Genomic DNA, 57,671 nt, shown 5'->3' with positions numbered 1-57,671 from the left:
ATCTATTTAAGCCTTAAAAAAAAGACTTATTCCTTTTTCTTAAAACGAGCTAATATATGTAATTTTTATCTATTATAACATTTTTCGGCACAAATTTTATGCTTGTTATATTACATTTTCATTTCAATTCAAACGTTAAGAATAACTTTTTGTAACATTTAATATCATTAGCGCAGATTTTGTAAAAAAACTGAAATAGAGAAAACGTGTTTGACAAACCGATGCCGGATAAACGAGAAGGTTTGTAGAAAGCTTGAATTTATTGCTAAAAATTCTTAATCGCGGAAATCTAAGCAGATGTACAACTGCAAAAAACACAAAAAAAGTTTGGTCTACTAATGATCATAGACCAAACCCTTCTGTTTATTTCTTTTCGGCTAACCATGAAGCAATTGTTTGTGCGTCTTCATCTGATACCTGTTTTTGTGCAGGCATATTACCTTTGCCGTTTTTAATAATATCGACAATTTCATCCGCAGAATAGTCTGCACCAACTGACGTCAGGTTAGGTCCTGATCCGCCGGAAAGGTCAGAGCCGTGACAAGTAGCGCAGTTACTTTGAAAAAGTTCTTCAGCTGCTGCTGATTCAGATGTTTCCCCACCGTTGCTTCCGGACGAGCCGCCATTGTTACCGCCGTTATCTCCCGCGCCGCCGCCACAAGCGCCGAGCACTAGCGCTGTGCCGAATAACATTGTCAATAACCATTTTTTCATGTTAAATCCCCCTAACATATTTTTGTAAAAGGTTATCATAATTATTATAACCCATTGCCTAAAAATTAAAATGATAAACCTCGCTTCATTCGCACTCAAAACTGGCGGAATAAAGCACAGAGTAGTGGCTCGGAGGGACATATGTCAAATTTATGAAATTTTTTATTTGCCATACGTGCGACTACCAGGATTTCCGATTCAACTAAACATTCAGCGGGGTAAGAACGCCCCGCTGAATGAAGTTTCATTGTATCAAAGAACGCAGATAGGCATCGATGAAGGGATCGAGATTTCCGTCAATGACACCTTGAGCATTGCCTGCTTCAACATTTGTACGGTGATCTTTCACCATTGTATAGGGATGGAAAACGTATGAGCGAATCTGACTTCCCCAGCCGATTTCCCGTTGTTCACCGCGTATTTCATCAAGTTCCTGTTGCTGACGTTCCAGTTCCTGCTGATACAATTTGGACCGGAGCATTTTCATTGCCCGTTCACGATTCTGAATTTGTGAACGCTCAGACTGACAGGTAACAATGATATTTGTCGGTACATGTGTAAGACGCACCGCTGAATCCGTCGTATTGACATGCTGACCTCCCGCGCCGCTTGCACGATATGTGTCCATCTTAATATCTTCATTTTTAATTTCGATATCCACATTGTCATCCATCTCAGGTGTGACATCACATGATGCAAATGATGTATGGCGGCGTCCTGACGAATCAAATGGGGAAATACGCACCAGCCTGTGCACGCCTTTTTCCGCCTTTAAATTACCGTATGCATTGTGCCCTTTTATCCATAATGTAACACTTTTGACACCTGCTTCATCGCCCGGCAGATAATCCAGCGTTTCAATCGTAAAATTCTTGCTTTCCGCCCAGCGTTGGTACATACGCAAAAGTATGCTTGCCCAATCCTGGGATTCCGTGCCGCCAGCACCCGGGTGCAATTCCAGAATGGCATTGTTCTGATCATATGGCTCACTCAACAGCATCAGCAGCTCAAAGTCATTCATCTCTTTTTGCAGTTCTGTTAAATCTTTTTCAAGATCGGCGAATAATTCCTGATCGTTTTCTTCTTTAACGAGTTCATAGGATACTTCAAGGTCTTCCAAGCTGCTTTCCAACGAGTCAATGCCTTCTACATAGGTTTTCAGGTTGTTGTTTTCATCAATCAATGTTTGTGCTTTTTCCTGATTCTCCCAGAATGCAGGATCTGCCATTTCAAGTTCCAGTTCTTTAATACGTTCTCTTTTGACATCTAAGTCAAAGAGACCCCCTAAAGTCATTGATCCGCTTCGTCATCTGTTCAAGTTCATTTCCGATTTCAGCTAGTTCCATCTGTTTCACTCCAAAAATTAAATTTAATCGTCTCAGCGAAAACACTCCCTCTAATTCGGGAGTGTTCCTTATAGTCAGTACAGTTATGCACCGTGACAATGTTTGTATTTTTTGCCGCTGCCGCATGGACATGGGTCATTACGGCCAGTGGTTTCAGTCTTTACATAAGGCTTGCGTGACGTAGTCTTTTCTTCCTGATCGCCTCCGGATACGGCTTGCGTATTTTGCGCAACTTCCTGGCGCTGCAAATTGTCACGAATTTCTGCTTTCATGACGTATTTGGCGACTTCCTTTTCAATCTCGACTACCATTTCCTCAAACATCTGAAAGCCTTCTGCCTGATATTCCTGCAACGGATCATTCTGACCGTAAGCACGCAGGTGAATGCCCTGACGCAGCTGGTCCATCTGATCGATATGATCCATCCATTTGGTATCGACCGTACGTAATACAATGACTTTTTCAAATTCACGCATTTGCTCCGGTGTTAGTTCCTGTTCTTTCTCATCGTAGCGTGTTTTGACTTTTTCAAAAATGTAATCAACGATCTCGTCCGGCTCTTTGCCTTTAATATCGTCCACTGAGATATCATCCGGACTAAGCAGGTTCCCGTGAACATATTCGATGATAGAGTCAAGCTCCCAATTTTCATCGAGTTCATCCTGTGTATTCGCCTCGACAATACGCTCGAGCGTCGATTTGATCATTCCTTCGACAATTTCACGTAAATTTTCATTTGTTTCAATCACGTCAAAACGCTGTTTGTAAATAATTTCGCGCTGCTGTCTCAGCACATCATCATATGATAGGACTGTCTTGCGGGCATCAAAGTTATTGCCTTCCACCCGCTTCTGTGCGGATTCCACAGCACGGGAGACCATTTTGCTCTCAATCGGCTGTGAGTCGTCCATACCAAGACGGTCCATCATTGAGCGCATATTTTCAGAACCGAACCGGCGCATCAGTTCATCTTCCATAGATAAATAAAATTGGGACATACCGGAATCGCCCTGACGTCCTGAGCGTCCACGCAACTGATTATCGATCCGACGCGACTCATGTCGTTCGGTCCCGATGACAGCAAGACCTCCCAGTTCCTTCACACCATCGCCAAGCTTGATGTCTGTACCGCGGCCAGCCATGTTCGTTGCAATCGTAACCGCACCCTTCTGCCCGGCGTTTTCAATAATTTCAGCCTCACGGTAGTGGTTTTTTGCGTTCAATACATTATGTGGGACGCCCGCTTTTTTCAGCATTTTGGAAATTAACTCCGATGTTTCGACTGCAACAGTACCGACCAATACAGGCTGCCCGGCCACATGCCGCTCTTTTATATCCTCTGCAACAGCACGGAATTTCCCTTCAATGGATTTATAAATCATGTCTGACTTATCGTCACGGATAATCGGCTCGTTTGTCGGTATAGCGATAACGTCCATGTTGTAGATATTACGAAATTCCTCTTCCTCTGTTTTGGCTGTACCTGTCATACCGGAGAGCTTTTCGTACATACGGAAGAAGTTTTGGAATGTGATAGAAGCAAGTGTCATACTTTCATTTTGAATCTGCAGACCTTCCTTGGCCTCGATTGCTTGATGGAGACCATCACTGTACCGGCGCCCTTTCATCAGACGGCCTGTGAACTGGTCGACTATGATCACTTCGCCTTCCTGAACAACATAATCAGTATCACGGTGCATCGAGACATGCGCTTTCAATGCCTGATTAACATGGTGTGTCAATGTGACATGATTCAAATCGAACAGGTTTTCAATATTGAAGTACCGTTCGGCTTTATTAATCCCTTCTTCGGTTAATTGAACACCTTTTGTTTTTTCATCGTACGTATAATCCGTTTCCCGACTTAATGTACGCACAAATCCATTCGCCTGCTGATACATGGTTGCCGATTTTTGTGCAGAGCCTGAAATGATCAGTGGTGTCCGTGCCTCATCAATCAGAATCGAGTCAACCTCGTCAATGATGGCAAAATGAAGCGGACGCTGCACCATCTGCTCTTTATACAGCACCATATTATCGCGAAGGTAATCAAAGCCAAATTCATTATTAGTACCATACGTAATATCACAGTTATATGCTTCCCGCTTTTCCTCTTTTGTCATGCCATTACCGTTTAAGCCAACTGTCAGACCAAGGAAATTGTACAACTCTCCCATGTCCTTTGCGTCACGACCAGCCAAATAATCGTTGACGGTAATGATATGGACACCTTTTCCAGAAATGGCGTTTAAATATGAAGGCATTGTGGAGGCAAGTGTCTTACCTTCCCCTGTCTTCATTTCAGCGATATTTCCCTCATGCAGCGCTATCGCCCCTGAAAGCTGCACAGGAAATGGCCGCAACCCCAATACACGTCTGGAGCCTTCACGGACAACAGCATATGCTTCTACAAGCATGTCGTCCAATGATTCACCGTTTGCATACCGTTCCTTGAATTCCTCGGATTTCCTGCTCAGGTCATAATCGGATAACCGTTCCATGTCTGGTTCCAAAGCTTCAATCTGGTCAACTTTTCGCTGTATTTTATTTAACTGTTTCCTATTGCCGTCACCAAAAATCTTTGTCAATAACCCTGCCATGTAAAACGCTCCTCATATTATTTAACACAACCGGACTCTGCCCTATTCAAACCGGCAAAGCCCCGATAACATTTATTTGGAAAATTTGTTTACATATTGTAGTCCAATATTTATAATAACGCATCTCAAATCGTATGACAACTGATTTACGCGGCCGGACAAAGCGCCATTGTCTGTATATCAGAAGGTTGAAGGTCGCAGCTGTTTTAAAGCTTTTTAAAAAGCAAAAGAACAGTCCGGGGATGGACCGTTCTTTTCATGAGGTAAGTAAGAGGCAAACATGAGGATACTGAATAGGAGGGCTTACGTAAATGAATAAGTATGTGATTGCTCCCTCTGCTTCCTATCCAATTCCGAAAGGCGGCGATTGGTGACAGCAATAATTTCAACCAATTGGGCAATGGTTTCTTCATGCTGCCAGACTTTCCGGACTAACTCATCATACTTGATGTCACCCACATAAGCACATCCTTTCATCTTGTATGATTCAGTTATAGCACGATTGCGATTAAAAAAGCTAATGGCCATTTTTGAAATTTGGAGTGTCATTCGACACAAAAACCCTTTTGAAACACAATTTTCGACACACTTTCAATTTAGTTGCTGAGAAATAAGGTTGTTTTCAAAAATAAAATCCATTTTTAGTCTTTTGCGCGACAAAATTCGACATGTTATCAGTCAGCTGATTTTTCATTGCAACAGCAATCTGTCAGCCAAAATTTCGTTCGTCACTACCGATTTAAAGGGCGATTCCATCAGCGGGAATCGCCTTGGTAAGTTATATCCCGCATATAACTAGCAGTAACCCCCACTTCAAGAGGGTGAGGTAAAAGCAAAAAGGATAAGTGGGAATCCAACCGCCAGTAAATGCTCGATTCCGTTCAACTAAGAATCAGTGGGAGTTAAAAACCCCCACTGATTGAAGTTTTACTTTATGTGATTAACTGTTCGGTTCGATTAAGCCGTATTTGCCATCTTTACGGCGATATACGACATTGGTATTACCTGAAACAGCATTTGTAAAGACGTAGAATGCGTGTCCGAGCATATCCATTTGTAATACTGCTTCTTCTGAGTCCATTGGTTTTAAATCAAATTGCTTTTTGCGGACGATTTCCACGTCATCTGATTCTTCTTTTTCATTTTCCATTTGCGCCTCTTTTTCAAGTTCAGCAAATATATGTTTCGGAGAACCTTCTTGTCTAAATTTACGATTCACTTTAGTTTTGTACTTGCGGATTTGACGTTCCAATTTACCCACTACCAGATCAATGGCTGCATATAAATCGATATGCTGCTCTTCAGCCCTAAGAAGCAGATTTGGCATTGGAATCGTAACCTCAATTCTCTGTTCATCGTTATAGACACTCAAGTTAACATTTACATCCGATGATGGTGGTGTATCAAAGTATCTTGCCAGTTTGCCGATTTTCTTTTCGACATAGTCCCGAATTGCTCCGGTAACCTCAATATTTTCACCACGAATGTTGTACTTCATAAAAAGTGTCCTCCTTTCATCTTATGTATCTATTATACTACATTCCCACCCGCTTTTCCTGCTTAAACAAGCAATTATATTAATTTAATGTAAATGCGCTATCCTTATTCAATCCATGAACCTGCGCCAGAATCCTGATCGAGGGCTGCTGATAACTATTATATTTCTGTAAAAAATTCACGCTATATTCTATTTTTTGTCAGTCTTTGCTTTCCTGATAATACTAGTGCGTGTTCAAAAAGAAGGATAACAAGCCAACGACGAAATTCAATGTGTCATTGCTACCGGACTTTTTGAACAACCTCTATTAGCCTATTAAGTTCGCATTTTTATATTGTTAAAGCATCAGCTATTTAACCGCGAATCAATGTCAATGCGTAGACTGCCGGGCAGCCATGCTTTTTTAAAGCAAGCGCAGCATGCCTGAGTGTCGTCCCGGTTGTATAGATATCATCGACAAGAAGAACAGGCGTACTGATTACAGTTGCCATTTGAAATGGGTTGGCAGAAGTAATACGTTCCCGCCGGGTTTTCTTGGACTGTTTCTCACTGTGGCTGCGCAAGAGAAGTTCTTCCGACTTTAGCGGTAAGAAATCCGCAAGCATTTTGGCCTGGTTGAATCCGCGCTCAAACATACGTTCAGCACTTAATGGAATCGGAACAGTCATTGTTTCTGTTGACAGAAATGAAAAATTCTCTTTAAACGCCTTTTGATAATCATTTTCAAAAATATTTCCGAGACAATAATCACCGCGGTATTTCCACTTTGAGACTATTTCCTTTACTGCATCATTGTACGCAAAAACAGAATAATTACATATGAGCGGGTCTTCCTGCGTGGCATGAAGTTTCCACCATCTGCAATCAGGACAAATCCCGTCATCACTCAACCGGCTGCACTTGCTGCAGCGCTTCCCTTGCAGAATAGTTAATTGATCCGCACAGGAGGCACAGAGACGTTTCGGCTTGGGTAACCAAAAAATTGTCTTCCAGCTCATTTCAGGGATCATATCAGTATCACACCATAAACAATTCAAATTAATGAAAACCTCCTCGCTTATTCATTTTTGTAATGGCTCTGACTGCCTCTATCATTGCCTCAGTCTTGCCATCATGAAAAAACACAACTTCCCCTGTCGGATCATCCGGGCTTCTGCCAGCTCTTCCAGCGATTTGCACAAGTGCTGCTTCATCGAAAACCGTATGCCCTGCATCCAGGATGACTACATCCACTGATGGAAAAGTTACGCCGCGTTCCAAAATGGTCGTTGTGACTAAAATTTGAAACTGTTTTTCCCTGAATGCCAAAACTTTTTCCTCACGATCATGGTCGGATGCATGGACAGCCATAAATTTAAAGTCGGGAAGGTCAACAGATAGTTTTCGCGTTAAGGATTCAGAAAGCTTGATCGTTGGAACAAAAATAAGCAATTGACGGCTTTGATTTTTTCGGTTGGCAAACCACTTGAAAAACGCTTTCGGAGGGGAAGACTTTTGCAAGTCTTTTTTTAATGAATAACACATGTGAAAAACCGGTACAGGCAATGGGTAGCCATGGAAGCGTACAGGGACGAATACATGCGGGAGTTTCTTTCGGGTCATTTGCAGCTGCTGATCACGTCTTGGTGTAGCGGTTAAATAAAGAGTGGTACATCTTTCTTTTTTGGCACGATCGGCAGCAAACGGGAGGGAGGGATCATGTGTGTACGGAAACGCATCAACCTCATCAATAATGATCACATCAAAAGCATGTTTAAAACGGAGCAGCTGGTGTGTTGTCGCGATGATTAACTGGGCTGTCCCATCTTTTTCAAGACTGCCGCCGTACAACCCCTGTACGCAAATGCCTGAAAATGCTGTCCTGAGCCGGGGCAGTAATTCCCGAACGACATCTGATCTGGGGGTAGCGATACAAACACGCTGCCCCATTTCCAATGCTTGGGCTATGCCTGGAAATAGCATTTCCGTCTTACCGGCACCACACACAGCCCAAGTCAGTAATTCCTGTTCGCGATTCAAGATTGCCTGAACAATACGATCCGCTGCCTTCTGCTGGGCACGCGTCAATTCACCGGTCCATGTACAAGGATTTTTATGGTGGGGCCCAAAATATTCAGGACCAGACCATTCATATAACGCCGAACACGTCATCACCCGCCCCATTTCAATGCATTTACGGCAGTAAATATGCGATTTACCGCAATGATGACACGGAATCTTACCAAACAGTGATTTCTTCTGATTCCCGCAACGCTGACATTGATTATGGAGCCATTTTGATTGGATAGAGGGCCTTGAAGTAAAATAATTGGCTTTTAAAAGGTTTTCGAATAGGGGGTTATCTATGAGGATTTCTTGCCGCAGCAGGAGTTTCCCTCCATACCGCTTGCTAAGTTCAGTGAGATCCATGGCTTCACGCTCCCGGGGGTAATTAATCGAGGCAAGTTTTATAGGAACCGACCAGGCAGCCGGCTCCTTTATTCGCTGATGGTTTAATCATTTCGTGTACCAGCAAACACCAACAGCACCTTCACCAAGATGCGTACCGATAACAGGTCCGAAATAACTGATCATGGTATCCATGTTCGGGTAATCAGCATCGAATCTTGCTTTCAGTTTTTCCGCAGCCGATGCATTATTCGCATGAATGAATGCAACTTTAAGTTCTTTCCCTTTAGCCGCGTCGTCTTCAAGCATTCCCATAATTCTGTTTAATGCTTTTTTGCGGGTGCGGATCTTTTCAAACGGGACGATTTTTGTATCAACAAAATGAAGCAACGGCTTTATCTGTAGCAGGCTCCCGACAATTGCCTGTGCACCGTTAAGCCGTCCGCCGCGCTGCAGGTGGCTTAAGTCATCTGCCATAAAATACGCCCGAACATCCTGTTTGATGTCATCAAGCCGTTTCAAAATTGAATCCAGGGACTTCCCGGCTTTTGACATCTCTGCTGCTTCCAGCACGTAAAATCCCTGCCCCATGCAGCTTAACTCCGAATCGTATGGATAAACATCAATACCATCCACCATTTCGGCCGCACTAACAACGGCCTGATAGGTACCGCTGATACCGCTTGATAAATGAACCGAGATAACCGCGTTGTAATCACCCGCCAGTTCTTCCAATTTATCTGTTATCATGCCAATTGACGGCTGAGACGTTTTCGGCAGCTCCTCTACTTCTCTTACTTTTTGGTAGAATTCATTTGTTGTGATATCAAGTCCCTCTCGATAGGTGTCATCACCAAACACAACACTCAGTGGGACAACATGAATATTATATGCTTCAATTAATTTGTCAGGAATATAGGATGTGCTATCAGTCATTACAGCAATACTCATCGCATACCTTCTCCTCATACTTGTACTGTTTTCTATTATTTTACATCAGCTGGGAGAAAAATGCATCATCAAAAAAACTCTGCAGCCAAAAGACTGCAGAGTTTTCATTTACTCCGAGAAAAAGGTGCGGTTAGCTCTGCACCTCAACCCACCCTTTGCGAATAGCTGAAACGACCGCCTGTGTACGGTCATTAACGTTCATTTTTTGCAAAATATTGCTGACGTGATTTTTGACGGTTTTTTCGCTGATATATAGCCTTTCGGCGACACCCCGGTTGCTTTTCCCATCAGCCAGCAGCTGCAACACTTCACATTCGCGACGGGTCAGCAGGTGAAGAGGCTTATGATACTCGACACCGGTTTCGGATACAGTCGTTGTTATGCTTTCATCTGCCAGACGGCGATATTCCTGAACGAGATTGTGTGTCACTTTAGGGTGCAGGTATGAACCTCCTTCACGGACAACTTTGATCGCTTCTATTAACGCGTCTGAATCCATCTCTTTTAATAGATAGCCCTGTGCGCCGGTTTTTAAAGCATGTGTTACATAGCTTTCATCATCATGGATCGAGAGGATGATAACATAAGTATTCGGGAATTTTCTTACGAGGTCAGTTGTAGCCCGTACCCCATTTACCTTTGGCATATTAATATCCATCAATACAATATCCGGTTTATGCTGCCTGACCAGTTTGGAGGCAACATTGCCATCATCGCCTTCTGCAATAACTTCAAAGGAAGGCTCGAATTCCAGAATGCGCTTGACACCTTCACGAAATAACTTATGATCGTCTATTAGTACAATTGTTGTCCGTTTTTTACTCATCAACTCTTCCTCCCGAGTTATTACTCTATTAAATTCAAAGGTTACCCTATTACAATTCAAACATCATCTTAATTTCAGTATACTTTAAACTTTACAAAATTCAACATTTTTACGAACCGATGTACGGTACTTGTATGGCAATGTTTGTTCCTTCACCTATCGTTGAATTTACCGACAGGGAACCATCCAGCATTTCGACACGTTCCCGCATCCCGATTAATCCAAACGAATTCTCTTGTTTTAATGTGGGATCAAACCCTTTCCCATTATCTTTAACAAGCATTTCTATTATTGACGGTTTTATCCCCAGTTTCACATCTATTAACGACGCGTCAGCATGTTTAACCGCATTTTGTAAAGCTTCCTGCATTAAACGGAAAAATGCAATTTCATATTTTTGTTCCAAACGTCTCTCCTGGCCGGATGTCGCAAACCCAACTTCAATATCATTGTAGTCGGCAACCGTGGCTGCATATTTCTTCATGGTGGGAATCAGCCCCAGATCATCCAGTGCCATAGGCCGGAGATCATATATGATGCGCCGTACTTCATACAGAGACGAACGTATCATTTTTCGAACACTTCTGATTTCACATAGCGCTTCATCCATTGTTCCTTCGCGGAATGTCCGGTCAACCAGTTCCGAACGAAGCAGAATATTCGCCAACATCTGAGCGGGACCATCGTGAATTTCCCGTGAAATTTTTCGGCGTTCGTCTTCTTGTGCTTCAATAATCTTTAGCCCGAATTCCTGTTTTTCCCTGGCTTCTTCAATCATTTCATTAACCTGTCTAAAATCATCTTTTAAGTATGTGAGAACGGCTGTTATTTTGCCCGCCAGTCCTTCCGACCTCTGAATCGTTTCATCCAATGAACGCAGGCGGCGCTCTAGATCGTCCCGCTTATCACGCAGGACTTTTTCTTCCTGACGCGAAATGGCGAGTTTTGTCTGCATGGCGTGCGTATTTTCATAGACTTCACGGATTTCACTTTCCGAATGGTGGTCGAACTCGCTACTAACCTCGGACAAACGCTGTCTGGAAAACTGCACTTTCTGTTCCAGCTCGTCCCCATCGCTGATATGTTTAGTTACTTGCTCTTTCGTTTCCTGTAAATCTTTTTCAAGCTGTTCATAGTCTTTCCGTGCTTCTTCACTGATGTTAAAAATTTCATCTTTGCTGTTCTGCACCATGTCGATCACGTCATCAACCACATGGTCCAGTGCTTTTTCTTCCAGTTTTTGTGCCATCGATCCCACCAGCCTATGTTATAATAGTTCGGAAACATGTTGTCGTTTATAGGGGCTTTTTTCATACTTCATGTAATATTTTCCTAAAAATTCAAGTCCCACCATATCTTACTATCCAGTATAATACCTCCCGGGAGGCAAAAAAAACATGCTATCTAACTATTATACCGTAAAAAAAGAAGATTTTGATCAAATAGTCATACAAAAGTCCCGATTTATTGGGTATGCTAAACGTGTCGAAACTGAAGCGGAAGCAAAAGCTTTTGTTCAAGAAATTAAAAAGAAGCATCATGACGCGACACATAATTGCTCCGCGTACATGGTCGGCGAACATAACCAGATTCAGAAGGCTAATGATGACGGGGAGCCGAGCGGGACTGCAGGGGTGCCGATTTTGGATGTTCTGAAAAAGCGGGATTTGAAAGATACCGCTGTTGTGGTGACGCGTTACTTTGGCGGCATCAAGCTAGGAGCCGGCGGTTTAATCCGGGCATATAGCAGCACCACCTCGCAAGCGATTCAAACGGCCGGTGTAGTCAAGCGCAGACTGATGCAGGGAATTTTGGTCACAGTCGACTATTCACTGCTTGGAAAACTGGAAAATGAACTGCGCAATTCGGACTATATCCTCGATTCGGCAAATTATCTTGACAAAGTGGAATTTATCGTATACGTGCCCGACGGCGAGGAAGAAGCCTTCCGGACATGGGTGGTTGAGCTGACTAGTGATCAGGCAGCATTTGCCGATAAAGGAATTGCGTATGTGGAGATTGATGTATAACAGGACGAGGGTTTGGGTTTCGGGCTGAAGTTTGATCTCTCGGGCTGAAGTTTGATCTCTCGGGCTGAAGTTTGATCTCTCGGGCTGAAGTTTGATCTCTCGGGCTGAAGTTTGATCTCTCGGGCTGAAGTTTGATCTCTCGGGCTGAAGTTTGAAGAGGCACTGTCTCAAAGTTTCGACAGTGCCTCTTCGTCTGCAATCAATGTGGCGTTATCATGCTGTTGCAAGATGGATGCCGGAAATTCCTCGGTTATCTCACCCCTTACGAGCTGTTTAACCGCATCGGCCTTCTTCTCACCGGAAACGAGCAGTACAATCCGTTTACTTTCCATAATCGAGCCGATTCCCATTGTCAACGCTTTTTTCGGAACATCATCAGGGGAATTGAAAAAACGTGCATTGGCTTCCCGCGTGGATTCATCCAAATCGACAACATGGGTGCGGCTGTCAACCGGCGTGCCCGGTTCATTAAAGCCAATATGCCCGTTCAGCCCAAGCCCCAGCACTTGCAAATCGATATAGCCAGCGCCCTTGATAAGAGCTTCATAATCACGGCATTCTTTTTCAAGATCATCCGCAACGCCGTTGGGCAAATAAGTCTGTTCATCAGGCAAATCAATATGGCTGAATAGTTTCTCATTCATATAATACCGGTAACTGTTCGGATCATCAGTTGCCAGACCGACATATTCATCAAGATTGAACGTGGTAACGTTAGCAAACGACATATTGCCTTTCTTGTATTCTCCAATCAGCTGATGATAAAGGCCTTCCGGAGTCGATCCTGTCGCCAGCCCCAACACTGAACTATCGAATTGTTTAATCTGGTTACGCATGATTTCACAGGCTCTTTCACTCATTTCAACATAATCTTTCACACGAATAATATCCATCCACTTCACCTCCCCTGATATGCAATTACGCCGCGGCATATTGTATATTTAATGTTCAAATCATTATCAACGAGCAGCAAATCCGCATCCTTGCCAGGCTTTATACTGCCTTTTCGATCAAAAACACCGAGCTGTTTCGCCGGGTTTTCCGACGCCATCTGCAAGACACTCTGTATCGATGCATCCTTTAACTGCAGCATTTGCCGGGCGCCCTCTGCCATTTTTAAAATACTGCCGGCTAATGTGCCATCCTCGAGTACAGCGCGATCTTCCGTGACGGTTACAGGCTGCCCGCCGAGTTCGTAGTTGCCCGCCTGCAAGCATTTCGCACGCATCGCATCGGTTATCAGGATCAGCCGCTCACTCCCGACATTGGAATAGATCAGCTGGAGCATTTCCGGGGAAACATGAATGCCATCAGCAATCAGTTCTGCCCTTAGTTCCTCCAGCCGAAATGCTGCTCCAACCGCACCAATATCACGGTGGTGGATGCCATTCATTGCATTGCAGAGATGTGTCAGTTGCCGAAGACCATGCGGAATTGCCTTCTTGATGGCCTCAAACCCGGCATCCGTATGCCCCGCCGAAACATTTACACCTGAAGCATGCAAATATGCAATGAATTCTCCTGTGTCATCATGTTCCGGCGCCATGGTAATCGTCCTGATTGAATTACCTGACAGCTGCTGCCATTTTTTAAATTGACCGATATCTGGTTTCTTAATATGTTCCAGCGGCTGGGCGCCTTTCTTGCTTACTTCGATAAAAGGGCCTTCTAGATGTACCCCAATCACCTCGGCCTTATCTTGTTTCGATTGGTAAGCGGCCACATTTGCCAGTGCCTTATTGATGTTTTCCGGAGCTTGGGTAATGGTTGTTGCCAGAAAGCTTGTTGTCCCTTCAGCGGGGAGCGCCCCAGCCATCGTGTCCAGCGCTTCTTCTGTGGCATCCATGACATCCGCCCCAGCTGCTCCGTGTATATGCCCATCAATAAATCCGGGGATAAGGTTCAGCCCCTGCCCGTCTATTACGCCTGCATTTTCCGGCGGTGATTGTGCATCTGTATGTATCGCTTTTATGTTGGTACCTTCTATTAATAATGCTCCATGCATAACACCATATTCTTCGGTGAAAATGGAAGCATTTTTGATATAAACGGTGCTTTCCAATCATCTCATTCCTTTATCCCGCATGTAATGGACAGTAACCCGCCGAAAGACGGCGGCTAACTCTCCCTAAATGCCCGATTCTGTTCAACTAACATTCAGTGGGAAAAACGCCCACTGATTGAAGTTTTACTTTATCCCTTTACTGCAGATAATGTAGCATACCGAGTGCAGTGCTGTCCATTTTTATATCGCCTAGGCGCTATAAGGCTTGCTGTCAGATCAAGTATATTTCCCATACCACATATAAAGACTGCATCTTCGCCAGAAAATGCAGTCTTTGTTCATTAATGATTTGGTGTATACGACTTATTACCTGATAATTCGCTGACTAGTTTTTGGATCATTTCTTCTGCTGATTGAATTTTTGCGTTTTCTGTTTCTTTGATTAACTTTTCCATCAAATGTCTATATCGCTCTTGCTCTGCCATTTATAAAACCGCCTTTTAAATGTGGTCAAAAACGCCAAACATCGATCCATGATCTATTGTATACTATCAGGCGTTTTCTGACATATTTTATTAGTTTTAATAGAATCATACCACATTTTGCAGGATGATGTTGTCGAAATATGTCACATTCATTGTTTTCCTCACACTTATTTCGTCATGAGGCAGTGTTTTTTGTCCGGTAACGCTGAAAAAAGAATAATAGAATCGCCGCACTTAGGGCACCGACACCATCTAACAGAACGTCGCCAAGGTAAGGTGTGCGGTTTGTTGTGAAACTTTGATGAAATTCATCTATAGTAGCATATGCAGCTGTCAGCAAAAATGATAAGGTTAACGCTCCCAGAAGTTTCAGCCCGATTGTCTTGGCTACAGCCGTAAAAAATAAACACATCAGGATAAAGAAAACACCGAGATGGGCACCCTTCCGAATAAAAAATTCAACCAATCCTTCCACACCTAAAGCCGCAACACTCACTTCAGACTGATGATATGTAAATGAAATCCAATCAAGATATGGCACCAGAAAGGATAGATCAAACGCTCTTTCCATAAATGGCTTCATATCCTGTTCCTCATATGGTTGTGCCGACGAATAAAAGATAGCACCCATCCATAATATCGGCAGCAGCCAGTATATATATTTCTTCATAATCTATCTCCTCACGACGCGTGCCAGCGTCCAGGTATTAAAATATGATAATTAATCCCTCTCAGAAACAGCATTAAAAAACCGCAAGCCTCAACTTCACGGTTCTAATAGAGGTTGTTCAAAAAGTCCGGTAACAATCACACATCGAATTTCGTCGATGGCTGTTTTCCTCATTTTTGAACACGCACTAATATCAGTTATTTTGCTGATTCCGCCATTTATAAAAATCGAGGTACTCTTTAAACTGTTCTTTTGACACGCCTGAGTCCATCGCCTCCCGGACAATCTGCAGCCATTCTCCATCTAACGATTCTGATGATTCATAGAGATGATCTTCGCGGATTAGGTTATTCGCCGGAACACCCAGAACAGAACTGACTTTCTCGACGAACTGAATGGATGGATTTGTCTGAAGGTTTCGTTCAATGGAGCTTAAATAGGATTTTGCAACACCTGCTTTTTCTGCAAGTTCGGATATGGACATTTTCTTTTCCTGGCGCAATTGTTTAATCTTTTCACCTATCAACACATACACCTCTTTCATCTTAAATTATATCACAAAAAGGTGTACGGTTCTATATTGAGCACGTCAGTTTATGAAGAATGACATGTTTTTGGATTTCTATCCAGCATCATGCGCACATCGTCAACAGTTAGCCCGATACGTTTAGCCTCTTTTATCAGTTCGACCCATTCCTGATCAATTGCCGCATTTTCATTCATCCTCAACATAAGCAACCTCCAATCAAATTTCCAGTCGGTCCTCAATCCCAACACCATACTTTGGGCCTGCATCTTATATGTATGCTATCCCCCGAGCAAGCTCCCTTATATCTATGACTATAGTACTATATTTCCGTTAATATTTGAACGTCTTGTTTTGTCAAATTGGGACGAGTTTTGTCATGTTAAAACAAAATTTTACCAAATTGGGTATTATGACTCAGGTGTCGTACTTGAAATGTGATCTGAGATGGCATATAGTCAAAATTATAATGAAACTTCAAGTAGCACTCATACGTCTATAAAGAGAAAGAATTTTATTTCCAAACATAAATTCGCAGTCAATTAATCTGAAGAGGAGAATCCATTTGAGCTTACGGGTTGAAAATAAACGCAAGAAACGCCGTAAATGGCCGTACTGGGTCGGGGGCATTATATTATTGTTATTATTAATTACCGGGTTAGGATTGGTGTACATATACGATAAAGTCAGCGATACAGCTGAAACGATGCACAATCCACTGCCAAGGGATAATGACCCTGAACGGAAAAAGGAACTTGAGTCAACTTTCAATGAAAAGAAATCGGTTAATATTTTACTGCTTGGTGTCGATGAACGCGAAAATGACAAGGGGCGTTCTGACACGATGATTCTGGTATCGATGAATCCAAATACTGATTCCATGAAAATGCTCAGCATCCCCCGCGATACACGGGTTAATATACCAGGTCATGGCCTGGATAAAATCAACCATGCGTATGCATTTGGGGATATGCAGCTGTCCGTGAATACAGTAAACCAGACGCTAGATGTTCCTGTCCACTTTTACATTAAGGTGAACATGGAAGGCTTCAGGCAAGGCATTGATGCCCTGGGTGGGATTACCGTCACAAATGACCGTGCATTTTCACAAGGCGGTTATGATTTCCCGGCAGGCGACATAACTTTGAATGGTGACGAAGCTTTAAATTACATTCGCATGCGTAAGGACGATCCTCGAGGAGACCTAGGCCGAAATGAGCGTCAGCGCAGCGTTATTCAAGCAGCGATCGACAAAGGCGCGAGTTTCTCAAGTATCACGAAAGTCACGAACATCCTTGATATCGTCGGTGATAATGTCAAAACTGATCTGACTTTCGACCAGATGCAGACGTTGTTTTCCGATTACCGGCAGACCCGGAGCACGATTGACTCTATGGAAATAAGCGGAAGTGGCCAATATATTGGCGACATATGGTACTACATTGTGTCAGATGATGAGTGGGGCCGTGTCACAACCGAACTAAAAAACCACATGGAAGCAAGGTAAAAGTTAACCCTAATGACTTTCACCTTTTTTCTAATGAAATCGTAGGATAAGTGCCCCGCATTGTTTGCATGTTTTCGTATAGATGACGTGATATACTAAATAAAGGGAGATAGAGGGGATTGCATGAAAAAAATAGCAATATTATTTTCTTTTTTTCTGCTGCTTATAGCCACCGCGTGTTCAAATAACGAACCGACACCACAGGAACGCTTTGAAAAATATATCAATCACTGGAACAACCAGGAATTCACCGAAATGTATAAGATGATTAGCTCAAACTCGGAAGAGACATACCCAACCGAGGATTTTGTTGACCGATACGAAAATATTTACAGTGATTTAAACATATCGAGCCTTCAGGTATCTTTTGAAAACCTATCTGAGGAGCAAATGGAAACCGCTATGGATGAAGGGACAGCACAGTTTCCTTTTACCGTTGAAATGGAATCGATAGCCGGCCCAATATCATTTGATTATGAAGCAACACTTATCAGAGAAGAAAGCGGAGAAGACGACTCAGACGAAAATTGGTTCGTCAAATGGAATCCCGGGTTTATTTTCCCCGAGATCAAGGATGGTGCTGACATACGGCTGGAAACGACCGAACCGAAGCGAGGCGAGATACTCGACCGTAACCGGATGCCATTAGCACTTAATGACACAGTAAACGAAGTCGGTATTGTACCGGAAAAATTGGGTGATGATCCGAAGCAGGCGAAACAAGAAATTGCTGACTTACTGGGGATTTCAGTTGAAACCATTGACAGCAGCCTGAATCAGGATTGGGTAAAACCAAATATGCATGTACCGCTCAAAAAATTACCGCCGTCTGCAGAGAATACGGTGAGCCAGTTACTCGAAGTTGATGGTGTCTCCATACGCGAAGCGACCGGCCGAGTCTATCCACTCGGCGAGGCAGCCTCGCACCTTACCGGCTATATCAGCCAGGTGACGGCAGAGGATCTTGAAGAACTTGACTCTGACAAATATGATTCAGAGGACATGATTGGACAACGCGGTCTCGAGTCGTTATTTGAGGAGAGACTTAAGGGTGAAGAAGGGGCTAAGATAAGTGCCGTCAGGGAAAACGGAGAAGAAACTGTTATTGCTGAGAAAGAGGCGGAAAACGGCGAAAATATCGTGACAACCATCGATGCTGAGGTCCAGGAAACGATCTATGAATCTTATGGTGATGATACCGGTACTGCTGCCGCTATCAACCCTAAGACCGGGGAAACACTCGCGCTGGTCAGCAGCCCGGGATTTGCCCCTAACAAGTTTTTATATGGCATTTCCCAGTCTGAGTATGATGAATTACAAAACGATCCGAAAAAACCGACACTGAACCGATTTTCTGCAACATTTGCCCCCGGCTCAGCCATCAAACCGGTAACGGCAGCAATTGGCCTGAATAACGGAAGCATTGTACCCGGTGAAGGCATGGAAATAAATGGCCTGACGTGGAGCAACGGTGAAGGCTGGGGCGATTATGAGGTTCGCCGTGTGAGCGAGTCGAACGGACCGGTTGATATAACTAACGCACTTGTCCGCTCCGATAATATTTATTTTGCCAGAAAAGCAGTCGAAATGGGCAGCGATAAATTCGTTAATGGTCTGCAGCAATTTGGGTTTGGTGAAGATTTGCCATTCGACTACCCGATAACAGCATCTACTATATCATCGAGCGGCTCGATTAATGATGAGGTATTGCTTGCCAATACGAGCTATGGCCAGGGAGAGATTGAAACTAGTTCCCTCCATTTGGCATTAACCTATACCCCGTTATTAAACGATGGCAATATGCTCAAACCAACATTGCTGGCCGACACCGAAAAAGGGCAGGTCTGGAAAGAAGGACTGATAAGCAGTGATCATGCCACACTGATTCAAGAAGCACTCCGTGACGTGGTTGCCGCTAATAACGGAACCGCCAAACAAGCGCAGGATGCAGATTTTCCAATTTCCGGCAAAACTGGGACAGCGGAGCTCAAACTGACTGATGAAGAAGAAAACGGTAAGGAAAATGGCTGGTTTGTCGGGTATCCTTCTGAAGATCAGGATATCTTAATCGCCATGATGGTTGAAAATACGCAGGATAAAGGTGGCAGTGGTTACACCGTTGAAAAAGTAACCGATATTCTAAAAGAGGTTAAATAGAAATGAAAGAAGTCTGCCGGTCCATATCGGCAGACTTCTTTATTTACACATATGACACTGTCTATTAAATAGGAGTCATCCTTATAAAAGGATGGCTCCGGGAAAAATGCGTTTCTTTATTTAGCTGGCTTTTTATTAGCCATGCGGAACAGATACCATGCTACAATACCGATCGCAATCAAGGAAGCCCAAGGTCCGAAGATTGTTTCTTCAGGGAAGACGACTCCAGCTGTTACGGCTAATGCTACAATGACACCCATTAACGCTTCACCGGCTATATAACCGGATGCAAGCAGAATACCGCGCTCATTTTTCGCTTCAAATTCTTCATTGTTTTTCGACCGGCGTTTTATGATGCCGCTGATAATACCGCCAAGCATAATTGGTGCTGTCGTATGAATAGGCAGGTACAGTCCGACCGCAAATGGCAGAGAGCCGATACCAAACAATTCAACTGTCGCGGCAGCCGCAGCACCTATAAAGATTAGATTCCATGGCAGATCACCATTCATGATACCATCAACAATCATTGACATCAGCACGGCCTGTGGTGCAGGCAACTCTTCTGAACCAAACCCATACGCATTATCTAGTAAAATCAGAATAAAGCCAATAACAATACTCGTAATCAAAACACCGTATAGCTGAGCAATTTGCTGCCATTTAGGCGTTGCACCAACGATATAGCCAGTTTTCAGATCCTGTGAGGTATCACCTGCAATTGCCGCTGCAATACACACAACCGAACCGATAATAATAGCTGTCGCTGCCCCTGCTTGTCCGGTCTGGCCGATAGCAGAAAGCACAAGTGAAATAAAAATCAATGCACCAATCGTCATACCGGAGACAGGGTTGGAAGAACTTCCGACAACACCGACAATCCGGGATGATACGGTCACGAAGAAGAAGCCAAAAATAAATAATAGGATGGCTCCGACAACACCAACATTAATGGTTGGATAGAACAATAAAATGCCCATAAATACAACTGTCAGGGTAACAATTAATGACATCGGGATGTCTCTGTCTGTCCGAAGATCGGTTGTGTCACCGGATGCTGAGAAACCTTTAATCGAACCTTTGAACGATGAAACAATCGTCGGCATTGTTTTAATCAATCCCATAATACCGCCGAATGCTACTGCACCGGCACCAATGTAGCGAAGATAATTATCCCAGATATCATGAAAGCCCATTTCAGATATCGGCACTTCACCTGGATAAATCGGAGTGGTAGTGACATCACCAATAAAACTGATCAGCGGAATAATACCGAGCCAGCCCAGGACACCACCTGCAAACATAACACCAGCAATCCTTGGCCCGATGATATAGCCAACACCGAGCATTGCCGGCAATGTATCCATACCGATTGCTGCGTTCTTAAATTTGTAAATTTCCCATTCAACAGATGAAGGGAAAGCTTTGACTGCATCCGTCAACAGCTTAAATACTGCACCGATGCCAAGACCGCCCATTACCAGTTTAGCACCTTTACCACCCTCTTCACCGGCATGAAGTACCTCGGCACATGCGGTACCTTCCGGATATGGGAGCGTTTCATGCTCATTGACAATCAATGCACGGCGGAGTGGAATCATTAGCACGACACCTAAAATGCCGCCTGCCAATGCAATAATGGCAATCGTCGTCAAACTTGGCTCCAATTGCCAGATAAACAGCGCAGGCAATGTGAAAATGACACCTGCAGCGAGCGACTCACCCGTCGACGTGATCGTCTGTACAATGTTATTTTCCAAAATGGATGTACGCTTCATAATAATCCGCAGCACGGCCATAGAAATAACCGCCGCCGGGATTGATGCAGATACCGTCATCCCGACAATCAAGCCTAAGTATGCGTTGGCTGCACCGAATACAATCGCAAGGATCGCACCAATAACCATGGCCACCCATGTGAATTGAGGCGGATTTTGGGAAGCCGGCACATACGGCTTGAATTCGCCTTTATTATTCTGTTTTGACATCGTAACACTCCTTATAATTCTAATTGTTAAAATGAAGTCTATTTCGTATCAATGTTAAGAAAATTGATAAAAGTAAGTAAAATTATCAAAAATAGAAATTCCTTACTATGGGGACATAGTAAGGAATGGGCACTTCATTTTACTATCAGCACAAGACAACAAAGGCGTTGTATTGTTCAAAAATCATACCATACTTTTTAATTTTAGAAAAGAAACAACTATTAATTTCCATTAATTGCGAATTGATAGCGCACATTGGGCAACATCATCGTCTGAAATAGCAGCCATGAACTGGTCCTCTATTGCTTGTCGTTTTTCGCCGGCCTCTTTCAAATAACGGATGCCCTCTTTCATACACGATTTGTATTGAGCATTCGTATTATAAATTTCCGTTTCAAATTTCTCATCTGTCCCGGCGGCAATAAATTCATCATATAAGTCGACGATGTTGTCACTTTCCTTCTGCGGAAAAAATTCATGCGGATCCGTACTGTCAAAAATACAAAAATCCAACTCACGAACAAGTACCATATCAACACTATTTGGATCGAAACTGCAGTAATACATCTCCACATCCAAACCGTTACCTGCGCATGCTGCTGCAATCCTTTTCATAAACGTGGACTTCCCTGTACCTGCCCGGCCCTTAATATAGTGGACATTTTTTATATTCTTAACAAGATGCGGCACCACATTCACCACACCATCGGCAGTGTTTGTTCCAAAAAGTCGCGTGTAAGTATGCGGCTGTCGGTTCTTCTTTGGAATATCTTTAAGTAAATCATTGATGAATTGTTCCGCGAACTTATCCGCATGACCAAAATCCATTTGATTAATGTATATGTCCTCCAGCTCATCGTGGATTTTCAAGCCTTCTGCAAAGCTGTCGTATGCTTTTTGGGTAAGTCTATTGACTGCCGATAATTCCTGTTTCTTTGCCGGAAAAGAGTTTGTCAGATCAAGAGTTTCAGTGCTCATGGTCGCCACATTCGCATCGATGAATGCTAGGGACTTTTCAGAAATAATGATACCGTCAAGATAGTCATTGCCAAGCGCGCTTTCAAGTATCTCCAGATTGCTGTTTTTGTACAGTTCAGCCAACTTTTTAACGATGGCCGTTTTCAACCGGGCCGATGGATGCTTTAGTGCAATAACCTGATTAATCTTATATAGATTAGTGTCAAGGTGATTGACCAGACCTTCAGCTGTGTTACCAGTGACATAGTAATGCAAGTTTGGCAAAGCGGTCACTCCCTTTCTTGAAGAAATAACAGTGCTGCCTATTTAGCTTATGCGTGTTTAAAATGATTGGTGTTACATTTATTAATACCTATCCTCCCGCCGGTCCCTAAAAATCGGAATCCGTTGACGTACTTCGTCCACTTTATCCAAATCAATTTCAGCCAGGACCATTTTCTCGTCTTCTCCGCCTTCAGTGACAATCTCACCCCATGGATCCACCACAAGTGACATTCCGCCGAATTCATTATTCGGATCCGCACCAACGCGGTTGCAGGCAACGACATAGCATTGATTTTCAATCGCGCGCGCCTGCAGCAACGTCTTCCAGTGGTCAACGCGGGGCTTTGGCCATTCTGCCACAACATACATCACTTTCGCGCCATGGACCGCTGATTTGCGCAGCCACTCCGGAAAGCGAATGTCATAACAAATGAAGCCGGCAGAAGGAACACCCTCCAATTCAAAATCGGCATCATCCTGTCCTTCAACGAGATGCAAATGCTCATCCATCAGCTGAAACAGATGCAGCTTGCTGTACTTATGGATAAGCTCGCCATTCTGATCAACCACCAGCATCGTATTTTTCTTGCCATCGTTACTATTTTCAGCAACAGATCCGCCAATAATGGTGATATTGTGCTGGTTTGCTAATTCACTTAAAAACTCAGTTGTCGCATGGGCATCTTTATCAGCAAGCACATCAAAACGTTCCAGATCGTAGCCAGTATCCCACAGCTCAGGCAGCACAACCATATCCGCGCCGGTTTTTGCTGCATCCATCACCCACTTGTTAACATGAGCAAAATTCACTTTCGGATCGCCATACGTCACATCCATTTGAATCAATGCTATTTTCTTTTTCATAGCTATACATACCTCCTAAAAGAATCCTTTGTACCTATAATCGTTACAAAACCGGAAATGGGGGCATCTAAAGATTTTTTTAATCATGCCCTCAAATCACTTTTCAGTTCGATTTTAGTATAAACAGAGGAATAAAACATCTATCACACTTGAAATCTGCCAGCATTATGAGCAAATCTCATTCCCTTGGAGGATTTCATTCTCGGCGTGAACGAATCTCTTTTCTACAGGGCTGTTACATTTCCCGCCCATGGCCCATGTCACCCACTCTCCCGCTCTCCCGCTCATATTTGCGCTGCAGCTTAAGGAATGAGGATCTTCATTAATTCAAAAAATTCCATGCAGTGCTGAGCCTGCATGGAATTTTTCTCAATTCAATGTTTTTCGTTCCTCTTCACTGAAGACCCTGGATCTCGTTAAGAACCGTTTTCCTTCTGGACCTTCGAGCGAAAACATGCCGCCGCGGCCATCAACGGCATCGATGATCAGCTGTGTATGTTTCCAGTATTCATACTGATCTTTTGATATATAGAAAGGTGTTTCACCGATTTCTCCGAGCAGCACGTCTGATTCGCCGACACGGAATTCGCCACGCGGATAGCACATTGGTGAGCTGCCATCACAACAGCCGCCTGATTGATGGAACATGAGTGGACCATGTGTCTCTTCCAAGGTATTGATCAGATTCAGCGCCTCATCAGTTGCCGTTACACGTTCGACCATCTGTCACACCCCTTCTGTATAATTTATGGTGGAGAAACTAGTTTCCGCTATTTTCAACAAATGGATCTAAAACAGCCCTGCCGGATCTTCACTGTAACTGATTAAGAGATTCTTCGTCTGCTGATAATGATCAAGCATCATGAGATGGTTTTCGCGGCCGATACCTGATTTTTTATAACCGCCAAATGCCGCATGTGCCGGATACTGGTGGTAGCAGTTCATCCAGACACGACCGGCTTCAATTCCACGGCCGAAACGATAGGCCGTGTTAATGTTCCGTGTCCAAACACCCGCTCCGAGTCCGTAAAGTGTGTCGTTAGCGATTTTCATGGCCTCATCATTTTCATTAAATGTTGTGACTGCAAGCACCGGGCCGAAAATTTCTTCCTGGAAAATCCGCATTTTATTGTCGCCCTTGAAAATGGTTGGCTCAATGTAATAGCCTTCCTCCATATCACCCTTGAGCTGGTTAACACCACCGCCAACAAGCACTTCGGCACCTTCCTGTCTACCAATATCCAGATATGATTTGATTTTTTCCATTTGCTCCAGTGAAGCCTGAGCACCCATCATGGTATCTGTATCAAGCGGGTGACCGATTTTAATTTCATTGACCCGCTTGATGGCCCGTTCCATAAATTCATCGTAAATGGATTCATGAACCAGTGCGCGTGATGGGCACGTGCAGACCTCACCCTGGTTCAGGGCAAACATCACAAGACCTTCAATGGCTTTATCCAAAAACCCGTCATCTTTATCCATGACATCAGGGAAGAAAATATTTGGTGACTTTCCACCGAGTTCAAGCGTGACCGGAATGATATTTTCTGATGCGTATTGCATAATAAGCCGCCCTGTCGTTGTTTCACCGGTAAAGGCAATTTTGGAAATCCGGCTGTTGGATGCTAGCGGCTTCCCGGCTTCAACGCCAAATCCATTTACAATATTGAGAACACCCGCTGGAAGAAGATCCTTAATCAGATCAAGCAATACATGAATCGATGCCGGGGTCTGCTCAGCTGGTTTCAGGACAACACAGTTACCGGCTGCAAGTGCTGGTGCCAGTTTCCATGTTGCCATTAAAATAGGAAAGTTCCATGGAATGATTTGTCCGACAACCCCGAGCGGCTCATGGAAATGGTAAGCTACTGTATCATTATCAATCTGACTGACACCGCCTTCCTGTGCGCGGATCGCCCCGGCAAAATAACGAAAATGATCGACTGCAAGCGGGATATCAGCTGCAAGACCTTCTCTGACTGCCTTTCCATTATCCCACGTTTCCGCAACAGCTAAGCTTTCAAGGTTTTCTTCCATCCGATCTGCAATTTTATTTAATATATCCGCACGCTCCGCCACAGATGTCTGTGCCCATGCATCTTTGGCGGCGTATCCTGCATCAACTGCCGCTTCCACATCTTCTTTCGTCGACCTGGCCAGTTCACAAAAAACTTTCCCTGTCACAGGGCTGACATTTTCGAAGTACTTTCCGTTTGCCGGCGGACGGTATTCCCCGCCAATATAATTGTCATACCGCTTCTGAAAATTAACTTTAGCCCCTTCTGTATTCGGATTTGTATACTTCACCCTGCTATTCCTCCCTTTATAATTGTAATCGCTTACATATGGATGAGGGTCTGGATGAATCCTCTATTTCAAATTATACAACTGGTTTTGGAATTAATCCACTATTTAGTCTTTTTCGATTATAAAAATCTGCCTCGTTTATATACACGCAAGGCAGATTCTTATAAATTAACAGCAGATACTGTTATCAATCAGCACATATTAAAAAATGCCCTACACAGACACCTTATTCAGACGACCATTCTGATGTTTTATTCCGGTTTTCATGTGATCTTCATTCTTCCAGTTCAGGCAGCACACGTACTTCTTTTGCCATTGAAGATTGACAAAGCGGACATTCCGGATCCTCATTAAAACTAAATGATTCCCTCATCCAGCCTGCACAGCTATCATTCGTGCATGACCATACATTTGTTTCTACTTCTGGAATAGGTTGTTTTGGTCCACGGGAAAATGACATAACAGCATCCCCTTTCATGGTATTATATCGATTATACGCCTTTTCCAACCAATAGTAAAATTTTGAAATTGACACGGTTGTTACAGTATATGTGCAAAAACTGCCAAATAGAAGGACGACTGTTCAATCCTGGAGCACAAATTTCTCGATGGCTTTACCGACCCCATGCTGGTTATTGGTGTCTGTCACATAGTCAGCAACATTCTTAATGGCTTCCTGGGCATTTCCCATTGCCACACCGACACCTGCTTCCTGAATCATTTTGATATCATTCAGGCTGTCCCCTGCTGCCAGCACATTTTCCATCGAAAAACCAAGCTCCTTACACACATTTTCAAGGGCGCTTGCTTTGCTGACCCCTTTTGGGTTAACCTCAATGTTCGTCGGAAGTGAGTTTGTCAGTTCAAGGTCATCATAGTGCGAAAGTTCCTTGACGACGGTATCCAATTTTTCGCTGTCATACGAATCACAGCCGAATTTAAGCCACTCGCTCTCCGAAAAATTATCCGGCCCTGTCCCATACCAGATCTTGTCAGTCGAAACCATCCATGTTCTCAATTCCAGATCGTTTGCCAGTTCCCACATCAGCTTGACACGCTCTGGATCAAGCAGGTGGCGCTCTTTCAATTCCTTTTCAACCGTCCAGATTTCACCGCCATTGCAGGTAATCAAAAAAGACGGCAATTTCAGCGACTCGGCATACGGATAGCATGAATTCAGCCAGCGGCCGGTGCTGAGTATGACATGGACATCCTTTGCCAATGCCTGTGCAATCTTTTGCCGATTATAATCAGAAACAGCTTCCTCACTATTCAGTAACGTTCCATCCATATCCAATGCAATCAATTTAATAGCCATTCAGACGCTCCTCTTTTCTGTTACTCTTATGTCAAACATTCTTGCGATTGCAGCACCCTCGTTCAACGCCGAAATGAACCCGGCAAATGCAGGTCTCCTGCTCGCGTTCGTTATGTATCATAAACTAACCCACTTTACGGCACCATACCAGATAATTGTAGTATATTTCGGGTTGCTAAGCAATCATTCTATGGTTACTGGCAGCGCCGCATTGGCCAAGATCAGGACGAATCCCATTAGTAATACGTAACAAAATAGTCCATTTCAAATAAAAAGGTTTCCATCCTCATTAACAGCTTAACATAACGTTCAGGAGGGGCGGGATAACAAAAGTTTGCTCGTTATTGTATATTTAATTTATAATAATGTATAATTTCGATTACTGTTATCGATTTCATTTTATCGATTACTAATTTTAAAAAGGAGGAACTGTATGATTACTGCTGCATGGGACTGGCTATGGGACAAACATGACCAGGCTAAAGATCTGCTGCACTTTTTCGTGCGGCCGAATGATTCAAAGTTTGGATCTGACAGCACGAACCCAAACAGTGCCAAAGAATCTGGCGGCGGGGACGGCGGAAACAATAAGCGCCGCTCGTATTCACCTGCTCAATATATCGGGCTGTTTTTAGGACCTATTCTTTTTATAGTGACATTATTGTTTTTCCAGCCTGAGGGACTCTCCAGTGCCGGTCAAGCTGTACTTGCCAGCACATTATGGATTGCCGTGTGGTGGATGACGGAAGCAATCCCGATCCCGGCCACATCACTGCTGCCGATTATTCTTTTCCCGCTGACAGGCGGACTGGATATCGGTGCCACCACATCATCCTATGGAGATGATACCATTTTTCTTTTTATGGGCGGTTTTATGATTGCTCTTGCTATGGAAAAGTGGAATCTTCACAGACGGATCGCACTGACCATCATTTCGATTATCGGAACCAACACCGAAAGAATCATTCTCGGTTTTATGGTTGCAACAGGGTTTCTGTCCATGTGGATTTCCAATACTGCTACCGCCATGATGATGGTGCCAATCGGGCTTGCAATCATTTATCAGGTTTCCGACCAGCTGAAAGACGATGATTCGATTGACACATCGGCAGAAAACTTTGGATTTGGCAAAGCACTTATGCTGGCAATTGCGTATTCCGCTTCTGTCGGGGGTATTTCAACTCTGATCGGTACACCGCCAAATACCGCTTTGGCAGGTGTTGTCAATAATATATATGGGATTGAAATCTCGTTTGCCGGATGGATGCTGTTCGGTGTACCCGTTGCCTGGCTGTTTATTTTCATCATCTGGTTTTATTTGGTGAAAATAGCATATCCGCAAAAAATGAACCAGCTGTCTGGCGGACGGCAAGTTATCCTAGCACAAAAGGCTGATCTTGGAAGGGCGTCTTTTGAAGAAAAAGCAGTACTTGTCGTATTCACGTTTGCAGCTCTGGCATGGATAACGCGCTCATTTATCCTGACTGAATACGTGAACGAAAACATCAATGATGCGATTATTGCCATGACTGCGGCAATCATCCTGTTCATCATTCCGGCCAAAAACAAAGAAGGCGATCATTTGCTGGATTGGGACTCAGCTGTCAAACTCCCATGGGGCATCCTGCTTCTGTTTGGCGGGGGCTTGGCAATCGCCAGTGGATTCACAGCATCAGGGCTGTCAGACTGGATTGGTAACCAGCTAACCGTGCTTGAAGGCGTTAACCTCTTCCTTGTACTGATTGCTGTAGCGGGTATGGTTATCTTCCTGACAGAGATCACTTCGAATACAGCAACAGCAAACATGATGTACCCAATCATGGCCTCACTGGCTGTCGCTTTGGGCGTTCATCCATATGCCGTCATGATTGCTGCAGGCGTGGCTGCATCGTGTGCATTTATGCTTCCGGTGGCAACACCACCGAATGCGGTCGTATTCGGATCCGGCTATTTGCGGATTCCGGATATGGCCAAAGCAGGTGTAGCCTTGAATATTTTCGGTATAATACTAGTGTCACTAGCCATCTACTTCTGGCTACCTGTCGTATGGGGGATTGATCTGACAGAAATTCCGGATATGATGAAAAATAACTGATAAAAAGGAAATCGCTGCAATGGCGATTTCCTTTTTTGACCTTTATGAGATAAACATTAAGAGGCTGCGTGCTGTTTATTCCTGTTCTGAATTAGACGGATAATCACCACATAGATGGCAGGAACGCACGCAAGCAGAATGACAAGCCCCATCCAGCCCCAATTGCTCCACAACGGACCGAGGGCAGAACTTCCAAGAGCAACTCCAATATAATAAGACACCAGATACAAACTGGACGCACTCCCTTTATGGTGGCTCACTTCTTCGGCAACGGATGATGCTGTAAGAGAATGCGCTGTAAAAAACCCAAGACAAGCCACACAAAGCCCGATAATGATCATCCACAGCTCAGGTCCGAGTGTTATCAAAAAGCCTAAGACCATGACAAACACACCGGTCAGCCGGATCATTTTCAAACTGAAACGCCCAGCAAGCCAGCCTGCAAGAGGTGAACCGATGACACCCAGGCCATATGCAAAGAACATATATGAAACGGCTTCAAGCGACAATGAAAACGGCGGCGCCTCAAGATAAAACGGCAGATACGTCCAAATGCCGGTGAATGAAAGCTGCAGCACAATGCCAAGACCAAATATGAGCAGCAAGGCCGGGTTTTTCAGATGAAAAATAAACGCCTTCAGATCATTTGAAAACGGCAACCTGCTTGGCGCAAAGAATCGTGATTTCGGAAGCATAAACATAACCGCCCCCAAAATCACCAGTCCAATAACGGCCAGTACGTAAAAAGCGATTTCCCATGAGAAATGGTCGGTAATATAACCGGTCATGACACGCCCCGCCATACCGCCAAGCGCATTACTCGATATGTAGAGCGCTGTCGCCACATGGACACTGCGTTTATCAATTTCCTCGCTCAAGTAAGCAATAGCCGCCGCTGGGAGCCCCGCCAGCGCGAATCCCTGTGCAAGCCGCAAGACAAGCAGAAGCAAAAACGAGTCTGAAAGCGGTATAAGCAAAAATGGAATCGATGCACCTGCAAGCGACAGCTTAATAAAAACAGTGCGTCCGCTCCTGTCCGACCAAAACCCGAGGACAATGAGCCCTGCAATTAGTCCGATAATCGTCATGGAAAGCGCAAGCCCTGAAGCCGATACCGAGACTCCGAAATCTTTTACGAAAACCGGGAAAAGCGGCTGTACGGCATACATCCCGGCAAAGACAAAAAAAGATGCCAGTGCCAGGCTGAGAGTGATCCGCCAAAAGTATAAATCTTTAATCGTATAGGCTTGCTGTTCCATCTGTGTCACATCCATTAAATTAAGTGAAACTTCAGCTCAGGACATACCGGTCACGCCCGGCGCCCATTCCAAAAATCATGACTATAAAAGCTACACCGATAAGTGTCATAAGCGGTATCGTCCATTCATGCGTAACATCATATAAATAACCAATAAACATCGGCCCCGCCGCTGCCAGCGTATAGCCAAGCGCTTGAGCCATCCCGGACAGGATAGCTGCATGCTGGGGATTGCGTGCACGCATGCCCAAAAATGCCAGTGCCAGCGCAAATGTCCCGCTTAATGTAAGGCCGATCAGGACAGTACTGATTACCATGACCGTATAAGAATCACCCAGCAGCAATCCGCCATAACCGCCGAAAGCCAGGAGTGCCATCACAAGCACAATGCTTCGCTGTGATTTTAGCCGACCAGCTGCAACCGGAACAATAAAACTGGCTGGCAGCCCGACAAACTGGGCGAACGACAACATCCATCCCGAGGTTGCCATTGACAGTCCATTACTATGCAAAATTTCGGGAAGCCATGAAATCGTTACATAAAACAAAAATGACTGCAGTCCCATGAAACATGCTACCTGCCAGGCAAGCGGCGATTTCCACATCCGGTTATCGCCCAATTTAACATATCTCATTTCTTCCTCATCAGGTAATGCTTCTTTCCTGGACAGGTAAGACCAAATGATGATTCCAAGTACTGCAGGAGTTGCCCAGACAAGCAGTGCCAGTTGCCAGCCCATATTAAGACCCTGCGCAAACGGAATGCTAAAACCAGAAGCTGATGCCGCAAAAATACCCATTGATGTTGAATAGACACTTGTCATCAGTCCGACTTTTTGCGGAAATTTTTCCTTAATCACACTCGGAAGCAGCACATTGCATATGGCAATTCCCAGTCCGACAAATAACGTGCCTATAAACAGCAGGATAAATACCGAAATAGAACGCACAGAAATTCCGATAAAAAGCAGAACAAGACCGATTAATAATGTTCGTTCATTAGAATACCGGTTCCCCAATTTCGGCGCGACCGGTGACATGAGCGCAAAAGCTATCAGCGGCAAACTTGTCAGGATCCCTGCACTCCAATTAGACAGACCGAGATCATCACGGATAATACCGATCAGCGGTCCGACAGACGTGATGGCAGGGCGAAGATTGAATGCTACAATAACTATTCCCGCTACAAGCAGGAATTGATATATCCTTTTCGAATTATCATTTACCATGCCTCAAGTATCCCTTCTATATCAGTAAACTTGGCTTATCGCCAGATACTTTGGCGATAAGCCATTGCCGCCTTCAAACAGACTGGAAAGTTTAATTATTTTCAATCTATCATGAGGTACAAAGTCTATAATCTAATATAGCACACGAGGTCAAATTAGAAAACTTAGCTTATCGTCAGGCTCTAATGGCAAAAACCTTAGTTACACTTATTTCAGTTAGAAAAAATTCAAAAAATTTAGTGGGAAAAACACCCACTTTGAATGAAATTGCATTTACGCTTTATACCAGAATCTTTTTTCTTTTCATCACCGTCATTTCTAGGTATAATGTAGGAAGAGATTTGCATATAGTAATAAGACCACAGCAGATACTGTGGTCGATTGAGCTGTTCCATCAGTGGTTCGGCTTCTCACGAATAGACCTCTCTTTTATTCCGTTGCAGGGTTCTGAGGGGTCTATTTTCTGTTAATCATTTCGACGATTAACGCCAGTAATCCAATCAACATGGTACCGAAGCCAATCAGCACCATAAACACTTCAAACATACCCAGAAGCCTCACCCCCTTTGACGGCAAAGACGAGTCACCGTTTCCCACCTGAAAGAACAGCTCTTGGTTGGTAGTATAGCACAAAATAAGCGAATAATGCGAACAAACGTTTGTTTTGTGTTTTCTTGTTCATATTTTTGCTGGGCCTTTAGAATCATTTTCAATTGATGGGATTTTATTGTTTCGGCCAATAGAGGGTATAAAAGGAAGCGATTGGTATGCTGATATGATTTAACGTATGCAGAGAGTCGAAGGGCTTGTAATTCATTTAGGGGATATAACGTTTAAAAACACTAATGCCCTGCCAGGATGAACAAATGAAAATACGGGCACTCATTTTCAGAATGCCCGCTAGTTATCATAGAATGGGTTATGCGCCGGTTACAATATGAAAACCGGAATCCACATGGAGCACTTCCCCGGTAACTCCCCGTGCTAAATCACTTAATAAAAACAGGGTTGCGTCACCAACCTGATCCTGATCGACCTGACGGCGGAGCGGTGCTTTTTCTTCCACGACCGACATTTTTTCATTGAATCCGGCGACACCCTTGGCGGATAACGTCCTAACCGGTCCAGCTGACACGGCATTGACGCGGATGCCATCTTTGCCGACATCTTCAGCAAGATATCGCACACTTGCCTCCAGAGCAGCTTTGGCGACGCCCATCACATTGTAATTTGGAACCACACGTTCAGCCCCCAGATACGTTTGCGTCACAATGCCACCGCCCTCAGTCATGTACTTGCGAGCCTCCCGGGTAACCGCAGCAAGTGAGTAAGAGCTGATATTCTGTGCCATCAGATAACCTTCGCGTGATGTATCAGCATAGTCACCCTGCAGTTCATCGGTGTTTGCAAACGCAACGGAATGGACAAGCCCGTGAATGTTGCCAACCTGTTCCCCAACTTCCCGAAACGCCTGGACAATGCTTTCGTCATCTTCCACATCACATGCGACAACCAGTTTTGGTTCAATCTCATTTTTACTTAGAAGTTTTTCCAGTTTTTGTTTCGAACGTTCCTGGCGATAAGTGAAAATAAGGTTCGCGCCGGCGTTGTGCAGTGATTTTGTAATCCCCCACGCAATGCTGCGGTTATTTGCAACCCCCATCACAACAATATTTTTATCTTTTAATAGTGCAGTCATATATGTACCTCCGATTTAAGGAATATGTTTATAATTATAATGTAGCACAATTAAGACCAGGTGTTAAATAGAAGTAGAAAAAGCCGGGATACGACAGACTATGAGGATAAAGAGGAAGAGTCAGCTCCCCCAGGAGAGAGTACGCCTGCCGAGCGCCTTGAAAACAGTCAAATTATCTCACTCATGATCGGTTTGATGGGGCTTGGATTTATCATCTACCACTTTGTACAGAATGGGTTTGATTTGAACCTGAATATAGACAAACATGATTCAGCCATTCTGGGCGCTGCCGCTGCTTGCGATTGCAGGATTAAATGTCCGCGATATTATGGCCTTTCGCCGTCTGATATTGTTTTACAGTTTCATACCGATTTCGATTGGGCTATTATTCTTTTAAGTGCAGAAACGTCCCAGCTTTAAAGGAGCTGGGACGTTTTCTATTAGATGTATATTCTTCAGCGTTTGACCGAAGATTTGGTCTCTGGAACACCCTGCTGCGTTTTCTCTTTCCCAAAAACCTGGGCAACAGCAATTCCGGCTATAATCATCGCAGAACCGAGCAAAATACTATTCGTCAATTCTTCATCTAAAATCAACCAGCCGAAGAACAGCCCGAATACCGGCACAAGTAATGTCGACAATGTTGCTGTAATCATATCAATCATACTTAAAATCAAAAACCAGACAGTAAAACATAATGCAGAGGCCAGAACACCAGTGAACAATGTGTAAAAAATGCTTTCACCCGTCAACTGGAGAGGTTCTCCCCACTCAGCGAACAACGTGGCGATAACGATACCAGCCGTCCCGAATAGCATCTGATAGGCGGAAACCTGAAGCTGCGTCATGCCTTCAAGTTTGACACGATAGTATACGTTCGATATAGCCCACGCGACCGCCGCAATGATAATCAGCACCTCACCAAAAATGACCGCGGCATTCTGCACGAAAAAAATGTCCCATCCCAAAATCGTAACAAGGCCGAGCATGCCGACCGTAAGACCAAGCATTTTTCCCGATGTAATTTTTTCGCCCAAGATTTTCACGGCAAACAGACTGCTCCACAGCGGCATTGAATAAAGCAATACAGATGACTTGCCAGCATCGACGAATTGCATACCATACATCACAAACGTAAACACAATGGTTGTCTGCAGAAGCCCGACGACGATTAAATGTTTCCACATATTGCGCGGCGGCTTGCCTGCTTTTACAAGCCAGACGGCAAGCAGAAGTGTAGCTGCGCCTGTTCCGAACCGAAACGCCGAGAACGTGAACGGCCCCATAAAATTAAGTGAGGCTTTCATAAACACCCATGCATAGCCCCAAATGACTGTGATAAGCAGCATCAGCCCCCAGACAGCCCATTTATTATTCAGCATCCTCATCACAAAACCTCTTATTATGACATAATACAATCAGTATATTAATTTCCAAGAATCGTGGCAACTCATGCGCGACGTCATACTTTTCGACCAGGTCATTCGACATTGACTGACAGACTTGCACAACATTTTTAATCATGAAGTTGGATAGACGTTTTGAATTTCTCGTTTTATCATAGATACAAGTTGAAAGATACCCCCTCTTTCATAACCAATGGGTGCCCCGCTTTGGGCGGGACACCATTTTTTTGGTGATTTCCTTTTAAAAGGTTGTTCAAAAAGCCTTTTGTCAACCCACATCAAAAAAAGGATGCCCTGCTTCAATCATACCTGGACACCCTTTCAAAAATCCAGTCTGTTTTCGAATAATGCGAAAACAGACAAATGCTTTATTGATTAACCCTTGATGGCACCTTCTGTCATGCCTTTTGCAATCCGCTGCTGGAAAATAGAATATAAAATGATAACCGGTACAATCGCGAAAACAAGGCTTGCAAATAATGTCCCCCATGCGTTTGTATATTGCGCTTCACTGCTGATAAAATCAATCGCCAGTGCCAGCGTATAATTTTCCTCACTCTGCAGAAAGATCAATGCCATAAAATATTCGTTCCAAAACTGAATTGCGTTCATGATTGTCACGGTTATGATTCCAGACATGGAAAGCGGTGTGATGATTTTCCATAACACGCCATATGGCGACATGCCATCCATTGCCGCTGATTCCTCCAGCGATTTCGGTATCGTACTGATAAAACTGGTGAGCACGAAAATTGAAAACGGCAGCTGACTAATGGCATAAACAATCGCAAGGCCGAAAATGTTATCCAATAAGTTAAACTGGGCCAGCAGGAAAAACAGCGGAATCCAGCCCAGCACCATCGGTATCATCATGGCTGAAATATATAAGGTAAATAAAAAATTGCTGCCTTTAAAGCGGATCCGCTCAAGTGCATAAGCAGTCGGGATAGCCAACACCAATGTCAGCAGCGCGCCCACTACTGTAACAATCAAACTGTTAAACACACTTGTATCAATATTATACTCGGTCCAGGCCGTCACGAAATTCTGGACGTTCCACGTTTCCGGAAGCCCCCACGGATTGGCATATATTTCAGCGTTTGATTTAAATGACCCGATGAACATCCAGATGATCGGATAAAGCACGGCAATTGACCATAGTATTAATGGGATCCGAATTCCGGTTCTTGATATGATTTCACCTATACTCCGTTTCATGCTGGTTCACCTCTTTCATCAGTATTCAACCTTATCTCTTCTTAGCAGCAGCTGCAGGATTAATACGGTAATTAGTGAAATTACCAGAATCATAACACCGATTGTCGCTCCATACCCGAAGTTATATTGCTGGAATGCCTGCTGATAAAGATACGATCCCATGACATGTGTTGCGTTATTCGGTCCGCCTCCGGTCATGACCTGAACAATGATGAAGGAGCCGTTTAACGTTGTAATAACGATATACAGGATGGAAATTTTAATCTGAGGCCATACAAGCGGTAACGTTACTTTCCAAAATTGCTGCCATTCATTCGCTCCGTCGATCCGAGCCGCTTCATAATAACTTTTGGAGATGTTGGCAATTCCACCCATTAACAGCAGCATAAACAGACCGATTCCAGCCCAAATAGACGGCAATACGAGACTGGCCAGCGCCCAATTTTCATTTCCCAGCCATGCCCTGGTCCATTCTCCAAGCCCGATAAATTCGAGTCCTGAGTTAACCAATCCCAGATCCGGATTGTAAATGAATGCCCACAGAATACCAATGACAACGACAGACATGATATTGGGAAAGAAAAAGATGATCCGGTAAAACGGCGCTTCTTTAATTTTCAGCTGTGTTAATGCTACAGCAATGAACATGGCCATAATCATAATACCGATTACTTTAGTTATAACAAGGAAATAATCATGCCAGATTGTCGCGGGAAAAATCTCATCATTAAACAATTGTATGTAGTTGTCAAACCCGACAAATTCCTTTGCCTGTGATGAGCCCGACATCTCGAAAAAGGAATAATACAATCCGCTGAATAATGGATAAAGTGTAAAAATACTGAACATAATGAATGTCGGCACCAGGCAAAATGCCAAAAACAGGTATTTTTGTTTTTTAGATTGTACCATCCGATCACTCTTTCTACTGAAAATAAGGGTATGGAATGCAGAGAACCAAGGCTCTATTTGCATTCCATATGATTTTCTGTTAACAGCCCCTATCAATGGGAGGCATGCATTCGCCCGATTTCAAACGGAATTTTACTGACTGTTACGGTATTCCTCAGCCGCCTGTTCTGCTTCCTGTACAAACTCTTCAGCGGTAATATTCCCAAGCATCAGTGAAACGAGTGAATCACTGATCGGCGTTTCCAAATCAGCACTCATTGGATGAGGCTTATGATAAATTTGGACCTGTTCCGGATCATTAATCATTTCGTTTGCATCAATCAGGTATTGCGGAACGTTTTCGTTTGATGATAAGTCTACTCCCTGCAGGTTCATGATGGCACCTGTATGTTCAGAGAACGACTTGGCATATTCTTTTGTGAAAACAAACTCAACAAACGCTTTGGCTGCCTCAGGATTTTCCGCCTGTTCAGCAATCGCCAGCGGGCGCATGTCCGGTACAATCGGCATTGGGTCACTGGCATCGTTCATTGGTGATGGAATGAAGCCATACTCCAAGTCCTCAGGTTTGTCGCCTTCCATTTCATTTGGAAGCCAGAACCCAACCGGTATATAAGCATTGTCGTGAAGCAGGAAATTCATTTGTGACTGTGTATGGTTAATCGCCGCAAATCCCTCGTCAATATAGCCTTCCTGCTGCATTTTCTCGACTTTTTTCATAACTTCAAGCACTGCGTCACTTGTCCATGCACCCTCAGCGCCTGTAATAACGTCATTTAACAGTTCATCACCGCCGGCTGCTCCAAATGCCGGATACAGCATGCCGCGCAGGAAGTAGTATGGATGCTGGCCTGTTGTGACAAATGGTGAAATACCTGCATCTTCCTTAATCTGTCCCATTGAATTCATGAAACTTTCAAAATCAGATGGTACTTCCCAATTGTTTTCTTCAAACCATGCTTTGTCATACCATGTGCCCCACGCATCAAATACGAGCGGTAGACTGTAGACACTGCCATCAAAATCGGAAGGCGGCACAATGAAACTATCCATCAATGGTTTCCCATCAACCTCGATATCCTTTACCCAATCGGTGAGATCCATCAACTGGCCATCCTCAACCATCTGTGTTTCACTTGAGCCGGCACCATCGATATAAACAACATCAGGCGGATCTCCGGAAACCCAGCGCGACCTCATTTCTTCATTAATATTTGGGCCAGCATGTTCGACAATTTCCAGATCAGGATGCTTTTCTTGAAAGTCACCGATAACTTCCTTCCACCATGAGTCACCATAACCCCCGACAAAGTACTGGATCTCAAGTGTTCCGCTTAAACCTTCGCCTTCACTGGCCGCTTCGCCTGAGTTATCGCCGCTGTCATCTGACGATCCTTCTGATGAACTATCATCTGAGCAGGCAACTGCTATCATCAGCAATGCAGCCATCATCAAAAGCACGAAAGGATTCTTTAGTAATCGCTTCAAAATGACCTTCCCCCTTTGTTTAATTAAAATATATGAAACGCATCAATCGTTCATGTGACCATTAATGACGTTTCAGACATTGAAATTAAGTGCGTATGCAATTGCGTCTCGAACGTATCCGTTAGTCTTTTCAATTGCTTCTTCTGCTTCCTGGTATGTAACACCTCCTTTAATCATGACAATGGCAGACTTGACCTGATTATTTGTCAAAGCAAGCACTCTAGCAGCTTCGTTATAATCAACGCCGGTAATTTTCATAACGATGTGTCTGGCCCGCTGCACTAATTTATAATTACTGGCATGAACATCCACCATCAGATTTTCATAGACTTTCCCAAGCTTGATCATCGTCGTCGTACTGATCATGTTTAAAATCATTTTATGGGCGGTCGCTGCTTTCATTCGGGTAGATCCTGTCAGCACTTCCGGGCCCACAACCACTTCAATTTCAGTATCAGCAAATTGACTGATTAATGAATAGTTATTGCATGATAACGAAACAGTGTAAGCACCAATTTCCCGGGCATACTTTAACGCACCGATCGGATACGGTGTTCTGCCGCTTGCAGTTATGCCCACCACAACGTCTTTAGCCGTAAGATTCTTTGCTTTAATATCGCTGGCACCCTGAGATTCTTCGTCCTCAGAACCTTCAACAGCTTTAAAAAAAGCTCCGGTTCCGCCTGCCATAATGGTTTGAACTGTATCATACGATGTCATGAACGTTGGCGGGCATTCCGATGCATCTACGATACCAAGTCTTCCGCTCGTCCCCGCACCGACATAAAACAGACGACCGCCCTGTTTTAATGCGCTGTAAGTGTGTTCAATGGCGTCATTAACCTTGGGCAGTACCGTTTCAACGGCCGTCGCAACCTTTTTGTCTTCAGCGTTAATTACATTTAAAATTCCGATTGTTGACATTTAATCCAGTGCCATACTATTTTCATTTCGTTGTTCAGTCGCTAACCTCGTCAATTCCATATATCTACGAATCTCCCTGTCTAAAGTGTTAAAGCGTTTTCATATAAAGTAAAACTTCCTTCAGTGAAAATATTTTTCCTCCCACTGAACTGAATGTTAGTTGAACGAATCGGGCATTCGGACAGTTAGCATTAACCTTTCTGCCAGTTAAAACTGAATAATATTTAAAAAATTATCAAATTTTTGATTCGTTTTTAGTATAGGCATTTCGAATTATTTTGTCAATCTTACTTTTGAATTTATGTCATTTTATTTCAATATATGCAGACTTTTCGGTTACCTTTGCTTTAGAGCGGCTATCGCTTCCCTTGTTTCATCAAGATGCTGAATGATTTCTTCATATTCACTGGAAGCTATAATCATCAGAAGGATATCAATCACGTGAAGCTGAGCCATTCGCGATGATGTGGCACCGCTTCTGAATGTTGCCTCTTTTGCTGCAGATGTATACAGTTGAATATCCGACATATTGCTGACCGGTGACTTGCCGGATTTTGTAATACTGATCGTTTTCACTTGCTTGGTTTTCGCCAATTCAAGCAAGTCAATCACTTGCTTGGTTTTGCCGGAAAATGAAATCCCCACAACAACATCTTCAGACCCTTTATTGGCAATAGCTGTAGCCCCCATATGCACATCCGAAAAAGCCTGTACAAATTTATCGATGCGTGTAAACTTCTGCTCTGCGTCTTTAGCAGCAATGTAGGAGGCACCAAACCCGATGATAATAATTGAATTTGCTTTGGACAGTGTATCCGCGGCATTTTCCAGATCTGATGCCCGTATCATGTCCACAGTCTCTTTGATGGTTTGAATCGTATTGGATGTCATTTTTTCGATTAAATTTTCTGTTTTATCATTTGGTTCGATATCTCTGTACCCTTGTCCGGTCTGCTCCTGCAAATCACCGGCCACACGGATTTTTAATTCCTGGAAACCCTTCAGCCCAATTGATTTGCACAACCGGATAACTGCTGCACTTGATGTACCGCTTTCTCTTCCAAGGGATAAAGCTGTCAGCATGATGGATTCTTCCGGGTTTTCCAGAATATATTCCGCCAGTTTCTTCTCTGAAGGCGGGAGGGAGTGAACCATTTCCTTTAACATTGTTAATCCACCTTTAACTTGTGACAATCTGCTCACCTCTTAATATGTCGTAATAATATTTTGAATGATCGATTCATCCGGTTTTATATTTTTCATTAACAGAGCACCGATGACCGATCCGCCAGCTGGGGGCATTTCAGGGATAATGATGGTTAATTGCCGGTCATCCTGAAGCTCCTCTTGCAGCAGCTTCGGCAGGACTGCTTTATCCGCGAATACACCACCGCATAAGACAACTTGGACCGCTTCTTCCGGGCGATAAAGCTTTGCTTTCAATGTCCGGATACTGCAGCTCAGTTCCATTACGGTATCCTTAATGATCTCCTCGGCGGCTGCGTCATGTTGCCTGTAAGCGTCAAATACCAGCTTGGAAACCGGTGATATGTCACTTTTTGGAGATTTAGAGGCATAGATTTCCTGGATAAGGTTGTAGGGGTTGCCGATACGGAAGTGATTGCAGACCATCTCAAGCAGCACTGTATCTTTGTCGCGTCCGTCATAGGCCTTTAACGCTGCTATAATCCCTGACCGGCCAATATCATAGCCGCTTCCCTCATCACCAAATAAATAACCCCATCCTCCGGTACGATCACGTTTGCCATTAGCGTTAATACCAAATGTTATTGAACCCGTCCCTGAAATCTGCACGATTCCCGGTTCACCATACGTTCCGGAATAAAGCGCGTTGACTGTATCAGGCTCAACTTGGACACGTGTTTTTTCGGGAACAAGTCCAGCCAGCATTTCCGACAGCAGCTGAACAGCGTTATCATTGCCTGCGCCTGATATGCCAGCGAAAAAATAAGTGATTTGCTCAAAAGCGGCTTTATTTTGCTTTCTCAAGTCTTGCACCAGATCAGATAACGTCTGATATAGTTCCTTCTTCGTTATGACATTCGGATTAACGGGCCCCGCAGTTGCTTTTGCTTCAACGTTGCCATCTGTTCCTGTGATGACAGCAACTGTCTTGGTACCACCGCCGTCAATCCCGGCAACATATTCCATATTCTCCCCATCCTTCATGTTTTCTTTATTTTATAAAACTTAAAATCTTTTTACAAGTATATTTGAGATTAACTGAAACTTCATTTCAGTTGAACGTTTTTCACTCAAAACGTAGCTGTATTTTGGCCCCGCGTATGGGGGCAACTGCCCGCTGCGATTTCAATAAAAAATTAAAAACGAGGTTTATAATCTGTTCAGCAGGGAATTAATATACTGTAACACTTTTCAATCCCCCCTCTTTAATAATAATGAAGGCTTGCTGCAATTCGCGGCAAGCCTTCACTGTTACCAATGAGTCAATTATTCGTAATGGATGTTGTTGCTATTTACATTACATTTACATTACAAATAAACTGTAGTCATTTGATTTTTCTCAATTTTTGATATAATTAGGACATCCTTACCATTTGGAGGTGACCTAATGAACCCGATCAACTTGTATATAAAGCTGTCTCAAGAATTCAAACATAAGTTGGACAGAGAGCTTACAAGCAAAGAGACTGAGTTCATAAAGTGGATGGTACATCAAGCAATGGAAAAGGAAAGATGTAAAGGAGATAAATCACTTCCTTCTTAGCCCAACATACAATATAAAAGTCCCATTTTTAGAAAACTTGGCTTATCACCAAGCTTTTATGGCGAAACCCTTAGTTGTCCTTATGCAGTAAGAAAGTATTTATACTTTCTTAACTGCCAAAAAAGTGGATGCCTTTTGATTAGGCATCCATTAAAAAATATATCCCGGTAATTTATTTTTTCTTGGCTAACTCATCCCTGTCCAAAGCTCTAGGAGGTTCCTCCATCCAGCCGTTTTTGATCATTATCTTTGCCCCAGTTTCAGCAAATTTAAGAATTTCACCTGATAATCTGCCATATTGTGTTCCTAAATCTCGCCTAGGACTCATTGACATGCTCGTTCCATAAAATCCAACACTTAAGGCAATTAAAGCTGTTGTTAAAAACATCATAAACTTATCTGAAAAGGTAAACGCAGTTGAGTCTGTGACTTCTGTATTCCATGTCATGGGCACAGGTATATCATCCTCATGCAAAATTGAGCCAAAAACCTCACAATGCTTCTGGGCAATTTCCTTTCCCCTGACAAGAAACTGCCTTACCTCTTTAGACTTTGCCACCTGACTGAATCCGATCATGACTGCAGCGCCTAAGGCATTTCTTTGAAAATTTAAGTTAAGATTTGTTATTTCTGTTCCTGTCAATGGTCTCCTTTCTCCAAAGTAACCAGAAAGAAAACTTTTATTTTTTACAAAATCATAACTTTCTGGTATGGGGAGATTTGGCATCCTAATGAAAATCCCCTTTGATAACATCAATTCTCTTATTTCTCTCAGTGTTTCTGTGGCTTGTTGAAGGCATTCAGCAAAAAAGCTGTAAACATCCGCCCTAACAGCCAGTTGTACACCAAGTCCATATGCCTGTATAACAATTCCTCCCATTGTATGAAGGTAGTTCAAAATAAGGGTATCAGCATAAAGTCTAGGGGCAGTTATATCAACATCTTCCTCCATTTTAAACCCATATGGGATTGGGTAATTTTCCTTATTAAAAATTTCAGTTATTTTGTTAATATGTGACTGAGCCAACTCCAAAACATGTTGAATAATAGGTCTTATTTCCTTATCCTCGACTTTAGCCAAAAAATATTGAAATTGACATATATTTGCACTTTCATTCATGTATGCTGTCCAAAGCTGTGTGATTTCTGCTGAAGTCAGCTTGACATCCTTTTCAGGTTCCAATTTTCTCCCTCCAATAACCTGTCATGTTACTTTAGCCATCCCCAATATTTACCTATGTTATGTACTAGCAGTTAAGAGGCTGTACAAAAATTCCAGTAAAAATGACACCTCGAACCATCATTTATGTACCATAATGCTCCAGCCTCTTATGTTACCTTCTATATTTTGGATATTTCCATTGTGAGTTGTTAGACTAAAGCTAGATTCTTTATTATGAAAGGAGTTGATGTCACCATGTCTAAAGAGCATCGTCATGCCAACAGATTGATCAATGAAAAAAGTCCATACCTGTTGCAACATGCTTATAACCCTGTAGATTGGTTTCCCTGGGGCGATGAGGCTTTTGCAATGGCAAAAGCTGAAAATAAGCCTATATTCCTCTCTATAGGGTACTCCTAGCATGGTTAACAATCCACTTGCCATTGGTGTCACGTTCTCGCTCATGAGTCGTTTGAAGATAAGGAAGTCGCTTCTTACCTAAACGATCATTACGTGGCTATAAAAGTCGACCGCGAGGAAAGGCCGGATATTGACTCAGTTTACATGAAGGTTTGCCAGATGATGACCGGTCAGGGCGGCTGGCCGTTATCCATTTTTATGACACCGGATAAAGTGCCGTTTTATGCGGGAACTTATTTCCCGCGTGTCAGTAAATACGGGATGCCCGGGATCATGGATGTTCTTACCCAGCTTTACGAAAGATATAAACAGGAACCAGATCATATCGATGAGGTGACCAAAAGTGTAACCGATGCCTTGGAGAAGACTGTTACAGCCAAAAGTGAAAACCGCCTCACCCAAGAGATGACTGACAAGGTTTTCAAACAGCTCGGAAAACGATTTGACTTTACGTATGGCGGATTTGGTTCGGCACCAAAATTCCCCACTCCGCAAAATTTGCTGTATCTGCTGAGGTACTATCATTTCACAGGCAACACCGCTGCTTTGAAAATGACAGAAAGTACATTGCAGGCAATGGCAAAAGGCGGGATTTACGATCATGTCGGATTCGGGTTCGCACGCTATTCCACCGATGAGAAATGGCTCGTCCCGCACTTTGAAAAAATGCTTTATGATAATGCATTGCTGCTGATGGCATATACAGAATGCTACCAGATCACCAAAAATCCATTATACAAAACGATCAGCGAGCAGATTATCACATTTGTGGTGAGAGAAATGCACTGTTCTGAAGGCGGCTTTAATTCGGCGATTGATGCTGATTCAGAAGGCATTGAAGGCAAATATTATGTATGGGATTACGATGAAATATTCAACATCCTCGGCGAAGAACTTGGTGATATTTATGCAGCTGTTTACGGCATAACGCCTGATGGCAACTTTGAAGGTAAAAACATTCCAAACCTGTTGAACACCGACTCAGAAGCCATCGCCAAAGCGAATGACATGAGCGTTTCAGAACTTCATCACCGACTCGACGAAGCACGAGAGCAACTGCTGTCAGCACGCGAGAAACGTGTTTATCCACACGTGGACGACAAAATCCTGACATCGTGGAATAGCATGATGATTGCCGCACTGGCAAAAGCCGGTAAAGCCTTTGCTGAACCAAAGTACACCAAAGCTGCTGAAAACAGCATGAATTTCATCGAACAGAACCTTATTCAGAATGGCAGAGTGATGGCCCGCTATCGTGACGGTGAAGTTAAATATAACGGCTACCTGGATGATTATGCCTTTCTTTTGTGGGCTTATACTGAACTGTATGAGACGACGTTTTCACTGAAATATCTCAAACAGGCACGCACCCTGGCCAATGACATGATTGATTTATTCTGGGATAACGACCAGGGTGGATTTTTCTTCAATGGCCATGACAGCGAAGAGCTGCTGTCAAGGGAAAAGGCAGTCTATGATGGCGCACTTCCATCCGGTAATGGTGTCGCAGGTGTTATGCTTGTTAAAATGGGGTATCTGACCGGCGATACAGACTATCTGGATAAGCTCGAAGAAATGTATCACACCTTTTATGAAGATATCATCCAGGTCCCCGTTGCCGGCGTCCACTTCATCCAAAGTCTGATGCTCATGGAAAATCCGACAAAAGAAGTTGTGGTGCTTGGAGAGTCGAATCCGTTTACAGTCGACCTTCAGCAAACATTCTTGCCTGATGTGACACTCCTGGCCGGCAATAATGCTGATAAGCTCGGTGAAGTCGCGCCGTTCGTCTCCGAATATAGGCAGTTGGATAATGCACTCACGATTTACGTCTGTGAAAATTTTGCGTGTCATCAGCCGACGACAGATACAGAAAAAGCCTGGGAATTCATACAGGAGAACCGCTGAAGTTATGAACTTGAGCGGTTTTTTTGGCAGTTAAGAAAATATGCCGGGGTTTTCTAATGACTTTAAGCATCATTCCCTAACAAGCAGCCTAAATATGTTAAACTTATAGAATTAGATATTTTCAAAGGAGCATTCCCCATGCAGAAAGTTAAAATGAATGTGCAGACCATGTACCACGGTGAGTTGCTGCGTGCAGGCAAAGTATATGAAGTAGAACAATCAACCGCCGAGCGCTGGATTGCCAGCAAAATTGCGGAAGAAGCTGAAGAAGAATAGTTAACCAATGGTGTTTTGGTAAAAAAACAGTATAATGCGTTAAAGGAGGTGAAGTAAATGAATGAGAAACGTCTGGAACGGATGGAAGACATGCTTTCCCAGTTTTGACTCACCCGGAAACAAAACCCTCGTACCACATCTCCGAATGATATGAACAAGGGTTTTTTCATCTATCATGAACGGTCACCAAAAAAGCAATTCCAGTAAAGTTGCCTGCAACACGCTATCGTTTAAAATACAGTTGATAATGCAGGGCACAACCCGGATTAAAGGCTGCTTGACATGAGGGGCAGCGGTAACTGCTTCCAAGATATTCGTTTATTGTGAGTTCTGCTTTACAATGCCCGCAAAGGATGGCTTTCCGGTCAAAGTCTTCCCTTGGCCAGACCCTAATCTCACCGCACCCGTATTGTTCATGGCATTGATAACACGGGAAATACTCACCACAGCAATAGAATTTTATCGCGATTCTATCGTTTTCAGTATGATAGTGCTCACAGCGCGTTTCGTCGTCGATTGCTCCTTTTATATTCATAGAAATCCCATCTCCTCTCTACCCTACTCTATCATAGTATAGGAATTATCCCATTTCAGAAGGTGCCACCTCACTGTCAGTAAAAAGGATGAAGCAGCCAAATGACTGCTTCATCCTCTTTTCGCTTCATATTTAAAATTTTAGTCATTCGGCTTTTCTTTTAATTCCTCGCCGTTCTTTCCTTCATAGCGCAATCCCCAGCCAGTCAGTGCTGCAACGAGCATAATAATGAACAAGAACCAACCCTGGAATACAAACGGAAACACTGCGGCCGGCTCAACGACTGGAAGCCATTCGTATGATTGTTCCTTCATCGTTTGAATGGTTGACCAGCCTAATAACACCGGTGCCCCCCATGGGAAAATATAACCTAATGCCGATGTTACAGCATCAAGCATATTCGCCATCCGATAGCGGTGAATTTTGTATTTTGAACCAATTTCCTTCACGAATGGTGCAGCCGCAATTTCTGCCGCCGTATTGATAGTAATAGAACTATTCAGTAGTGCGACAATTGCCCATATGGAAACTTCGGCTTTTCGGACGGAGTTTTTGATCCATTTGACCAGACCTTTCGTTATAGCTGCCATCGTTCCACCCAGTCTCATTAAGTGAGCAGCACCTACTATAAGCAGGATAAGGATTGCCATATTAAAATAGCCTGTCAGTCCGGAAACTAAAGCACCTTCAACAACCGCATCAGAATCCGGATTAAAACTTAATATATCCCCGAATGTTCCTAAGTTCAGCAAGAGAATCAACGGTATAGCTGATATAAGGCCCCATGTCAATGACGTCAGCAGATGGTGACCGGATAAAGCAAGGATAAGTACAATCGCAAAAGGCACCAGCATAATCAGTCCGCTCGCATTGACAGATTCAATTACAGAACTTACCGAAGTTTGACCGGCCGCGGAACTTCCACCACCGCCAAAAATTGCAAATAAGACAACCGCCGGTACAGCAGCGACGATTGAATACTTAAAACGGCTGCGTACCACCCCGGGAACATCGGCATCTTGTGTTGTTGCTGATACGATTGTTGTATCTGATACCGGTGCAAGGTTATCGCCGAATACCGCTCCGGCCAATATAGCCGCAAACATGAATGTTGGATCTGCCCCTACAGCAACCCCTGCTGGGTACATTAGAGTACAAAACGCAACCGTCGTGCCGTACCCGGTACCGACAGCAGTTGAAAAGGTTGCTGCCAGCAGAAAGGTCAATGCGACGAACATACCACCTTCAACACCTGTTACGGAACCTATCCAGACCAGCCCTTCAACGAGTCCGCCAACCTGCAGAACCTGCGCGAACATACCAGCGTAAAACCATGCCACCATTGCAATAACGCCGACAGGCTGAGCCAGTCCGTCGAATAACCCCTGTGCGTAGTCCTCCCATTTGCTTTTACACAACAACAATCCCAGCGTCAAACCAATAATAGCTCCCAGTACAAGTGCAACCTCGGACGATAGCTGCATCACACTGATTGTAATTGCCCAGACTACAAAAAACAATAGAGGAACCGCAGCTCCGAATGGCCCCAGCCGGAAATCTAGTTTATGAATCGTCTTATCTCCTGTAGCGCGATCCAATTCTTCATTGTTAGACAATGTCGTTCCCCCCTTATATCTTAGTAATTCAAGAATATTTAAACCCTCATACAGTTTATCATAGCTTTTGAAAATTATGAATAAAAAATGAATCGTGTTTAAAAACCATTTTTCCTATAGATAAACACCGATGCCTGGACCAAATGGAATACCCAGCAAGGCAAATGCCAGGAACAACAATATCCAGACGGTCAAAAAGACAAGACTGTATGGAAGCATAAGCGCCATCAGGGTTCCCAATCCCGCCTTTTTATCATATTCCCGCATAAAGGCGAGGACAATAACGAAGTACGGATTCATTGGCGTCACGATATTTGTCGATGAATCGGCGATACGATAGGCAGCTTGAATAAAAGCTGGATGGTAGTCCAAAAAATAAAACATTTTAAGAAACACGGGGGCTTCAAGCCCCCATTGGGCAGCCCCGCTGAAAACCAACAGATTCAGTAAAGCTGTCAGCAATATAAAAAGCACCACAACCGTCAGACCTGTCATATCAACAGACTCTAAAAATGATGCACCGATCACTGCTAGCCATGAGCCGATATTCGTCCATTCAAAATAGGCAATAAACTGGGACACAGCAAAGATGAGCACGATGAAACTTGACATGTCTTTCATCGACTCACCCATATATTTGGCAATGGACCTGGTATTTTCGATTTTTTTCAAGGTTACCCCGTATGCAACACCAATCGTAATAAAAAACAGCATAATAATCGGTACAATACCGGAGATAAATGGTGACGGAATCATGCCGCCTTCTTGATTGCGTAATGGTGAGTCAGGCCAGACCAGAACGAATACCAGGATAGCAATGTAGCAAAAAGCAGCAATAGCAGCATTGCGCAGGCCCTTTTTTTCCTGAGGTGTTGTTTCTTCAAACTCTCTTGTCACACCACCATCATATTGGCCAAGTCTCGGCTCAACAATTTTTTCCGTGACCAGTCCGCCCATCGTCGTAAGCACCAGTGTCGAAACAATCATAAAGTACCAGTTATCAACCGGTGTAACCGTTGCCGCACCTTCAATAGTCTGCATAACTTCTGTCGATATTCCTGATAAAACAGCATCTGTATTGGCAACAATAATATTAGCCGTAAAACCGGCACCGACGCCGGCAAACCCGGCGGCCAATCCTGCCAACGGATGTCTCCCAACATTATAAAAAACCATAGCTGCAAGCGGTGGAACAATAACAAATGCAGCATCTGCAGCAAGGTTGCCAAGAATTCCGGTAAAAACGACCGCATAGGTAATAAGTGCCCTTGGTGCACGAAGTATTGTATTTTTGATAAACGTTTCCAGAAGCCCGACTTTATTCGCAAGCCCGACACCAAGCATCATGGTAAGCACAATGCCAAGTGGTTTGAAACCCACAAAATTGTCGATAACTGATGTTACCATGAACTCCAGCCCTGCAGCAGACAAGAGACTTTTAATCGATAACTGTTCATCACTGCCAGGTTGTGTAAACGTTACATTAAATAATGAAATAAAGCCGGATATGAATATAACCAATAGCGCAAGCAACACAAATAACATGAACGGATCAGGCAGTTTGTTTCCCACTCGTTCAATGCCATTCAGAAATCGATGAAAGCCGGCGTTTTTGTCCTGTTTTTGTTTGTTCGCCATCACTGCTGCTCCTCCTTGTTGACTTCACGAATAGTTTGCCATATTATTAGCAACTTATTATTTTAATAAAATAACATACACTATAATCCCTATGAAACTAGTCTGTGTTATTCAGTATTTTGTGAAAGTATCATCTTTTTGCTTAAAATAAGTGTCACTTGAATATAACAGGAATTGACACACAATAAAAGGATCCCTGCCACCGCAAGAATCCTGAGCATAAGACTATTCTTTTAGTTTGGACAGTGCCTCTGCAAGTGCATTATTCTTAAACCCGTCATCCTGATTTTTTAGGTATTTGTTGACGTCCTTTTTGGATACTTTCGCACTTTTCTGTTCTTCCTTCCGTTTATTGAAATCGGACAGCTTTTCAGAAAAACCGCACTGGCACGTGAATGTTTTGCCGTCACCCTCGCCGCGCAACACCATCCGCTTGTGGCAATTCGGGCACCTGGCATTTGTTCGCTTGAAAATATTCTTTTTGTAGCCGCATGAACGATCCTGACAAACAAGCATCTTACCTTTTTTGTTATCGATTTCCATCATGAGTTTCCCGCAATTCGGGCATTTGCTTCCGGTCAGGTTATCATGTTTGAATTTATCATCACTCATTTTAATCTGACGGACAATTTCTTTTGTATAGCCTTTGATGTCGCCGATAAATTGATTTTTATTTAATTTGCCTTCTGCAATTTGACCCAGCTTCGTTTCCCAATCTGCCGTAAGTGCCGGCGATTTAAGTTCTTCCGGAACAAGTTCAAGCAGCTGCCGGCCTTTCGATGTTGTAAAAATATGCTTGCCGCGCAACTCCATCAGTTGACTGTTGAACAATTTTTCGATGATATCAGCCCGGGTCGCGACGGTACCGATGCCTCCGGTTTTGCTGATCGTTTTGGCCAGATGCTTTTCATCCTGTTTCATATATCGCACCGGATTTTCCATTGCCTGCAGGAGCGCCCCTTCTGTAAAACGTTCGGGGGGCTTGGTTTCACCATTCGTCAGACTGATTTTGATACCGGAAAGTTCAGCACCTTTTTGCACATCGGGCAATTGCTGATCGCCGTCTGTACCGTTATCGCTATATATTTCTTTCCACCCTTGCTTTTTAACATTTTTCCCTTTAGCAATGAAATGCTCACCGCCAATCTCAGTTTCGATTGTCAGCTGTTCATATTCATATGGTTCTGACAACACAGCCAGGAAGCGCTTGACGACAAGGTCATAAATCTTCCGTTCTTTGTCATTCAGATCTGCCGGTATGACACGTTCTTCTGTCGGAATAATCGCATGGTGATCGGATACTTTTGCATTATCAACAACTGATTTAGGAAGTTTCCATTCTTTTTTCATCAATTTACCCGCTACTGGTGCATACTGATCCACATTGACAGCTTTCACACGGTCCTTCAGTGTCGGCACGATATCCGACGACAGCACGCGTGAGTCAGTCCTCGGATATGTAAGAACTTTATGCTGCTCATACAGCTTTTGCATCAGCGACAGTGTTTGCTTTCCGGAAAATCCGAAAATCCGGTTCGCATCACGCTGCAATTCAGTCAGATCATATAGTTGCGGTGCATGCTTCTTTTTATATGATTTACTAATATTTGTGATTTTCGCCGGTTTGTTTTTAAGCTGAGTGAGCAGTTTTTCCGCTTTTTCTTTGGAAAAAATCCGGCTGTTATTTTTATTGTCCTGCCACGTCAGTGTCATGCCGGTACTTGTCTTCGCTTCAAGACCGTAAAATGTCTGTGGCTGGAATTCGTTAATCTCGTTTTCCCTTGCCCGCACCATTGCAAGTGTCGGTGTCTGCACCCGTCCGGTAGACAGCTGGGCATTGAATTTAGTCGTAAGCGCGCGTGTGGCGTTCAACCCGACGTACCAGTCGGCTTCAGAACGAGCCACGGCCGAAGCATAGAGATTTTCGTATTGTTTGCCCGGTTTTAGATTTTTAAAGCCTTCACGGATTGCCTTGTCAGTGACCGAGGAGATCCATAGCCGCTTTACAGACTTGTTGACGCGGGCTTTTTCAATAATCCAGCGGGCAACGAGTTCCCCTTCTCTCCCCGCATCAGTTGCAATAACAACATCACCCGCATCTTTGCGGTTCAGCTGGGTTTTCACCACATTGAATTGCTTGCCGGATTTTTTGATGACAACTAATTTCAGTCGGTTCGGCAGCATCGGCAGATCATCCAGACGCCACGTTTTCCATTTATCTTCATACATTTCGGGATCTGCGAGCGTTACCAAATGTCCCAGCGCCCATGTCACAATATATTTCGACCCTTCCAGAAAGCCATTGCCCTTTTTAGTGCAGTTCAGGACTCGGGCAATATCCCGGCCGACAGAAGGTTTTTCAGCTAATACAACAGTTTTGCTCATTTCATAAATCCTTTCTTGAATAGAGTGAAACTTCATTCAGTGGGCGTTTTTTTCCACGGAATGTTAATTGAACAGAATCGGGCATTTACTGGCAGTTAGACCCCGCTTATCCCCATTATTCTTCCTTATCATCTTGAAGGGGTCCTTCCTGCCAGTTACAAGCGGGATATTCTTTGTGATGCTACTGTAACACAATTTACAGTTTTACGCCGTTATCACACCTCCCGCCCGATTCCATACAATATCTTAGGTATTGGAATATACGGGACAGATATGGAAAGGAAAATGATATCGGTGCTTTATTATACCGGGCTTATTCTTTTAATTATCGGCGTCAGTATCGATGGATTTGGAGCTGGCATCTCTTATGGTCTTCGGCGTGTTCATGTCCCACTCGCAGCTCTGGGGATCATAATGCTTTGTTCAGGTTTGATCGTCTATATATCGATGATAATCGGTGATATGATTAAGTCACTAATCACTCCTGCTCTCACCGATAACATCGGCGGCATTATACTGCTGGCCATTGGGTTGTACTGTTTATATAACGTGGTTCGTTCCAAACAGGAGGCCCCTTCTGCAATAGTTTCCGATGAGGAGACATGGGATAATTTTAAAACCGTCATGAAAGAACCGTATCAGGCAGATTTGGACCAATCAGGGAGTATATCACTGTCTGAGGCTGTGTTTTTAGGATTTGCTCTGGCAATCGATGCATTCGGTGCGGGGCTGGGTGCCGCCATGCTCGGGTATTCACCCATCATAACAGCGGCTTCCATTGCTTTCATGAGCGGGTTATTTGTCATATGCGGTGTGCAAACGGGAATCTTTCTGTCACAAAAAAAATGGATGCAGCAATTGACACTGCTACCTCCACTTTTGCTCATGATCCTTGGAATTTTGAACATGATGTAGTCGTTTTATCTTGAATGACACAAAATTTGTGATGCCTTGAATTATAAAACTGAAATAATCCAGCCTATAACGACAATTGCGCCGATCACCATTAAAATCGTTCGAATCATCTGTTTCACCCTTTCAGGAATCGCTGTTTAACCACCACATTCCCTGAATGACAGACTAAAAAACATAACGTTTTTCAGATTACGACATTCAACAGCACTGTAACGGTTACAACACTAACCAAGGTTGTCACGAGCGTAATGCTGGAAACAATATCAGCTTTAGAGTCAAAAAACATATAATAAAACGTCAATCAGTATGACGTTTTTCCCCGATGATTGTTAGTTGAACCGAATCGGGAATTTATGGGCAGTTAGCTGCCGTTCTTTGGCGGCCTACTGTCCATAAATGCGAGGTAAAAGTGAAAACTTATGTGTTACTTTGAAATATAAAGGGGTACTCTTAAAGTAAGGGTACCCCTTTTCCAATACATATTAGGAAAGAAGGCATGATCATGAAAATTGGAACAACTCAAACCATGAAAGTGATGCGGCAAACAGAAGCAGGTTACATATTGCAAAACGATGTATTCCTGCCTGCTCAGACGATCGAAGCAGACCTGGAAACAGGCCAGAAAGTTGATGTGTTTCTCTATCACGATCAAAAAGGTAGTATTTTCGCAACAGGAAATCACCCCTCAGTTCAAGTAAATGAGTACGACTGGGTTGAAGTCATTGAGGTGATTCCCGAACTGGGAGCCTTTGTTGATATTGGTATCGAAAAGGACATCCTTGTTTCAAGCGATGACCTTCCGCGATTTGAAAGTGTTTGGCCAGCAAAAGGCGACATGCTGTTTGTCACACTTACAACAGACAAAAAAGGGCGGCTGCTAGCAGAACCGGCTTCTGAAAAATTTTTCGCGGAACATTGGGAACTAGCACCCGAAGAACTTATTAATAAACCCATCAGCGGACGCGTTTACAATGCCAACAAGGAAGGTTCTGCCATCATTTCTGAACACGGCTATCGCGGATTTATCCATCATACTGAGCGCAAACAGGAACCGCGTCTCGGGGAATGGGTGGAAGGACGGGTGATCCAAGTAAAAGCGGACGGGACATTGAATGTTTCCCTCAGACTGCTCAAGCAGCAAAGTATGCAGGAAGACGCAGACGACATTCTAAAACAGCTGGAACAAAACAGCGGCGTCATCCACTTTAGCGATAAAAGCGATTCTGAAGACATCCGCGGAACGTTTGGCATCAGCAAGGCCGCATTTAAGCGCGCGCTAGGTAAATTAATGAAAGAAGGGAAGATTGAGCAGCGCAATGGGAAAACCTATTTAATTCAGCCTTAGTTTTGGCAAAACAGCATTGCGGTCAAAGCTCAGGCCCGGGGATTACGTTTCCCCGGGCATAAAATACTGTCCTTCTGTTGATATTTTCGTTCTCCCGGTGATAATTCTTCGGTTCTGCCGGAAGATAAAAAATATCCGCCTTTCAGTCAGGCAGATATCTGTTCTTAATACGTTTAGATTATGAATGGCGATAGGTTTCGACAAGGGATGTTGCTATTCCAGCGAGTGCTGCAGCAAACAGGCTGGCTCCGCCCCATCCGCCAAAGCCTAATCCCATCATTTCGATTTTTGCAAATGATGAAATCGCCACCATGATAAGACCGGCAACAGACACTATAGCCATGGGAATAAAAATACCCACACCCCCATTAGATGATGCCAGGGAAACAATGATATTGGCGATCATGATGACCACCAGAATCGAAATACTGATAGTCAGGGCCACAAAAAACATAAACTCACCTCATCAAACTTTATTTTACTACATTACATTTTATCTATACGTTTAAACAAAGTCAATTTAATCCTTACATAAACAGGATTTTTCAAGAAAATGTCGAATACTTATTTCTGAGGAGGAGTGAACAGATGCAGACTTTTGAAGATTACAAATACACACGGCCTGATATGAAGCGGGAAAAAGAAACATTCCATAACCTTTTGAAAAAATTCAGGGCCGCTTCAACCATCGATCAACAAAATGAGGCGGTTGCCGAGATTAACGATTTTCGCAATCGGCTGGCAACACTTGAAAACTTGGTTTATATTCGAGCCTCAATTGATATGAACGATGACTACTACCAGGCAGAACGTGATTTTTTCGATGATATTGAACCGGAAATACAGGAAATGACCACGACATTTTACAAAGAACTGCTGGGGTCCCCCTTTCGACGTGATTTGGAAGATACATGGGGCACACAGCTGTTTAAAATTGCTGAATCCGAAATAAAAATTTTTTCACCGGAAGTCATGCCATTACTGCAAAAAGAAAACAAGTTGTCGACTGAATATTCCAAGCTGGTCGCCTCAGCCCAGATGGAATTCAACGGTGATACATACACACTTGCTCAGCTAAGTCCTTTTACGGAACATACGGACCGTTCCATTCGTAAAAAAGCTGTCGAAGCCAGTGCCGGCTTTTTTGCCGAAAACGCTGAGAAGTTTGATGACATTTATGACCAGCTTGTGAAAACACGTCATGAGATTGCTGTCGCCTTAGGCTATCAAAACTTTGTGGAGCTCGGCTATCTTCGTATGCAGCGTATTGACTATGATGCAGATATGGTGGCTAACTTCCGCAAGCAGGTGCGGGAATCAATTGTACCGCTCGTTACAAAACTTTATGAGAAGCAGGCAGCGCGAATCGGTGTGGACAAACTTAAATTTCACGATGAAAATCTCGAGTTCCCTGATGGCAACGCCACTCCAAAAGGGTCGTCTGAATGGATTATTGACAACGGCAAAAAAATGTATGCCGAACTGTCGCCTGAAACAAAGACGTTTTTCCAGTTTTTGCTTAACCGTAATCTGATGGATCTGGAAGCGAAACAGGGCAAGGAAGCAGGCGGGTACTGCACTTTTATCGAGGACTACGAATCACCATTCATCTTTTCCAATTTCAATGGAACGTCAGGTGACATTGATGTACTGACGCATGAAGCAGGGCATGCCTTTCAGTTTTACTCCAGCCGCAAAATCGGCATTCCGGAATACATCATACCAACAAGTGAAGCAGCTGAGATTCACTCAATGAGCATGGAATTTTTCACATGGCCATGGATGTCACTATTTTTCGAAGAAGAAACCGATAAATATCTATACGCGCATTTGGCAGAAGGCCTGGAATTCCTGCCATACGGTGTCGCTGTGGATGAATTTCAGCATCTTGTATACGAAAATCCAGACTGGACGCCTGACGAGCGCAAAGATGCATGGAAACAGCTCGAAGGAATTTATCTTCCGCACCGCGATTATGACGGAATTCCATACCTTGAAGATGGCGGATTCTGGCAGAGACAGGGCCATATTTATGAGGTGCCATTTTATTATATCGATTACACTTTAGCGCAAATATGTGCCTTCCAGTTCTGGAAACGATCACGCGAAGAACCGGAAGCTGCCTGGGAAGACTACCTTCATTTGTGCAAACTGGGCGGATCCAAATCATTCCTTGGACTGGTTGAATCAGCCAACCTCACTTCCCCGTTTGCAGATGGCTGTGTTGATTCAGTCGTTAAACCCATAAAAGAGTGGCTTGAACAAAACAGTTAAAAAACTACAAGGACTGCTATCAATTCCAGCAGTCCTTTCTTTTAGTATACATACGTTTTTCATCGCCCTCTTACGCTACACGGTTACCTGTTCATTGGGTATTTGTCTTCCCCACACTTTATTCATGATAAAGGCTAGAATGAATAAGACAACAGCTCCGACAATGATAGCCAGTACGGGGGAACCTGAGAGTCCAACTGTGAGAAATGACATGATACCACTGATTCCCGCCGTAATCGCATATGGAATTTGTGTATTCACGTGGTCAATGTGGTCGCTTCCGGATCCTGCCGAGGACAGGATCGTCGTATCGGAAATTGGTGAACAGTGGTCCCCAAAGATTCCGCCGCTAAATACGGCAGCAATTGCCAAATACATCGAAATATCCATTGATGCAGCGAGCGGCATAGCAATCGGAATCATGATTGAAAATGTTCCATATGAAGTACCTGTCGTAAACGCAACAATTGCTCCGATCAAGAAAAGCAGTACCGGAATAATGGCAGTTGATGTTGTCTGTTCAACAAAATGAACGATATATTCTGCCGTTCCAACTTCTGTTGTGACACTGCCGATAGACCAGGCTAATATCAAAATGATGTAAACGATCATCATACTACGGAACCCGCTGACAATGATGGACATGGATTCTTTAAATGAGTAAAGTTTTTGCTGCATTCCCATTACAAGTGCTACAACTCCGGCCACAAATGCAGCGATTAAAATCGATGTTGCGCCATCAGCTTCCCCAAATGCCGTCACAAAACTTTTTTCTGGGTATCCCCCGGTCCACA

The 57,671-nt window shown here is 43.7% G+C and carries 49 protein-coding genes and 2 pseudogenes (1 of these 51 cut by a window edge); 10 read left to right on the top strand and 41 right to left on the bottom strand.

Annotated elements, in window-relative coordinates; genetic code table 11:
• Positions 1-363 precede the first annotated feature (363 nt).
• From cccB to ON01_RS16455, 10 genes are all read right to left on the bottom strand, one after another.
• A complete protein-coding gene (gene cccB / locus ON01_RS16495; RefSeq protein WP_010532119.1) occupies positions 364-714 on the bottom strand; it encodes a cytochrome c551 in 351 nt (116 codons plus the stop codon).
• 244 nt (positions 715-958) lie between these two features.
• Positions 959-2,060 (bottom strand): peptide chain release factor 2 gene (gene prfB, locus ON01_RS16490; RefSeq protein WP_138919825.1). Its coding sequence is split into 2 segments (ribosomal slippage): positions 959-1,987 and positions 1,989-2,060, totalling 1,101 coding nucleotides; the frame shifts between segments, so codons are not numbered across the junction.
• 83 nt (positions 2,061-2,143) lie between these two features.
• The gene (secA, locus tag ON01_RS16485; RefSeq protein WP_010532117.1) at positions 2,144-4,660 is read right to left on the bottom strand and encodes a preprotein translocase subunit SecA; all 2,517 of its coding nucleotides are present in this window, start codon (positions 4,658-4,660) and stop codon (positions 2,144-2,146) included.
• A gap of 303 nt (positions 4,661-4,963) precedes the next feature.
• Positions 4,964-5,119, bottom strand: a complete 156-nt coding sequence (locus ON01_RS19670) for a hypothetical protein (RefSeq protein WP_175284972.1) — start codon at positions 5,117-5,119, stop codon at positions 4,964-4,966.
• Between the two features lie 481 nt (positions 5,120-5,600).
• Positions 5,601-6,158: a ribosome hibernation-promoting factor, HPF/YfiA family gene (gene hpf, locus ON01_RS16480; RefSeq protein WP_010532115.1), complete on the bottom strand. Its 558-nt coding sequence runs from the start codon at positions 6,156-6,158 to the stop codon at positions 5,601-5,603.
• A gap of 353 nt (positions 6,159-6,511) precedes the next feature.
• Positions 6,512-7,195, bottom strand: coding sequence for a ComFC family protein (locus ON01_RS16475; RefSeq protein ID WP_010532114.1), 684 nt, complete (start codon positions 7,193-7,195; stop codon positions 6,512-6,514).
• Between the two features lies 1 nt (position 7,196).
• The gene (locus tag ON01_RS16470; protein ID WP_245545021.1) at positions 7,197-8,309 is read right to left on the bottom strand and encodes an ATP-dependent helicase ComFA; all 1,113 of its coding nucleotides are present in this window, start codon (positions 8,307-8,309) and stop codon (positions 7,197-7,199) included.
• Positions 8,310-8,654: 345 nt separating this feature from the next.
• Positions 8,655-9,497, bottom strand: coding sequence for a DegV family protein (locus ON01_RS16465; protein WP_010532112.1), 843 nt, complete (start codon positions 9,495-9,497; stop codon positions 8,655-8,657).
• A 130-nt stretch (positions 9,498-9,627) separates the two neighbouring features.
• Positions 9,628-10,323: a response regulator gene (locus tag ON01_RS16460; RefSeq protein ID WP_010532111.1), complete on the bottom strand. Its 696-nt coding sequence runs from the start codon at positions 10,321-10,323 to the stop codon at positions 9,628-9,630.
• A gap of 109 nt (positions 10,324-10,432) precedes the next feature.
• The gene (locus ON01_RS16455; protein ID WP_010532110.1) at positions 10,433-11,572 is read right to left on the bottom strand and encodes a sensor histidine kinase; all 1,140 of its coding nucleotides are present in this window, start codon (positions 11,570-11,572) and stop codon (positions 10,433-10,435) included.
• 148 nt (positions 11,573-11,720) lie between these two features.
• Here ON01_RS16455 and ON01_RS16450 point away from each other — a divergent pair, with 148 nt between their 5' ends.
• Positions 11,721-12,353, top strand: coding sequence for a YigZ family protein (locus ON01_RS16450; RefSeq protein WP_010532109.1), 633 nt, complete (start codon positions 11,721-11,723; stop codon positions 12,351-12,353).
• Positions 12,354-12,520: 167 nt separating this feature from the next.
• Here the strand turns inward: ON01_RS16450 and nagB are convergent, their stop codons facing one another.
• The 6 genes from nagB to ON01_RS19325 form a co-directional block, all read right to left on the bottom strand.
• Positions 12,521-13,246 carry a glucosamine-6-phosphate deaminase gene (gene nagB, locus ON01_RS16445; protein WP_010532108.1) on the bottom strand — a complete coding sequence of 242 codons (726 nt, stop codon included), beginning with the start codon at positions 13,244-13,246 and terminating at the stop codon, positions 12,521-12,523.
• 5 nt (positions 13,247-13,251) lie between these two features.
• A complete protein-coding gene (gene nagA / locus ON01_RS16440; protein WP_010532107.1) occupies positions 13,252-14,415 on the bottom strand; it encodes an N-acetylglucosamine-6-phosphate deacetylase in 1,164 nt (387 codons plus the stop codon).
• 284 nt (positions 14,416-14,699) lie between these two features.
• Positions 14,700-14,843 (bottom strand): hypothetical protein, encoded by a 144-nt coding sequence (locus tag ON01_RS19665; protein WP_175284971.1) that lies wholly within the window; start codon positions 14,841-14,843, stop codon positions 14,700-14,702.
• A 175-nt stretch (positions 14,844-15,018) separates the two neighbouring features.
• The gene (locus ON01_RS16435) at positions 15,019-15,513 is read right to left on the bottom strand and encodes a VanZ family protein (protein ID WP_010532106.1); all 495 of its coding nucleotides are present in this window, start codon (positions 15,511-15,513) and stop codon (positions 15,019-15,021) included.
• Between the two features lie 193 nt (positions 15,514-15,706).
• The gene (locus ON01_RS16430; RefSeq protein WP_010532105.1) at positions 15,707-16,039 is read right to left on the bottom strand and encodes a helix-turn-helix domain-containing protein; all 333 of its coding nucleotides are present in this window, start codon (positions 16,037-16,039) and stop codon (positions 15,707-15,709) included.
• A 68-nt stretch (positions 16,040-16,107) separates the two neighbouring features.
• Entirely contained in the window at positions 16,108-16,245 is a 138-nt protein-coding gene (locus ON01_RS19325) for an anti-repressor SinI family protein (protein WP_010532104.1), read from the bottom strand.
• 359 nt (positions 16,246-16,604) lie between these two features.
• On the opposite strand from ON01_RS19325, the gene ON01_RS16425 reads away from it, so the two are divergent.
• Both ON01_RS16425 and ON01_RS16420 read left to right on the top strand, forming a co-directional pair.
• A complete protein-coding gene (locus ON01_RS16425) occupies positions 16,605-17,546 on the top strand; it encodes an LCP family glycopolymer transferase (protein WP_010532103.1) in 942 nt (313 codons plus the stop codon).
• 123 nt (positions 17,547-17,669) lie between these two features.
• The gene (locus ON01_RS16420) at positions 17,670-19,703 is read left to right on the top strand and encodes a penicillin-binding transpeptidase domain-containing protein (protein WP_010532102.1); all 2,034 of its coding nucleotides are present in this window, start codon (positions 17,670-17,672) and stop codon (positions 19,701-19,703) included.
• Between the two features lie 116 nt (positions 19,704-19,819).
• Here ON01_RS16420 and ON01_RS16415 read toward each other — a convergent pair whose 3' ends face one another.
• The 7 genes from ON01_RS16415 to ON01_RS16385 all read right to left on the bottom strand — a co-directional run bounded on the left by ON01_RS16415 (position 19,820) and on the right by ON01_RS16385 (position 27,425).
• Entirely contained in the window at positions 19,820-21,691 is a 1,872-nt protein-coding gene (locus ON01_RS16415; protein ID WP_010532101.1) for an OPT family oligopeptide transporter, read from the bottom strand.
• A gap of 231 nt (positions 21,692-21,922) precedes the next feature.
• Positions 21,923-22,942 carry a hypothetical protein gene (locus ON01_RS16410; RefSeq protein WP_425357517.1) on the bottom strand — a complete coding sequence of 340 codons (1,020 nt, stop codon included), beginning with the start codon at positions 22,940-22,942 and terminating at the stop codon, positions 21,923-21,925.
• A 72-nt stretch (positions 22,943-23,014) separates the two neighbouring features.
• Positions 23,015-23,797: a carbon-nitrogen family hydrolase gene (locus ON01_RS16405; protein WP_010532099.1), complete on the bottom strand. Its 783-nt coding sequence runs from the start codon at positions 23,795-23,797 to the stop codon at positions 23,015-23,017.
• 369 nt (positions 23,798-24,166) lie between these two features.
• Entirely contained in the window at positions 24,167-24,520 is a 354-nt protein-coding gene (locus tag ON01_RS16400; protein WP_010532098.1) for a DUF779 domain-containing protein, read from the bottom strand.
• A gap of 66 nt (positions 24,521-24,586) precedes the next feature.
• Positions 24,587-26,107, bottom strand: a complete 1,521-nt coding sequence (gene exaC, locus ON01_RS16395; RefSeq protein ID WP_010532097.1) for an acetaldehyde dehydrogenase ExaC — start codon at positions 26,105-26,107, stop codon at positions 24,587-24,589.
• A gap of 274 nt (positions 26,108-26,381) precedes the next feature.
• On the bottom strand, positions 26,382-26,567 hold the full coding sequence (locus ON01_RS19055) for a cold-shock protein (RefSeq protein WP_010532095.1): 186 nt from the start codon (positions 26,565-26,567) through the stop codon (positions 26,382-26,384).
• 123 nt (positions 26,568-26,690) lie between these two features.
• Positions 26,691-27,425: a Cof-type HAD-IIB family hydrolase gene (locus ON01_RS16385; RefSeq protein ID WP_010532094.1), complete on the bottom strand. Its 735-nt coding sequence runs from the start codon at positions 27,423-27,425 to the stop codon at positions 26,691-26,693.
• Positions 27,426-27,858: 433 nt separating this feature from the next.
• Here ON01_RS16385 and ON01_RS16380 point away from each other — a divergent pair, with 433 nt between their 5' ends.
• A complete protein-coding gene (locus ON01_RS16380; protein WP_010532093.1) occupies positions 27,859-29,520 on the top strand; it encodes an SLC13 family permease in 1,662 nt (553 codons plus the stop codon).
• 56 nt (positions 29,521-29,576) lie between these two features.
• On the opposite strand, the gene ON01_RS16375 is transcribed toward ON01_RS16380, so the two are convergent.
• From ON01_RS16375 to fabI, 4 genes are all read right to left on the bottom strand, one after another.
• A complete protein-coding gene (locus ON01_RS16375) occupies positions 29,577-30,779 on the bottom strand; it encodes an MFS transporter (protein ID WP_010532092.1) in 1,203 nt (400 codons plus the stop codon).
• 31 nt (positions 30,780-30,810) lie between these two features.
• Positions 30,811-32,007, bottom strand: a complete 1,197-nt coding sequence (locus tag ON01_RS16370) for a CynX/NimT family MFS transporter (RefSeq protein WP_010532091.1) — start codon at positions 32,005-32,007, stop codon at positions 30,811-30,813.
• A 456-nt stretch (positions 32,008-32,463) separates the two neighbouring features.
• On the bottom strand, positions 32,464-32,553 hold the full coding sequence (locus ON01_RS19320) for a putative holin-like toxin (RefSeq protein WP_245545020.1): 90 nt from the start codon (positions 32,551-32,553) through the stop codon (positions 32,464-32,466).
• 373 nt (positions 32,554-32,926) lie between these two features.
• On the bottom strand, positions 32,927-33,706 hold the full coding sequence (gene fabI, locus ON01_RS16365) for an enoyl-ACP reductase FabI (protein WP_010532090.1): 780 nt from the start codon (positions 33,704-33,706) through the stop codon (positions 32,927-32,929).
• A 138-nt stretch (positions 33,707-33,844) separates the two neighbouring features.
• Here fabI and ON01_RS19995 point away from each other — a divergent pair.
• A pseudogene (locus ON01_RS19995) lies at positions 33,845-34,103 on the top strand (TIGR00366 family protein); the annotation flags it as partial.
• Positions 34,104-34,161: 58 nt separating this feature from the next.
• Here the strand turns inward: ON01_RS19995 and ON01_RS16355 are convergent.
• The 8 genes from ON01_RS16355 to ON01_RS16315 form a co-directional block, all read right to left on the bottom strand.
• Positions 34,162-35,094, bottom strand: coding sequence for a DMT family transporter (locus ON01_RS16355; protein ID WP_010532088.1), 933 nt, complete (start codon positions 35,092-35,094; stop codon positions 34,162-34,164).
• Between the two features lie 393 nt (positions 35,095-35,487).
• Positions 35,488-36,330, bottom strand: coding sequence for a carbohydrate ABC transporter permease (locus ON01_RS16345; RefSeq protein ID WP_010532086.1), 843 nt, complete (start codon positions 36,328-36,330; stop codon positions 35,488-35,490).
• 18 nt (positions 36,331-36,348) lie between these two features.
• Positions 36,349-37,242 carry a carbohydrate ABC transporter permease gene (locus ON01_RS16340; RefSeq protein WP_010532085.1) on the bottom strand — a complete coding sequence of 298 codons (894 nt, stop codon included), beginning with the start codon at positions 37,240-37,242 and terminating at the stop codon, positions 36,349-36,351.
• A gap of 132 nt (positions 37,243-37,374) precedes the next feature.
• Positions 37,375-38,691, bottom strand: coding sequence for an ABC transporter substrate-binding protein (locus ON01_RS16335; protein ID WP_425357518.1), 1,317 nt, complete (start codon positions 38,689-38,691; stop codon positions 37,375-37,377).
• 111 nt (positions 38,692-38,802) lie between these two features.
• Positions 38,803-39,654 carry an N-acetylmuramic acid 6-phosphate etherase gene (gene murQ, locus ON01_RS16330; protein WP_010532083.1) on the bottom strand — a complete coding sequence of 284 codons (852 nt, stop codon included), beginning with the start codon at positions 39,652-39,654 and terminating at the stop codon, positions 38,803-38,805.
• Between the two features lie 336 nt (positions 39,655-39,990).
• Positions 39,991-40,821, bottom strand: coding sequence for a MurR/RpiR family transcriptional regulator (locus tag ON01_RS16325; RefSeq protein ID WP_010532082.1), 831 nt, complete (start codon positions 40,819-40,821; stop codon positions 39,991-39,993).
• A 39-nt stretch (positions 40,822-40,860) separates the two neighbouring features.
• Complete coding sequence (locus ON01_RS16320; RefSeq protein ID WP_010532081.1) at positions 40,861-41,826, bottom strand: N-acetylglucosamine kinase; 966 nt, start codon at positions 41,824-41,826, stop codon at positions 40,861-40,863.
• A 749-nt stretch (positions 41,827-42,575) separates the two neighbouring features.
• Positions 42,576-43,586 carry a DUF3231 family protein gene (locus ON01_RS16315; protein ID WP_010532080.1) on the bottom strand — a complete coding sequence of 337 codons (1,011 nt, stop codon included), beginning with the start codon at positions 43,584-43,586 and terminating at the stop codon, positions 42,576-42,578.
• Between the two features lie 234 nt (positions 43,587-43,820).
• Here ON01_RS16315 and ON01_RS16310 point away from each other — a divergent pair.
• Positions 43,821-45,893: pseudogene (locus ON01_RS16310) on the top strand (thioredoxin domain-containing protein).
• A 138-nt stretch (positions 45,894-46,031) separates the two neighbouring features.
• On the top strand, positions 46,032-46,169 hold the full coding sequence (locus tag ON01_RS19655) for a hypothetical protein (protein ID WP_010532077.1): 138 nt from the start codon (positions 46,032-46,034) through the stop codon (positions 46,167-46,169).
• A gap of 223 nt (positions 46,170-46,392) precedes the next feature.
• On the opposite strand, the gene ON01_RS16305 is transcribed toward ON01_RS19655, so the two are convergent.
• The 4 genes from ON01_RS16305 to ON01_RS16290 form a co-directional block, all read right to left on the bottom strand.
• A complete protein-coding gene (locus ON01_RS16305; RefSeq protein ID WP_010532076.1) occupies positions 46,393-46,704 on the bottom strand; it encodes a CHY zinc finger protein in 312 nt (103 codons plus the stop codon).
• Positions 46,705-46,844: 140 nt separating this feature from the next.
• Positions 46,845-48,320 carry a Na+/H+ antiporter NhaC family protein gene (locus ON01_RS16300; RefSeq protein WP_010532075.1) on the bottom strand — a complete coding sequence of 492 codons (1,476 nt, stop codon included), beginning with the start codon at positions 48,318-48,320 and terminating at the stop codon, positions 46,845-46,847.
• Positions 48,321-48,434: 114 nt separating this feature from the next.
• Complete coding sequence (locus ON01_RS16295) at positions 48,435-49,958, bottom strand: AbgT family transporter (RefSeq protein WP_010532074.1); 1,524 nt, start codon at positions 49,956-49,958, stop codon at positions 48,435-48,437.
• Positions 49,959-50,183: 225 nt separating this feature from the next.
• Complete coding sequence (locus tag ON01_RS16290; RefSeq protein WP_010532073.1) at positions 50,184-52,343, bottom strand: DNA topoisomerase III; 2,160 nt, start codon at positions 52,341-52,343, stop codon at positions 50,184-50,186.
• Positions 52,344-52,616: 273 nt separating this feature from the next.
• On the opposite strand from ON01_RS16290, the gene ytaF reads away from it, so the two are divergent.
• Together ytaF and ON01_RS16280 are read left to right on the top strand one after the other, a co-directional pair.
• On the top strand, positions 52,617-53,258 hold the full coding sequence (gene ytaF, locus ON01_RS16285) for a sporulation membrane protein YtaF (RefSeq protein WP_083838414.1): 642 nt from the start codon (positions 52,617-52,619) through the stop codon (positions 53,256-53,258).
• Between the two features lie 502 nt (positions 53,259-53,760).
• Positions 53,761-54,603 (top strand): S1-like domain-containing RNA-binding protein, encoded by an 843-nt coding sequence (locus tag ON01_RS16280; protein WP_010532071.1) that lies wholly within the window; start codon positions 53,761-53,763, stop codon positions 54,601-54,603.
• 178 nt (positions 54,604-54,781) lie between these two features.
• Here the strand turns inward: ON01_RS16280 and ON01_RS16275 are convergent, their stop codons facing one another.
• Complete coding sequence (locus ON01_RS16275) at positions 54,782-55,057, bottom strand: hypothetical protein (RefSeq protein WP_010532070.1); 276 nt, start codon at positions 55,055-55,057, stop codon at positions 54,782-54,784.
• Between the two features lie 134 nt (positions 55,058-55,191).
• Between ON01_RS16275 and ON01_RS16270 the strand changes: the two genes are divergently transcribed.
• Positions 55,192-56,877, top strand: a complete 1,686-nt coding sequence (locus ON01_RS16270; RefSeq protein ID WP_010532069.1) for a M3 family oligoendopeptidase — start codon at positions 55,192-55,194, stop codon at positions 56,875-56,877.
• A gap of 75 nt (positions 56,878-56,952) precedes the next feature.
• Here ON01_RS16270 and ON01_RS16265 read toward each other — a convergent pair whose 3' ends face one another.
• Positions 56,953-57,671, bottom strand: partial view of a Na+/H+ antiporter NhaC family protein gene (locus tag ON01_RS16265; RefSeq protein WP_010532068.1) — the final stretch only. The gene runs 832 nt beyond the window's last position; the window shows 719 of its 1,551 coding nt (coding positions 833-1,551); the start codon falls outside the window, past its right edge — the gene reads right to left on this strand; it ends in the stop codon at positions 56,953-56,955.

Source organism: Lentibacillus jeotgali (assembly GCF_000224785.1).
GTDB classification, from domain to species: Bacteria; Bacillota; Bacilli; order Bacillales; family Amphibacillaceae; genus Lentibacillus; species Lentibacillus jeotgali.
This window is presented reverse-complemented; position numbering and strand designations above follow the sequence as displayed.

Bases quoted from the DNA above. Each gene is read 5' to 3' on its own strand.
- ON01_RS16400 (WP_010532098.1), bottom strand. From the start codon at position 24,520: ATGGTCGAACGTGTAACGGCAACTGATGAGGCGCTGAATCTGATCAAT.
- ON01_RS19665 (WP_175284971.1), bottom strand. From the start codon at position 14,843: ATGGCAGAGCAAGAGCGATATAGACATTTGATGGAAAAGTTAATCAAA.
- ON01_RS16405 (WP_010532099.1), bottom strand. From the start codon at position 23,797: ATGAAAAAGAAAATAGCATTGATTCAAATGGATGTGACGTATGGCGAT.
- ON01_RS16345 (WP_010532086.1), bottom strand. From the start codon at position 36,330: ATGAAACGGAGTATAGGTGAAATCATATCAAGAACCGGAATTCGGATC.
- cccB (WP_010532119.1), bottom strand. From the start codon at position 714: ATGAAAAAATGGTTATTGACAATGTTATTCGGCACAGCGCTAGTGCTC.
- ON01_RS16415 (WP_010532101.1), bottom strand. From the start codon at position 21,691: ATGTCAAAACAGAATAATAAAGGCGAATTCAAGCCGTATGTGCCGGCT.
- murQ (WP_010532083.1), bottom strand. From the start codon at position 39,654: ATGTCAACAATCGGAATTTTAAATGTAATTAACGCTGAAGACAAAAAG.
- ON01_RS16465 (WP_010532112.1), bottom strand. From the start codon at position 9,497: ATGAGTATTGCTGTAATGACTGATAGCACATCCTATATTCCTGACAAA.
- ON01_RS16385 (WP_010532094.1), bottom strand. From the start codon at position 27,425: ATGGCTATTAAATTGATTGCATTGGATATGGATGGAACGTTACTGAAT.
- hpf (WP_010532115.1), bottom strand. From the start codon at position 6,158: ATGAAGTACAACATTCGTGGTGAAAATATTGAGGTTACCGGAGCAATT.
- ON01_RS16375 (WP_010532092.1), bottom strand. From the start codon at position 30,779: ATGGAACAGCAAGCCTATACGATTAAAGATTTATACTTTTGGCGGATC.
- ON01_RS16420 (WP_010532102.1), top strand. From the start codon at position 17,670: ATGAAAAAAATAGCAATATTATTTTCTTTTTTTCTGCTGCTTATAGCC.
- nagB (WP_010532108.1), bottom strand. From the start codon at position 13,246: ATGGATATTATTCGTGTGAAAGATTATGTTGAAATGAGTGAAAGAGCC.
- ON01_RS16380 (WP_010532093.1), top strand. From the start codon at position 27,859: ATGATTACTGCTGCATGGGACTGGCTATGGGACAAACATGACCAGGCT.
- ON01_RS16470 (WP_245545021.1), bottom strand. From the start codon at position 8,309: ATGACGTGTTCGGCGTTATATGAATGGTCTGGTCCTGAATATTTTGGG.
- ON01_RS16435 (WP_010532106.1), bottom strand. From the start codon at position 15,513: ATGAAGAAATATATATACTGGCTGCTGCCGATATTATGGATGGGTGCT.
- ON01_RS19055 (WP_010532095.1), bottom strand. From the start codon at position 26,567: ATGTCATTTTCCCGTGGACCAAAACAACCTATTCCAGAAGTAGAAACA.
- ON01_RS19325 (WP_010532104.1), bottom strand. From the start codon at position 16,245: ATGTTGAGGATGAATGAAAATGCGGCAATTGATCAGGAATGGGTCGAA.
- ytaF (WP_083838414.1), top strand. From the start codon at position 52,617: ATGGAAAGGAAAATGATATCGGTGCTTTATTATACCGGGCTTATTCTT.
- ON01_RS16320 (WP_010532081.1), bottom strand. From the start codon at position 41,826: ATGGAATATGTTGCCGGGATTGACGGCGGTGGTACCAAGACAGTTGCT.
- ON01_RS16460 (WP_010532111.1), bottom strand. From the start codon at position 10,323: ATGAGTAAAAAACGGACAACAATTGTACTAATAGACGATCATAAGTTA.
- ON01_RS19655 (WP_010532077.1), top strand. From the start codon at position 46,032: ATGCAGAAAGTTAAAATGAATGTGCAGACCATGTACCACGGTGAGTTG.
- ON01_RS16340 (WP_010532085.1), bottom strand. From the start codon at position 37,242: ATGGTACAATCTAAAAAACAAAAATACCTGTTTTTGGCATTTTGCCTG.
- ON01_RS16305 (WP_010532076.1), bottom strand. From the start codon at position 46,704: ATGAATATAAAAGGAGCAATCGACGACGAAACGCGCTGTGAGCACTAT.
- ON01_RS16290 (WP_010532073.1), bottom strand. From the start codon at position 52,343: ATGAGCAAAACTGTTGTATTAGCTGAAAAACCTTCTGTCGGCCGGGAT.
- ON01_RS19320 (WP_245545020.1), bottom strand. From the start codon at position 32,553: ATGTTTGAAGTGTTTATGGTGCTGATTGGCTTCGGTACCATGTTGATT.
- ON01_RS16275 (WP_010532070.1), bottom strand. From the start codon at position 55,057: ATGTTTTTTGTGGCCCTGACTATCAGTATTTCGATTCTGGTGGTCATC.
- ON01_RS16325 (WP_010532082.1), bottom strand. From the start codon at position 40,821: ATGTTAAAGGAAATGGTTCACTCCCTCCCGCCTTCAGAGAAGAAACTG.
- fabI (WP_010532090.1), bottom strand. From the start codon at position 33,706: ATGACTGCACTATTAAAAGATAAAAATATTGTTGTGATGGGGGTTGCA.
- ON01_RS16450 (WP_010532109.1), top strand. From the start codon at position 11,721: ATGCTATCTAACTATTATACCGTAAAAAAAGAAGATTTTGATCAAATA.
- ON01_RS16355 (WP_010532088.1), bottom strand. From the start codon at position 35,094: ATGAGGATGCTGAATAATAAATGGGCTGTCTGGGGGCTGATGCTGCTT.
- ON01_RS16295 (WP_010532074.1), bottom strand. From the start codon at position 49,958: ATGGCGAACAAACAAAAACAGGACAAAAACGCCGGCTTTCATCGATTT.
- ON01_RS16455 (WP_010532110.1), bottom strand. From the start codon at position 11,572: ATGGCACAAAAACTGGAAGAAAAAGCACTGGACCATGTGGTTGATGAC.
- ON01_RS16335 (WP_425357518.1), bottom strand. From the start codon at position 38,691: ATGGCTGCATTGCTGATGATAGCAGTTGCCTGCTCAGATGATAGTTCA.
- ON01_RS16280 (WP_010532071.1), top strand. From the start codon at position 53,761: ATGAAAATTGGAACAACTCAAACCATGAAAGTGATGCGGCAAACAGAA.
- ON01_RS16370 (WP_010532091.1), bottom strand. From the start codon at position 32,007: ATGGTAAATGATAATTCGAAAAGGATATATCAATTCCTGCTTGTAGCG.
- secA (WP_010532117.1), bottom strand. From the start codon at position 4,660: ATGGCAGGGTTATTGACAAAGATTTTTGGTGACGGCAATAGGAAACAG.
- ON01_RS16270 (WP_010532069.1), top strand. From the start codon at position 55,192: ATGCAGACTTTTGAAGATTACAAATACACACGGCCTGATATGAAGCGG.